Origin of the sequence: Collinsella sp. HCP28S3_E12 (assembly GCF_052065595.1) — a bacterium.
GTDB lineage: Bacteria > Actinomycetota > Coriobacteriia > Coriobacteriales > Coriobacteriaceae > Collinsella.
The window spans coordinates 1-46,977 of sequence record NZ_JBQHTS010000016.1; the positions used below are offsets into that span (position 1 = coordinate 1).

Genomic DNA, 46,977 nt, shown 5'->3' on the forward strand with positions numbered 1-46,977 from the left:
CTCTCTCTTTGTCGTCCTTGTGGGACTCTAGGATCATGAACTCTACCGCGTCGAGCATCGACCCGAGTTGCCGGATCTGCACCATCGGCTCCGGGATGCCCGACGTGATTAGCCGGCCCCGAACCTGCGCCCAGCTCTCCACCAACGCCGACGACAACGCAGCCACCGCCGAGAACGGCTTACCCGTCGCCGCTTCCAGCCATTCGATCAGCAGCTCCGCCGGGGCATCCTCCGGCAGTTCGTATTTACCCCGCGCGTCGAACCAAACCGCATCGTCGTCTGATAGGTGCTCCACGACGATGTCCACTATTTCTAGGTACTGGTCATTCGGGCTCATGCCCGCCAGCTCGTGGATACGTAGAGCGACAGCCGGGCCGGGAGACGAAAACTCCCAGTCCCGGCTGTACGCGCGAACGATCAGCGCCACGGCCTAACGCTTACGCAACTTCGCTTCGCGGGCCTTCTGACGAGCCGCCTTCTCCCGCTCCGCCTTCCGGCGTTCCTGCCGGTTCGCGAACGACTCCCACTCCTGCTCCGAGTCGTTATCCACGACGAGCTCTTCGAGCATGTCCACCATCGCCGCGATGGACTCATAAAAAAACAGGGACGAACCGCGGCGTAGCACCTCGTCACGCCACGCTAGGAAATCCTCCGGGTCGATATGAGTCTGGCAGAAGTCCGACATGATCGCGGTGCGCTGCACATCATTGATCAGGCGCGAAGACACATCCGATGCGAACAGCGTCATCTCGGCCGAGGTGGGGCGGGTCACCAGCAGCGTCCGGCCCAGCATCTTCGACTCCACCTCGACCGTCTCCGGGTCGATGCCGTCAAACGAATCGACGCTCAAATCTCCATGTTCCGCAACCGGGGCATCCGCATCACCGTCGAGCTCCGCGAGCTCGCGTCGAAGCTGCTCCCGACGATCCTCCGCGGACTCCACATCGGCCTTGAACGCCGCTGCCTTATCGTTTGCCATGATTCCTCCATTAGGGGATATGTGTGGTGTGTTTCCACACCAACTTATCACGATTTCCGGAAGGTGAACCCGTTCCGGCTCGCTGCGAGCTCCGCCGATTTCGCGAGCCACGGCTGCGCCTTCGTCCCCGGGTGATGCACCCGCTTCGCGAACCGCACCGTCCCGCCACGCGGCACCCACGCGAGGACGCGTTTATTCCTCGGCTCAATCACATGCGCCCGCGTGCCCTCATGAACGAACATTGCGTACGACGTCTTGTTCTCCACCCCGGCGACGACCTTCGTTCCCTGCACCACAATCGGCGTGGTCTCATTCGCGCCGCGGAGACGACCAGTATCCGTGGGGGTAATCCGGTTCGCGACGAGTTGTGTTTCCGCCTGGGCTTTACGCACCAGCTTGAACACCGGCCCAGCCGCGCCCGCCGTGACCTCCGCTATGCCGGCCCGGTTCGGGGTGAAAACGATACCGCTACTCGGCATCGGACGGGTTCCCATCGTCCACCGCAGCCGGGGCGGTGCGGTCATCCCACATGCGGATTAAATCACGGCGCGGGGTCTGCTCGTGGAAGTCAATCCCCATCTTCGTCAGGAACTCCGCCCACGCCGCCCGGGTCGCGTTCTCCGCCGGGGGCTGCGGAGCGAAATCCTCCACCACAACCACCATGCCATTAGCGATTAGGTTGTCAATATAGGCCGTGCGGGTAACGGTCGTCTCGTCTCCACGCTGCCAGCCCATGACGTTGCGGACCCAGCGGATACGAATGTTGAAACTGTTGCTCATGATTGATCTCCTACATCAACTCGAAAATTATGGACCGGTACACGGCCACGGTGCCACCCTCCGGGCCGTACACCTCAACCGGGTACAACGCCGACGAGCGGACGTGATGCTCCATTTCCAGCTCCTTCGCCGCCCGGCACGTCGCCGCCCACAACCGGTCCTTGTCGTCCTCTTGGATCGCGAACTCCCGCTCCATCGTCTCAATCGACGGGAGGACACCACCATCACCCAACGCTTCGGAACATCGGGCGATGCCGACGGTGAACTCGACGGCGAGCCGCCCACCGCACTGCGGAATCTCCGCGGGCGACGGGAACGTCTCCGTCCGGAACCTAATGCCGGACATGACCCACGCGAGAACGCACGTGTCGAAATTGTCCAACGCGGGGAGACTCACGCCGGGGCGGAGCTCCGTCCCCCCGGACACGCCACCGACCGGTGGGGCCTCGGAATCGTTGAACGCTTTATCCATCCACCGCACCAGCGCGGCGGACACCTGATCGGTCCTCGCCATTATCCGAGCACCTCCGAGTCCTCCGCTAGTGCGTTAGGGTTCACCGACCGTATCCACGAATCAACCTCCGGCAGGCCGGTGAGCCCCTCCCCAATAACCTCCGCCGGGTCGGCCATGTGCACCGACACTCCCTGCCGGGTCACCTGCGTGGCGTATTTGGGGAGTCGGCACCGCCCGGAATCGACACATTGTAGATACCGCTCCGCCGCGAGCCTGCCAACCATGAACCCCGCCGAGGGGGGCGCGGGAATACCCCGCTGGTAGTGAATCGCCGTCGGGCGAGCCCCACGCACCACCACCGCATCCCCCGACACCGCGAACTCACCATCGGACCCGTCCGAAAGCTCCACCCGAGTCACCTCGAACACCGGGCCGGGCAGCACGATCCGCATACACTCCGCTGTGGACACATCCACGTTGAACCACTCGCCCCGCCACAGCGTCGGCTCGCACCGCAAACACTGCTCAACCCCCGGGTGATACACCGCCGGGCACACCCCGAACTGCCGACCCGTCAGCGCCCACAGAATCTCCGTAGCCGTATCCACAGCCAGGCGGGCCACATCCTCTTTACCCTCCGGGATAGGGGGGAAGCACGACATGTCTACCGGCCACTCGCAAAGGTCACTCATACCGGTAATGCTACCAACCACGACACCCCTCCCCGGGTCGGGAAACGAATAAACCCCGCCCCCGGGTAATGATGGTCCTCCGCACCCATACGCCGGATCAATCGCTGCTCACCACAAGACAACGAGATCACAAGGCCACAAGGGGCGACGGTCTCCACACCATCATCAACCAGGAACGGGGCTCATTCGGACAATCCCTCATTCTCGGCGCGATACTGCCCACCAGCCGGGCGGCAAACTCCCCGCCGAGCACCACAGCGGTTGAAAACACCCGACGGTGAAGCAGCATCGCACCACCAGCATACAACCACGAATCCCCCGCCGTGAGTGGACAGCGGGGGAATCATGGGTACGCGCAAGAAAAAATGGTTTCTTGTCACCACCGCAACATCTGGAAGCGGAGGCAGCGACCCTAATCGGTAGGGCCACCACCCACCACTATACCGGATGATTAGGCAGCGGAGAAATACGGGGACGGCACGGTAAGCTCCACCGCGCCCTTCGTCACCTCCGGGGGTGCGATGGTGGTGCGCTGCATCAACAGGTGGGTGCGAGCAGGCACCGGGGCGAGCAGGCGACCCGCGCTACCATCCGCACCCGGCACGACGTTATAGGGACCCTGGCCCCAATGAGCACCGCTGCCGGTGTACGCCGACACGGTAACCTCCGCCGCGTCGGTGCCGTTGATGGTCAGGTCGCCCAGGGTAGCACCACGCACCCAGGGGAGCAGGATGTACCACCACTGACCGCCAGTCTTACCACCCTCAACAGACTTGAAAATGTCGTCGTTTTCCGGCACCTCGCAGTCATCACCGCCGCCAGTACCGGCCCACAGCTCCAGCGCCACGGAACCGGAAGTGTTGCCACCGGTCTGCTGTAGGAAACCCGCGGTGTCGCCGTCAGCGTCGAGAACCGCCGCCTGGTCGGTGAACATCGTCAGCAAGTCCGGCTGAATGCCGCACAACTGGAGGGTGAGGTTGTAGCGCTTGAACTGGTCTTCGGTGCGGTCGGTCGCGCACACGACACCGGACGCGTTCTTCTGCTCGATGTCGTCACCATCGGAGGTTTCGCGCTCCATGCCGAACTCGATGAAGCCGTCGGTGACGATCTGGTTCTTCGGGCCCTTTAGGGGGAGTCCGCAGCGGCCCACGCGGGTCGCGCGCATCCGGAAGCCCTTAATAACCGGGAGTGCTTGGTTGATTGCAGCCATTGTTTAGCCGTCCTTCTTAGTAGTCGTTTTCTTGGCGGACCGAGCCGCCGGTTTATCCTCTTCGAGGACACCAGCCGCCACAGCGGTATCGCGGGTGACGCGGAGCGCCACGCCACGCGATGCGGTGACCGTCTGAACCTCGCCAGCGGCGACGAGCTTCGCCGCTACATCTTGGAAATCCTGCTGCCGACCCATGATGGGCGACACCGTCACCACATCACCGTCAGTCTCGAAAATTACGCCAGCCACCGCTAGCTCCCTTCGTTGATTTTGATAGAAGTACCCAGCCACACCACGGCGAAGGCACGCTCCGCCACGGTGAACCGGAGGTTCGTCGCCGGGGTGAAACTGTTATGAGTTTCGATCTGGTTCCGGTACACCGTCACAGATCCGGTGACGTAGGTGCCGTCCAGGTCAGTCTCATACCCCGCGCCCGCCGCCACGGGGCTCCCCATGATCGTGCGGAGCACACCAGCAGTCGAGATGACCTGCCGGGACTCAATCAGACGGGGAAGGTCCGACGGGCGGACATGCACCGTCGGGGTCAATCCCTCGGCCAGCATCGTCGCTTCGGCCTGCGGGATACTCGACGCGGTGTTCGGCTCCTTTTTCAGCAGCGCGGCGAAATGCCGCTCCACATCAATCGGTTCAACCGCCTTAAGTTTCTCCACCGCCCGGGCGGACAACTCCGCTTCGGAAAGACCCACGGCGGCGCACTCTTCCGCAGCCCACACAGCGTTACCGGGGAACTGCATCAACGTTGCGGAATTACCGCCGTGCTTCGGCCCCTGGCCGGGGTTGCACGGCTCCGGCCATAGACCATGACCGCCGATGGATGGGACGCTGACCTCCACCCCGTGAATGACGGGGCGCTCCACGTCCACGAATTGAGCTACCGCGTACAGGCCAGATCGCGACGGGGTCGGCAGCGGGGCGCGTCCGACGAACTGCATCGGCTTCACAACTGTTGCCATGCCGACACCTCCTTTCTACGATCCGGTTAGGTTACTCTGCGGGGACGGCGGGGTTTGTCGCGTGACGCAGGCCAACCTGGCCGTTGATCGCGACGGGGATGGTCAGCTCGCGGGACTCGTAGCCACGCTGGCCCACGGCGAAACCATCCTCCAGGAACATTTCGGTGCGCTGGTTCTTGGACAGGCCAGTGCTGTCGTAGATAGCGCCGAGGTTCACGACGTTCTGGACGGCGGAGAAGAACGTGCCAGCGGGGTACAGCAGCACCTTCACCTCGGCGGGGTAGCCAGCGGATGCCGGGTCGCCGTTGAGCGGCTGGTAATCATCGACCCACTGGAAGCGCACGCCACGGTCCGCGAAGTGCTGGTCGAGGATCTGGTCAGTCACACGCTCCGGGAGGACATCATCGCGGTACGCCAAATCGGCGCGGAGGATGGATCGCAGCCATGCGGGGGCGACACCCTCCAGGGTGGAGGTGCCCAGGCGGAACTTCTGGCGCAGCGTCTCCGCGTGGAGCTCGATGCTGTTCAGCACCGTGCCCGCGGTGCCCAGGGCAGGCACACCCACGGCGACCTTCTTTGACAGGGCGATGACCTTCGCCAGACGGGCGGCGGATAGGCGGTGGAGGTGACCCTTCGTGGCGTTCTCCAGGAACTTCGCGGTCAGCTCCGGCCAGCCGGTGTTAGCCAGCAGATTCGACGTGACACACGTCCACAGGACATCCATGCGGACTTCCTGCATCTCGGCGCAGGGAATCTCGATGCAGTCCTTGGTCTGGCCGCTGATCGCCTGCGCTTCGGTCATGGTGCCGCGGTTGGTGGCGTACAGCGTCGAGAAGTCCGGCTCCACCGGGTAGCGCAAACCACCGCGGGACAGGCTGATCTCCGGGAGGGAGAACAGGTTCGCCGCAGCCGGGGTGGGCAGGAAATCATAAATGGTCTCGGATGGGGCGCACCATCCAGCAGCCGCGACGAGGGAACCGCCGTCAAGGCGGGACTCGTCGGTGGCGTGGTCAATCGCGGCGACCAGGCTCGCCTCGTCGGATGCGACGAGTTCGGTCGGGAGGTCGCGGCGGATGTGTCCGAAGTGAGATTGGGTCTGCTGGCCGACGGTCGTGGCGCGCAGGGCGCGACCGGACGAAATGCCGTTGAACGCTTCCGCGAAGTCGAGGAAGGTTGCTTCGCCGGACTTGAAGTTCGGCGCGGCGGGGTCGAGGGTGAACGGGGTGGTGGACTTTGCTTCGCCCCGGTAACCGGCGGTGGCTCCGCCGTAGCGTCGCTTCACAGCGAACTCCTTCTCGTCAGTATCGGTGTCGTCGGAATCATCCTCGTTGGTGGACTCGCCCGCGTCGTCATCCTCGGACTCGTCGGAGTCGTCGGAATCATCGGTGCTGTCCTGCTCACCGTCGGCCCCTTCGGACTCTTCGGAATCGTCGGAACCACCCTCGTCGCTATCATCCGCGAACGCGGCAGCAGCGGCGGCGGCGCGGTCCCGGCGACCTCGGATAGCGGCCTGGGCATCCGCCTTAGCGGCCTCGGCCTTAGCAGCACGCGCCTGCGTCACGGCTTCCGCGAGCTTCTCCAACGCGGCGACCTGCTCCTCGGTAGGGTTATCGCCCGCGTCGGCGGTCAGCTTATCGTAGACCGCCTTAGCGGCGGTGATGATCTTGTCAATCTCCGCCGGGTCGGTAGGCATGTTCGCCACGGCCTTGAGAATGTCATCCAGCGTGTTCATCTGGTCTCCTTGTCGGTCTCTCGTCCCTCTACGTCGGGAGTGTACAGGGCGACATGCCCCTCACCTCCCACAGTCTAGCTACGGGCTTCGCCCCTATTCGTGATGATCTCCCCACCGCCGTTCCGCGACGCGAACATCACCGCCTGCGTCTTAGACAGGAATGTTTGCTCCTGCACCTGACCATCCGCGTCGGTTGAGCGGACGGTGTACGTCGCCGGGGTGAAGCTTCCTCCGCTGCCACATGCTCCACAAGCCATTGTTAGTCCTCCTTGCTTTCCATGATGTCCCGCACCGCCTGATAGCGGGCGGGCACGTCCGGCTCCACGTCGAAGCCGATGACGCCCTGCGCGGCCTTGAACCGTTCGCGGAGCCCCGGCGCGTGCGCAAGCTCACCGGGGGAGTTCCCTTCGGCGCGGAGGGCGGCGAACACCTCACGCACCGCATCCATAGCAGCCACGCGGGCGGCATCCACCGGGGACAATTCCTCGACAGCGGGAGCAGCCCACCCGGACGCGCACAACGCCAGGGCTTGACCATCCGCGACGTACTCCCGCCGCACGGGGAAGCCCGGGGTGGACACGGACAAGGCAGCGACGAGCTCCAAGCTGTTGCCGACGCGCCGCCAGTCACCAGATAGGGGTGCGGTCGCGGCTTCGCGGAGCTTCGCGGCGGGCGCGTCCTGATTCACCTCACCAGCGACCCAGATGCCGTGCTCGTCCTCACCGGCGCGGACGAACGCCCAACACGACCCGGTCGTGTCGTAATGCTCCGCAGCGGCACGCACACCAGCGCGCACACCAGCATGACCACCACCCACAGTCAGACGGCCCACCGCCACCGGACCATCATCGGTGAGCACCGTGGACTGGTGGAAATGCGCGTACCCAGCCGCCGAACGGGGCGGGGTCACGCACTTACCGGGCTGACCGACGTGACACGTATCCCACAGCGCGAGGTGCCCGAACACACGCCCTTCCGGGGTGACGGTAATCGGAGTCGGCCCGTCCAGGCCAGGGTCAGCGAACGCCGCCGAATCATATTTCGGCAGGTCCAACACCGCACCAGCCGACGCGACCAGGCCGTCGGTATCCACCTCCGACTCGTCGCCGGTGAGTTGAATACCCACGTTTTCGAACGCGGGCTTCGCCACCAACGTCGCCGCCATGATCGTCGCCGAATGCACCTCCAGCCGAGGACCATCCTCCACCTCAAACGTGTCGGCAAGCATGTCGCACAAATCAACCGACGGGCGGATCACGCCCTTCTCCAGCAGGGCGATGACCTTATCCTCATCCGAGAAGATTGTGCCTTCCGCCGTGAACCCGTCCGGGGTGACCTCGCCCCGGTCGATGGTTCCGACGATACGGGACGAGTCGTGGCCCTCGCTCGTCGTTTCCTGCCACAGCAGTGGAAGGGGAAACTTCCGGAACCGGAACTCACCATCGGTCGTGAAAATACGACCATCACCGGTCGGCTCACCCACCGGGGCGAGACGGCCCTTCCACTCCAGGCCCTTCGCGCCACTAGCTGCCAACGCATCCATATCTAACTCCCTGATCTGTCGCTCTACGTCTCTCATACTATTGATCCGCGTCGCCCACGGTATGTCCGCGCCGATTTCATCCTCGACGTAGGTCGCGGTGCAGCGGCACTGGATCGTGTTCTTCGCCGAGCCGTTAGCCCGGTCGCCGGGGTAGCGCAGCAGCTCCCCACCCACCTCGAACGGCTCGTCCACCGGGCGGGTCTGCCCGTCCGCTTCGGCGTGCGCGACCCGCGTCCGCTCGTCATGAGCCGCCGACCACACTTTCACCATCGGGACACCAGCATCGGCGGTCATCGTCGCGGAAGCGTGAACCGCCGCCGTGCGGGCCTGATGAAGCTCCGTCCGGGCGATCCGCTCCGCCCGGCGCATCCACCCCTCATAGCCCCCTTCGGCATCCCACGATAGGAACTGCCTAACCAGCTCCCGCTGCTCGAAACTCCCGCCCGTCCCAGCCTTCGACAAGATACCCTGCATCGTCTGGAACACCGTGTCCTGCATTCCCACCACGAGGTTCTCGGTCGTGCGCATGTAGTCCGCGAACAGGTGCCGCCACGACGGGGATGCGATGATGAAACTGATCTGCGACGGGTCCACACCCGCGAACGTCGCGGGGAACTCCGCGAGAAGGTCAGCGACCGTCGCCGGGCCGGACACACCCGACGGCCAGGGGATAGCCACGTCCGGGGACACGAACCCCGTGTTCGGCGCGTCCGCCGCCGCCGTGGCGATGAACTCCGCACCCAGCGCGGGCATAACGTTCACCGTCACCTCCCCAGCCCATTCCTCACCGGCTGCGGTGATCATATCCACATCCTCCCGGACCGTGGCGATCCACTCCTTCACAGCAGCGGTGACGATACCGACGAGCTCGTCAGTCCCCCGGTTCGGCTCCGCGCTGAAACGACTACGCGCCACCATGATCACCCCCCGCCGTAACGGCCCGCAGCGGGGCACCAACATTCGAGCTAATCGGACGGTCCAACACGTTCTGCGGGAGGGTGAAACCCAGCACCTCCGCGAGGTAGGGGAACAACGACGGTGCCTTCGTCACCAACCGTTCCGCCAGGGCGCGGCGAGCCACATCCGAGTCCTTGTCGTCCGCGTCGTCCTCGCTGAACCCGAGTTCCCGGCGGAGCGCGGCAGCGGACAACACGCCACGGTCGAACGCATCCAATGCGGCCTGCGATTTATCCTGCTTCTGCGCCAACGCGGACATATCCGCCGCGACCGCGACACTCCCCGCTTCGCCCTCCGGCATGAACGGGCGCAGCACCGACTCGGTGAGACTGTCGCAAATGACCTCCACAAGCGGGCTAATGTGCTGCCGCAGCGCCGACTCGTCCACCAGGCCAGCGTTCCAGTGCGTCGAGTCGCCCATGCCGAGCAGCACCTCCGGGGGCACATCCAACGACAACGCTAGGCGGCGGATCGCCCGCTCCCGCGTGTCCACCGCCTTCGCTTCGATACCGGTGTCCAACGTCAAGTGACGGAACTGCGCCGCGTGCTCCGACGGAACCTTCACCACGATAGGGGTCACAGCGGCGGGCGAGTCCGGGTCGTCCTGCGCCGACTTCATTGTTGTGTAAAGACTCTTCGAGAACGAGGTCGCGTCGTCCTCTTGGGTCGGCATGGCCGGGCGTGGGGGAAGCCCCGGCGCGTCGGCGGCGCGGGGCGGTCGGCGGCGGGGGAGCTCCGCTTCGGCGGGGACAATCAGAATGCCGTTACCCGACACGCGCGACCGAGCAGCAGCCGCGATGATCCGATCCATCGCCCTGATCTCACGAAGCACCGGAAGAGCCGCCCGCACCGACGACCGCGATTCCGTCGGCTCGTTCGGGGACTTGATCCACACTTTGAACAACGACTCGGTGTCGTCGTTGATGATGTGCTTCTTCTCGCCCAGCTTGATCTCCCACTCGCCACGGATCGTTTTCGACACGTGATTCGTGGGGATCACCAACCACTGTTCCTCGCCCGTGTTGTCGTCGGTGATGATCGCGATGTAGAACTCGCCAACGACGGTGAGCAACGTCGCTGCGTGGCGCAGCAGCTCCGCTGTTCCCTCCGCACCGCCGCCGATATCGCGGACGATCTGCCGAGCCAGGCGGTTATCCGACGGGGAGTTGGTACGCCCAGTGTCGGGGTCCACATCCGCGGCGTACAAGCCCACCCGGGCGGCGGATGATCCGATCCACTGACACACCGCCGATAGCTCGCCGACGGTGTTATACATCTCCCAGGCTTCGGCCTGCCACGCGGTCTTTTTCTTATCGTCCTGAAACCCGCTGCTGTTGCTTTGCGGCACTCCGACTTCCATTTTCTTCACCGATGCGGTGAGACTGTTCAGGATGCCCACGGCTTACTCCCCCTTAGCGGTGTAGGCGGTGAACCCGTTGAGCCACGACATACCTGCGGCCATGCCGGGGATGCCCCACCACGCGGTGACGGGCCAGTCGCCGGGGACGGTGAGCCACGCGACGACGGCGAGGATGATCGCGACCCACACGCCGACGCACCAGGGGCAGTGGACGAAGTACGTCACTTGGGACTCGACTCCCCACCGGCGGAGGACGAAGTCTCGGAATGGCTGGAATATCTGGTCAGCCGTGATTAGCCGGGTGATGCGAGCGCCGAGCAGTGCGGCGCACACGATGATGATGACGTGGGCCATAGGGGGTCACTTCCTCTGATGATGGGTGAATGTAGCTCACGCTTAGACTATCAGCACCGGTCAGCCCACCAGTCCGCGTTGAACGTCGGCTAGGCGGCGGCGGAGTCGCCTATTCTCCGCACGGAGCTCGTCGGTGGTGGCGAGGATGTCCTGCAGCACCTCGAAGCCTTCCTCGTCCATGATCTTGCCGATCCGCCCCCGGTCGGCGGAGGTGAGCCGAGCATCCTCGGTCAGTGGTTTGCCACGGTTCATCCACGCGGCGGCGACGATACGCTTCGCCGTGGGGGACAGATCCGTGAACCGCATCTGCTCCCACAAGCCGATCGTGTAATGCGCCATGATCTCTCCCTACCTACCACTCGCCGGGGAAGGCAATGCTCGTGGTGACACCGATTGTTTTCTGGATGTGTTCGTACCCATTGACCATCGCATCTACCCGGTCGGGTGATGCCTGGCCTTGTTGCCATGTCCGCATCTGGTTCTCCAACACGCGGTGCTCGCCGAGCATCCGCAGCCTGCCGGTTTGCGATGCCTGCCGGGCACCAGCCGCGCGGGCGGTCTTATCGCCCCTGGCTCGCCACGGAACCAGCCGGAACGGCATCCTATCCTCCACAGGCACCAAATCGAGAATGCCCAATGTTTCCTGCATCGCGCCGAGCCCATCGCCGCCACGCCCCTCGTCATGCCATAGTTGAGCAGCCGCGACGGTATCCCCGCCGGTCTGGCGGAGCAGTTCCGCCTGCCGGTGAATATCATGCCACGCGTTCTCCAGCACCGCCCGGTAAGTCGCCTCCGCCGTGAACGCCTCGTACACGATGTCGCCCGCCCCGGTGCTGATCGCGAGCGACACCGCTTCCTTCGACCACGTCGCCGAGGTCATCGGGGCCGAGTGGTCTTCCTCCACGATTACGTTGCCGTAGTCGTCCCAGCCCATGATTAGGATGCCCGCTTCGTCGCCCGTGCCGGAGTCCGAGGGGTCTACCGACACCACACGCCCGATGATGTCCGACGACTGGCAGCGGTGCTTGTTCAGATCCTCGGCCGCGAACAAACCTCCGGTGGTGGGGGTCGGCACGCCCTGATATAGGGCTGTCCACACGCGCTCGCCGACGCTCCGCCGGATCGTCTCGAAGTCCCTGCGGGAACGACCACGCGCCGACACCAACGCTTCGCCCGGTTGTCTACCGAGCGCATCGGGCACACCTTCCTCCGCCACCGCGGGAATGTTCACCACCCGCCATAGACGGTTCTCCGGAGTCTGTCTTAAATCATGTTGGATCAACCGCCCGGCGAGGTCGTCCTCATGCCAGCGGGTGTTATGGCTCACGAGCCCGTTGGCGATGAAGTTCTCCGTCCGGTCGATCTGCACATCGAACACGTCCTCCACCCCGCAGGGGGTGATGGACTCCACCTCGTCAGGAGTGACGTTGTAGGTAGTCAGCGGACCGTCGGAGGACGTCTGGTGACTTCCCGTACCCGACGGCGAGGTTGCAGTCGTTGCAGAGCAGGCCACGGACTCGACCGGTCTCGTGGTCGTGGTCGATGCACAGCTTCCCGTCCCAGTGGGCGCGAGTGTTCCCGGGCGTAGGGTACTCGCCGCAGACCGCGCACCGTCCCCCTTGCTGTTGCAGGAGTGCGTTGTACTCGTCGGCAGTGATTCCGTATCGGTGCTTGACTCGGGCGGCTCTACGGGATTCCGGGTTGGCAGACGGGGGCCGGTGTCCGTCTGCCCACCGTTTCCGGTTGTAGTGGGACATGCACATGCCCTTGCATTTCGCGGGCTTGTCACACCCTTCTGCGGAGCAGGTGACTCCTCGCCACTTTCCCCAGTAGCCCTCCGGATGATGTCGCCCGGCTTCAGGTCTCTTAGTCTCGTCCATGTTTCGTTGCCGTCCTTCACGGTCAGGAAGGGGTGCCGTGCGTTTGCGCGGACTTCTACACCCGATTTCATTCTAATCCGGTAGATGGAATCAGGGCCATTGTTTCGCCAGTTTTTCACCGTGGAGGTAGTCAACCGTCCCCCCTCATACGTCGCCACCTCATCACCCGGTCGAATATCCCGCAGTGGTCGCTCGCTCCCGTCCGCCATGAGGACGGGAGTGTCCCCCGTCATGCACATGATCAGGATCACAGCAGCGCCGGGGGCGAGACGAGTCTGCGCCACCGAAGTCCACCACTCCCAGACTTTCTCCCGCTCGCGGGCGGAGTCGGCCTGTTGCTGGTTCTTGAACGGGTCGTCAATCAGCAACACATCAGCCGCCCTACCCGTCAGGGAACCGGACACGCCGGATGCGTACACGCCGCCCTGCGCCCCGAGGACCGACCACGATGTCGCCTGCCGGTGGTTCGGGTTCAGCGCCAGGCCAAGGCGGTCAGGCATCGCCGCGCCCGACAGTGGATCAATAGCCCCCGAACCGTACTGGGCGATGATCTCACGCGAAGCCATGGCGTTACGACGAGCCAGCGAAGCCGCATACGATGCCACGACGATACGGGAATCGGGGTTCCGCATCAGCGCCCAGATGGGTGTCCAGATTGCCACGCGGGTTGATTTGCCTTCCTGCGGCGGCATGGTGATGATCAGCCGACCACCATCGCGGAGGGCTTTAGCGATTTCCTTGTCGATCAGCTCCAGGGCCGGGGTCTGTCGCATCTTCCGGTCCACGCTCATAGCCAACTCGCCGGGCGTGCGGAACCTCATGCGGTTGTTCTTGTTCCGCAGGGCGGTGACGGCGCGGCGCATCGCCATGATCCGCGCTTCTCCACTTAGCCGGTCGAATGCTCCGAGAATCTCCGACCGGGTTGGCTCTCGAACCACCGTTACACCTCCGACTCCGACTCCGTGTCGTGTTCCTCATCCTCCCGCGCGGCCCGGCGGAAGTCCTCCAGGAACTCCTCGACCAACTGATCAGCCAACGCCTCTTCCTCCTTGCTGACCGTGATTTCATGCTGCTGCGGCATGTCCAGCCCCATCATGCGACACCGACGCTCCGAGATGCGGATAGCGGTATTAATCGCGGGCACATCGCCCTTGTTGATGTCGGCCTGGAGTTTCAACTCGTAGTGGTCTAGCTTCCGGCCCTCGATGACACGCAGCTGCGCCGCCTCGTGCTTCGGTGTCTCTTTAAGGTAGGTGTCAATCTTGCCCCACACAGTCCGAGCGGTCAGGCCGAACTCACGACCGATCGCCTCATAGGACGCGCCCATTCGGCGTAGGCGGAGCATCTCTTCGATTTCCTGCAGCCGTTCTTCCTCGGTCATGCCGACGCGCGGGCCGGGGCGTTTCTTAGCCACGGCGACCACCGCCCACGTGCGCCGCCCAGAACGCATCCACATCCGCGCTGTCCCGCACTCCCCACTCGTTGAACGTCATGGTGTCGGAGCACTCGTCGCGGACTCCGCGGAGGGTCATACACCCATAATCGGCGGTGATTGCGCACGCGACCCACAGCGGGTTCAGCCGATCGGCGATAGCGTCCACGACTTGCGCGGTGATGTTCTCTTGGACTTGGAGCCGACGCGCGTACCCGTCCACCAGTCGGTTGATCTTCGACAGGCCGACGACCCGCTCGCCGGGGCGGGGCCGGTACGCGACCGTCGCCGTGCCGGTGATGGGCAACAGGTGGTGGGCACAGGTTGATTGCATGCGGATGTTCCGAACCACCACCAGCCCCGGGTTCTGGGGGGCGGTGAATGTCGTGGCGAGGTGATCCGCCGGGTTCTCCGTGTACCCGCCGAGCACATCCGCCCATGCTTTCGCCACGCGGTGCGGTGTGTTGTCGGTGTGGTCGCCCTCGTCAATGTTGAAGGCTGCGAGCAGCCCACTGATCGCGGACTCTGCCGCCATGATCTGATCCTCGGTGTAACTGTGCATAATCTAGTGTCCTTTGCTGTCGCCCCACGCGAGGGCGTGGAGTCGGTGCGAAACGTTGATTCCCTGCTCGGCTGCTGCGTCGCATATCGCGGTGAACCGGCGGGCCAGCAGCTCCGGGGTCGCGCCCTCCGGCATGACCCACACATCCCCACGGTCGCAGCCGTGCTCTAACGACAGATCAACCGCCCGCGTAACAGCTTCGGGAACGTCCTCGTCCCGGCCCACGTCGATAACCCACTTGAAGCAGAACGGGGTCTCCCACGTATCCCACTGCCCGAGGGTGGGGTTATGGTGCTGGTTCCGCATCGGAGCGCCGAGCTTCGGGGACACGGTGATGTGGTCAAACAATGGGGCGAGCTCATGGGGAACAATCGTGCCGTTCGTCTCCACATGCACCTCGCACCCGTGATTCTTCAACCGGACGAGCAGCGCCCTAAACCCGGCGCGGCGTGCGTGCATCAGCGGCTCCCCACCGGTGAGCACCACCATCGCTCCGTGGGGGATCTGCGCAACCACATCGTCCACCATCACCCGGGGAACGGTTGAAAGCGGGATGCCGTGCTGCCCCGTCGAATACGGGGTGTCGCACCACGAGCAGGATAGGTTGCAGCCGCCCAGGCGGATGAAGTGGCACGTCCGCCCGGCGTGCGGTCCCTCGCCTTGAATTGTCGGGCCGAACACTTCCGACACGGGTAGGCGCTCCACATTCGCTTCGGGATGCTGGTCGAGCCAGTCGAGCATTGCGGTCATGTAGTCGTAGTCCATCACAGCGTTCCCTTCGGTCGGTACGTCGCTCACGTCTTCGGAGTCTCCGACCACGACACCGCTATGGCGGGGAGCCCCATGTTCCGCGCGGTCTCGTACAGCAACCGGGTCATGTTCTCCGCTGTTGGGTTGAAGCCCACCCGGTCGTTCAGGTGCTGGTGGTCGAACTTCTCGTCCAACCACGCGCCGAAGCCCGCGAGAGCACGGTAGTCCAGGACGAAGCCAACGTCGTCCAACTCGTCGCCCAGGGTTTCCAACAAGGCCAGCAGCTCCTCGTTATCGTACGAGCCAATGTCTGCCGTGCGGTTATCCGCCAGGACGATCCGCGTTGCCTGATCCTCGTCCACGTCCACGACGTAGCAGTCCAACTCCGCGAAGTCCGACACCCCCTCTTCCGCCAAATCACGCGCCGCCATTAACGTGTGATTCCCAGCCAACACCTCCATCGGACGGCCCGTATGCGTCCCCCGGTTCACAACGATGGGTCGGAACTGCCCATTGACGCGCAGGGAGTCGGCGGTCGCTTGGACGTCGCCGCGGCGTGGGTTCTTGTGGTGGGTGTGGAGTTGGTTGGTGGGGATGGTTTGTGTGTGTCCGAGTTTTGTCATGGTTTGATGTTATCTTAATTTTTTGTTGTTTTGGTTTGTTGTTTTTTTGGGTGGGTATGGGTGAACCCCCGCGAGGTTTTGCCGAACCTTGTCGCGGGGGTTCTTGGTGATGGACTTGGTATCTCTCTGATGTGCCCCTTTATGGTGGGTCCTTGCGTTGCAGCGCGTTGGTGGACTCACCTGTGTGTGATTGTAGCAGGTGTGGTTGTGGTGTCTCTTCTGGTTGTCCGACGAGGCGGCGGACGATGCGGGCGGTAGGGTCTGATTGCTGCGCGATCTCGACTCCGTCACGAGCGCTGTCGAGACTCTGGCACCACATCGTCAATCGGCATCCGTTTGGATGGTCGATGTGGTTGCACTGTAAGTTTTCTCGATCGATGCCGTACTCCCACTGCATTCCGGCGATTTGCTCGGCCATGACCGGGGCGGCTGCGACTAGGGGTGCGATGTCTTCGTCGTAGACGATGGCGGGGCCTGCGTACCAGGCATCCTCGTAGTCATCCCATGGGTCGAAGACGGGCACTTGGCCGATTTCCCACGGGCGGGGGTAGTCGTCGCAGCTGAGGGTCTTTGCTTGGTCTGGCGTGATGGTCATTCTGTTTCCTGTTCTTCCATGCGGTTGAGGGCGAGGGCGAGGAAGGCGCGCCCCAAGTCTGCGAGGCGTTCCGGGGTGCTGTCTGTGTACAACTCGGCGACGATGTTTTGGTCTGCTTGTGGGGTTTCGGCGATCCAGCCGGATACGGCTGCGGCCTTGTGGAGGTCGGCTGTGGACACGGGGTGGCCCTCGACGATGTCGTGGAGGATGCGGGAGGTGTGGGCGATGATGTTGAGCCAGTCGGTGTTGGCGGTCATTTGAGGTCTTTCAGTAGGTCGTTGGGGACGCAGCCGCTTAGGCCGTGTGGGTTCTCTTCGGCGTACACCTCGGTTTGCCCTGGCGGGCATTGCAGTGTATCTGTCGTGTATGCCAGGCATCCGCCGAAGCTTCCTAGTATTAGAGCCCCGGCTATGGCGGCGGTGATGGTGATGCGTAGGATGCGGGATCGGCGCTCGTCCCAGGTCGCTGCGGTTCCGATTGCGATTCCCGCTCCGATGCCGATGAGCGTGCCGTAAATTGCGAAGCTCATTCGACTACCTCCGGTTTGGATACGAGTCTGCGGACGATGCGGTATTCTGCCCAATCTGGCGGTGGCGCTATCCGTCGCGCTTCTTCTTCGCTGTTGAACCAGCCGACCTCGAATGTGTGCGCTGGCGTGTTGAATGGCGGCTCCGGTCGCCTACGGTTGCCCCATCCGGTGTAGTGTTTCCAGGCTCCGTTGAGGTGGGCTTGCGGGGCGTACTCCCACTGCATCCCGGCGATAGTGCGGTAGGCGCGGCGCTCGATTCGGTTAGCGTCCGGTTTCTGTTCCAGGCGTGCGCGTGCCTGTTTGGGTGTGATGGTCATGATTGATCCTTTGCGAGGTTGTAGATGTGCCCGGCTGGGCGGGGTACGAGCTGCGCAGCGCCGCGCTGCTCGAGGATCGTGATGGGCGACTGTAGTCGGGCGTAGACGCGCCACCCACGGTCGCCGTGGTGGTGGGCAAGGTCCTTGAATGCTTCGGCGGCTTCGTATGTGGATTTGGGGATGGTTACCCGGCTGCGTTCTGGTTGACCACCCCGGGTGCGGGGCAACCACAGCTCGGCGCGGTACGCGGGCATGAGGTCGCCGTCCGGGGCGATGGGGCCATCTACTGGCTCCCATGGGGTCACTTGGCGGGACATGAGCGCCGTGAGCCGATCGGACGGTCCGCCTACGATGTCGGCGTAGATTTCGCGGGCTTCCTGCTCGTCTGTGTACCAATGCCAGTACTCCGGCGACTGCCACTGGAGGTTCCCGTCCTGGTCGACACCAAGCGCCGTCGTGGCTCGATACTCGGTGTAGATAGTCACTCGATTTCCTCCCAGTCGCTCACCCAGCGGCGGACTCGGGTGCCGGGCGGGAAGGCGACTTTCTCAATGCCCTCGAAATAGACTCGACTACGCCCGTCGGCGGTGTATTCCTCCGGGTCGGCCACCACGGGCGTGCCGTCCGGGGTCCAAGCACGGGGCAGATCGAAACGGGGGGTTACTGCTGTTGCGGGCACGCCTTCTAGCAATTCGCCGTCTACGGGGTCAAGCAGCACCACCAGTGTCTGCTTGTATTGCTCGGAGTAATAGGCACTAACCACGATCCAGGCTTCTATGGATAAGTCGCACCACATACCCCGGCATTGTTCGAGCTCTTCGGATGTCATGTCCGCAAGCGTGCGGGGTTGTTTGTCGGTCATTGGTTGTTCTCCTTGTCTGTCCACTTTTCGGCGAGTGTGGGGATAATGTCTTCGTGGTCTTGCATGTGGAGGTCGCATAGGGTAAGCGCGGCTTCGATGTAGGGTCGGCGGCGGGTGATTTCGTCGCCTTCGGCTTCTGGCCAGCCTTGGTCCTTTGCGATGAGGTCGCGTAGTTGGTCGGGGGTGCCGTTCCAGCAGCCGAGGGTTATTCGCCAGCCTTCGGGGGTGGGGGTGAGGTGGAGGGTGCCGCTGGGTAGGTGGTTGATTTCTAGTCCGCCCCATCTAGCGTAGTGCAGGTTAGCGCCGTACAGGTCAGCGCCGTACAGGTTAGCGCCGCTCAGGTCAGCGCCGTACAGGTCAGCGCCGCGCAGGTCAGCGCCGTACAGGTCAGCGTAGTACAGGCTAGCGCCGCGCAGGTTAGCGCCGCGCAGGCTAGCGTAGTGCAGGTCAGCGCCGTACAGGTCAGCGCCGCGCAGGTCAGCGCCGCGCAGGTCAGCGTAGTGCAGGTCAGCGCCGCGCAGGTCCGGGAGCTTATTGTCCTCTCGTGCGCTTTTCACAATGTCAAGCACTTCTTCACGATTCATTTCTGGTTCCTCTCCTGGTGGTGAGCAGTAGCAAGTAGGGCGAGGGCGATGGTCTTTACCGAGCTGGGAGTGATGTCTATTTGTTCTATTTCCCGTGGGCCGTAGAAGGTCCCGCCGTATTCGGTGCTCGTGACGATGACCTCTTCGACCTTGCGCTGTGGTCGGTACGGCGGGAGTGTGATGGTGATGGTGCGGGCGATTTCGTCGGCGTGGTGAATGGCTTGGGCGTGGGTGCGGAAGTTGGTGGCGGTGCCGTCTGGTTCGTGGACGGTCCAGCGGCCGAAGCCTCCTCGGCGGATTGTGGGTCTCATGAGAAATCTTTCAGGGTTATCCAGGATGTGAGAGCCATCCCAGCGGAAAACATGGTTAGTAAGTTGAGGTCATCGTGGAGGTCGGCACCGCTGCATACTGTCTCGGCGATGATCGCCAAGGCAATGGTGAACACGAGGTGCACCGCGAACCTGGAGCGGTACCGCACGCGGAGTTTGCGAGGGTCGAGGTACGTCACTTTCCACACCTGGCCTTCACGGCGCGGGCGATGACGTTCGCGAGCATCGCGGTGGCGAGCTCGGCGGATGCTGTGTGAGTCTTGGTCCCGGGCTGTGCCTTCACGGCGATAATCGCCGCCGTAGTAGCGATGGTGATGTAGGTGGCCATTCGGTGTCGGTTGATGCTCATTGCTTGTCTTCCTGTTCTGGTTGGTGATTCATGATTCGGATGTACGTGCGCTCCTGGATGGACTTCACCCGCCCGGTAAGGTATGTACGGACCCGGCTCCCGTCCCACCCGAGATGCCGCGCCGCTTCGGCCATGCTGCCGTAGTGTGCGACGAGTTCTCGGAGCTTCGCGAGCAGCTGGTCATCCACCGGGATGCGGGTCTTGTCGATGTTTCCCGGGTTGTCGTCGCCCAGGGGCGGGCGGTCGCGGTGCTCGTTGGGGTCGTCGATGTTGTCCCACTCCATCGGGAGCGCCCAGCCCTGTCTCGCGACGCGGTAGTGCGGTTTCTTCACCGGGAGGGACGATAGACGGCTGTAGGTGTCGCGCAGGCTGATCGCCGTGCGTCGCTGGACCGTGGGCCACCTCTCATGCTGGATGTGGAGGATCGTGGGGAGCGATAGGCCGCTGTCGGTGGCGATGTCGCTGACCGTCCACCCGGCGGCGCGGAGGGCGCGGATACGCCGGGCGAGCTGCCACGTGCTGATCTTCTGAATGGACCGGCTCGGCGGGGTTCCCAGGACCGCGTTGTGTGTGCGCTGCTGGATCGCCGTGGTGTTCTCGTTGAGGATGCGGTCCACGGTCTCGGTGGATAGACCGGATGCGGTCGCGACTCCCGTCCGGGTCGAGCCGGTCTGTAGTAGCCAGTTGATATGGTTGCAGGCCATGACGGGCGAGACTTTGTGGTGAACCGCGCCGTGGAGGTAGGCGTGCTTCTTGCAGTACCCGACTTCGCGTAGGGCGTGGTTCGGGCACTTGGGTGATGCGCAAATGTCGGCATGGGGCGGCTGTTCGGGAGTGGCCTTCTTGGCTTCCATAATCACTGCTCCTTCCATTTGGACACTGTTGTTTCGAGATCATCCGCGTACGACAGGTGGTGTGCTGCGGCGAGCTGGTGAATACCCTCAACCGCGGCAGTTTTCGCCGGTTCCTCCTTGAACGTCAGTTCCGCGAACTCGTCCAGTGTGAGGTGCTTCCCGAGCGCGTCTACCACCAGACCGCGGCCCGTCGGCATCAGGTACACCGTGCCCAGGGGCGTGTTGGAAAGCACCGAGCCGCACCACGACAGTCCGGACAGGTTCGAGTCCGTGAGGTTCGTCATCGTGAAGTTCGCATACGTCGCGCTGGAGTTGCGGAAGTTGCACTTGATAAATCCTGCTTTTTTGAGGTTCGCGAGGGTCATGGTCGCGCCGTACAGCTCGCAGTCGAAGAACATGGTGTTCTCCAGATTCGTGTTGATGAACACGGTGGTTTGGAGGGTGCAGCCCTCAAACTGACTTCCGGTGAAGTCCGCGCGGAGCGCGTCGAGCCCCCGGAAGTAGCAGTCCTTGAAATCGTTCTCGCGCATCTCCGCGTCGGTGGCTCCGAGGAACTCGAATCGGCATTCGGTGAAGGCGGTGCGGGTGAACCCGCCGTCGGCTAGGTCGTTTCCGTAGAAGGTGCAGTCGACAAACTCGCCGCCGGTGATGGTGATGTCTCCGAGGTTCACGTCGGTGATGGTGTAGCCCTGGAGGGTGAAGGTCCCATCGGTGAGCCGTGCTTTCTTGATTGCTTGGTTGAATTGAACAAGCCCGTCGATGACTTGTTTCATGGTGGTGCCTTTCTGTGGGTGGCCCGCCCCGGATGGGGCTTTGGGTTAGTGGATGATGATTTCTTCGCCGGTTGCGGTGTCGAAGAACGCATCGTCGATTTCTGGGTCGAGCTTCAACTCGGCCATGCGGTCGTTGATGGTCCAATCGGTGCCGTCGGCGTTGGTGATGTCGAGGATGGTTCCGAGTACGGTGTAGGTATTCACCCCGTTCTTCTCAACGATGGTTCCGCGTTCTGGGTTGTTTGGGTCGGTGCTCCACTTGATTTGTGCTTTGGTGCCGTGGAGTCGGCGGGCGATGGTCCAGGGGGTGTGTCCTCGGTAGGTTCCGGTCTTGGTAACCATGGTGATCATTGTGGGCTGTCCTTTCTGTGGTGGTGGTTAAGGTGTTTCCTTAACCTGTAACTATAGTATATACCATCTAGTCATGTCGTACAAGTTATTTTGCAACTTTTTTTAAAAAACTTTGACATTTTTTCGCGACCATCAAACACGCAGGTCACGCACACAATTATGCAAACACCTCCCGACCGAACAGCAGCATTTGCAGCACATCATCCGCCTGCGCCGAGTCCGAACACATCCCATACAGACCCTCGTAGTCCCGGTCAGTCAACCGCTGGTTAAACTCGTCCACGAACCGCCCCTCACCCGGCAGACTAATCTCGTTGAGCCGCTCAAATAGCCGCTCGAAAGTCACCACGACAGTCCGGTCCACAAGCTCGAACCGCACCGTGTTCTCGTCCTCCATTGTCACCAGCTCCCACCACGACCAGTAGACCCCGGTGGAAATCAGCGACTCCAGCAGTAGGCGGGCATACACGTCACCCAGCATGTCGATGGTCCCGACCGCCATTCCATCGGCGATATGCTCGGCGTGCCACCGAACCAGCTCGTCCTCGTCGCGCTTATCGCTCGTCATCGTCGCGAGGGTCGTTATATAGGGCAGTTTCGGCAGTTTCATTGTGATCAGTCCTTCCTAGAACTTGTTGGTCTTCCTGTATTGCATCTTCTCGATCGTGGACAAGCGGCTCCACATCCATTCGCGGGCGGGGCGCTGCGTCTTGTCCGTCTCCGGGTGCGCGAGCATGATGTGTCGGAGCTCGACGGCGCACTGCGGCCACCGCTCGAATGGCGCGTGGCACAACTCGCTCAACACATCCACCATGCGGCTCCGCAGCACGCCAGGGTCATCTGGCGGGTTCATCAGGACGGTGCGGAGCTCGTCGCGGGCGCGGGACTCCGCGGGGTGCGGGCTAGTCATCCTCGCCCCCATTCCGCTCGTCCTCTGCCCGGTGGTGCGCGATAGCCGCGACCAGGATCGCCAGCAGCTCCGGGCCAGCGACGTGGAACTCGTCCTCCGCTTCCTTGATCGCCCAGCTAACCGTCTCCGCGAGCATCGCCAGCAACTCGCTCGGGCTCGTGGTGGTCCAGTGGATAGACCCAGTAGACTCGTCTGCGGACATATCCAGGTGATAGGTCATGACCAGCGACGGGCCAACGTTCGCGGCCATAGCGCGCTCGCGGTCGTTGCGTACCCACTGGCCGTTCAGCATCTCGCCCACGATGATCGTCGCGAGGTCCTTCGCCGGGGCGTTCTTGTTCTCGTCGCGTCCGATGATCTCCGCGATGATGTCGCGAAGCTCGTTCGCGCGGGGAGCGGGTTTGGTGGTGATTTTCTTGCTCATGGTGGTATGTCCTCCCTCTCTTAGTTCATCCACAGTGGGCTGAACCAGTGGAACAGCAACCAGCCGAACGTGCCGCCGATGATGATTAGGGCGATGAACACGACCCAGTCCATGATGGTGACGGGTTCGTCGTAGTAGTCGTCTATCAGTTCGTAGTCGTAGCTGCTGGTGTGTCGATCTTCTGCGCGGTGCTTACCGGCCATGATGTTTTCCTTTCTGGAGTCCCGCCCCGGGGGGGCGGGGATGAATGGGGGGTTAGTCGTCTTGCATGATGGACTCGAACATGCGGGCGATGGTTTTGACCATTTGCACGTTATTGAGGTGTGTGTCGATGTCCTGGAGTGGGGTGTCGAGGATGTGGAACTCGATGGTCTTGGTGAAGTTCTTGACGGTCATCTCGATTCGTGTGTTGTCGATGTTCCGGCACGCGATGCGCCACATGACCGGCGGTTCGCCTGGTTCCATGTAGTCGGGGTCTAGCTCTTCGCGAATGAGGACGTAGCCGTAGGTTTCGAATGTTGCGACGTTGTCGAACTTGTCGATCTCGATGGTCATGGTGTGCTTCTTACTGTGTTCCCGCCCCGGGGGGCGGGGTGAGTGGAGGGGTTAGTTGGTGGCGATGATCTGCTGGAAGGCTTCGGCGATCTGCTTCACGTTTTGCAGTTCTTCGATCAGCTTGTCCATGTCCTCGACCTTTGCGGTGGTGCTGGCTGCTGCGTAGCGCAGTTCGTTGGTTGCGAGGTCGATGTGGAGGGTGCAGTTGGTGTTGAAGTTGCTGGTTACCCGCCATTCGACGCTGCCGTTGTCGTAGGTGTTCTTGGTGAGGGTGTGGTCTCCGGCGGTCCAGTTGGTCTGGTTCTCGGTGGTGGTCTTTTCGATGATGATGGTGCTCATTGTTTCTGCCTTTCTGGTGGTTGGTTACGGGCCTTTCCCTTAACCTGTAACTATAGTATAGGTGATATGGTGGTGTAAGTCAAGTAAAAAACGAAAAACACTTAAACTTTTTTCCGAACCGCCCTACTGATACCCGCCCGGCGACCACTTCTGATCCATGAACCGGCAGTAATGCAGCACCGGCGTAAGCTCCACGCTTCCCAGCTGACCACTGCGGTTCTTCGCCAGATCAACCGTCAAATCACCACCATCACTCCGCGACAGCAACAGGACCTTATCCGCGTCCTGCTCCAGCGCGCCCGACTCACGGAGGTGGTGCAGCCGCGGCGCGCCATTCATCTCCGCCTGCCGGGACAACTGCACGACCACCACAACCGGACAGTCCAGTTCCTTCGCGAGCATTTTCAGCGCCCGGCTGTACTGCGCAATCTCAATCTGCCGCGACTCAACCTTTCCCACAGCGCTAATCAATCCGATGTAGTCCACGACCATCAACCCCAGGGGGCGCTCGCGAGCTAACCGCCGAGCCTTCGCCCGAATCTCCGCCATTGTGATCCCCGGCGCATCATCCACCCACAAGTGAAGGTTGCTCATATCGTCGGCGTGATCCGCGAGCCGCTGCGCTTCATCATCCATCAGCGTCGAGTGCGTGAACCGCCCGAGGTCGATGGAGCACTCGGCGCTGATCGCCCGTGCTGTCACTTCCTGCTTGCTCATTTCTAGGGAGAACATCAACGCCGCCCGGTCGGTGCGGGCGACGTTGCGGGCGAAGTCCAGGGCGAGGGTCGATTTACCGATACCGGGCCGGGCCGCGACGATGATCATTTGCCCCGCCCTGAGCCCGCCCGTGATGGAGTCCAGGGACTCGAAGCCCGACCATGTGATCCGCCCGGTGTCCTGTCGGTAGTAGTCCCGCGTCGCTTCGAGCATGTCGCCCACCATTGACGGGGCATCGGACACGCTGACCGTCCCTAGGTTGTCGAGCTCGGCGCGGGCCTGCTCCACAACCTCGATCGGTTCGACTTCGGGCGATTCCGATAGCTGCTTGATCTTCGCCGCGGCGGCGTACGATTCCCGGCGTAGGTAACCCGCCCGCACGCGCTCGGCGTGGTACATCGCGGAAATCGGAGTTGGGGCCTTTGAGATCAGGTCGAAGATCAGTTGGGCGACATCTCCGATCGTTCGCCCGGAAGCGGCGTTGATCCGGTCGGCGAGGAACACAGGGTCAATCTGCGCCCCCTCCGCTTCCATCTGCTCGATTGTCTCGAAAACGAGTTGGTGATCCGGGCGGTAGAACATCTGCCGGTTCATACCCGAGGACAGAATCTCGGCGGTAGCATCGCGCGACTGGATCATCGCGCCGAGGACGAACATTTCCGACTCAACCGGTGTGAAAACGTTGTCCGATTTACTTGTCCGCTGCATTCGTGTCCTCGCTTCCGGTGGTGGTGATTTCGAGCCACATTCGCGGCTTCTGGCCTTTCTCGTGGTGATGGATCCTGGGCATGATCTTGGTCATGTACTCGCTCGTATCGTCCGGGACGATGCCCGCATCGACAAGCCCGTCCCAGCACGCTTTCGCCGTGGCGACGAGGTTGTCCTCGTCTCTGCGGCGGTTATCCGGCGGTAGGTAGTGGAGCCGGGTGGTGATGTGGCCGAGGTTCCGGGGGACGGTCGCGCGGGCGCGGTAGGCTGCTTCCTTCCGCACCGCCGCCACCGCCGCCGCCTTCTTCGCCCAGTGTCCCCGGTCGTTGAGCGACAGTGGGGGGCGGGTGAACGACATGGGGAGGTTCCAGGACCGCATCAGAACGGCGGCTCGTCGCTGTCGAACCCAGCCGCGCCGGTTCCCCCGCCGGTGTTGCCGGACGGGGTGGAGCCCCACGGGTCGCCCATGTCCGCGCCGGGGGCCGCGCCCGCGCCGTCGCGGGTCTTACGGCACTTGACTCCGATGGATGATGCGCGGCACTCCAGGCGGCTCCGGCGCTCGCCCTGCTCGGTCGTCCACGACCGCTGAACGAGGTTGCCGAACACCATGACGACTGTTCCCTTCCGCACCTGCTGGCCAACTGCTTCCGCGCCGTTGCCGAACAGCGCGACGGGAATCCACGTCGTGGTTCCGTCCACCCACTCGTTCGCTTCCTTGTCGAACCGGCGGGACGTGCTGGCTACGTCGAGGGTGACCCACGGCTTGTTGTCCTGTGTGTACCGGACTTGCGGGTCTTCCTTGACTCCGCCCTCGAAAAATAGGGGGTTCTCTCCCTGCTTCATGTCTACTGCTCCTTGTCGGTTGTGACGGTCTCGCCGTCGATGATGGTGGTGTCCTCGGCGGGCTGCTCGGCCTGCTCCGGGGCCTTGTCGGCTGGTTGCTGCCCGTTCTTGTCATTATCGCCGCTGAACCGGCGCGTGGCGATTTGCGAAATGCGGTTCATCTCACCCACCTGCCGGGCCGCGTTCGCCCGCTTCCACGCCGCCTGCAGTTCCTCGCGAGTGCACGTCTCCGGGTCGAACCCCTCCGGGTGGAGGGAATCGGTACGCGGCGCGGCGGGACGCTCCGGCTCCACAATGTCGGCCTGAACCTCGTCGTTGGTGTAGACACCGGATAGGTCGAGGGGGAACGCGGACCGGAGGGCGAGGGCTGCGGCGCACTTCTGCAGCATCAGGGCGGGCTTCTCCTGCCACATCGTGTTCGGCACCTTCTTGCCAAGCTTCTTATCCCACCGGGTTCCGACGTACTCGCGGAACAGGGCGACGGCGGGGAACCGCTCGCCGTTACGGACCACGACGGACTTCGATGCCACCGGCGGCTCGTCCGCGACCCACACGTCATGCCACACTCCGTCCGGTCCGCACCACAATGGGTCCTCGTATCCGAGCGTTCCGTGCGTCCGCTCGGTGGTGCGCTGCGCGACGAGTCGGAAGCCGTCGATGCCGGTCTGGATCGTCCAGTTGCCCTGGCGGTTGATCATGTAGATCTGCCGGGCGAAGGGGTCCAGGCCGGTCCGCTTGCACGTGTGGAAGAACACCTGAATCTCGGCGGGGGCTGCGCCTTGTAGGCCGATGGATCGGAGTGCTTCGATCTGCACCGGTGTGAAAGTGTCCTGCTCGGCGGCGATGGTGAGGGATCGGCTGCTGTACTGGTCAGTCATGGTTAGCTGTCCTCCGTGTTTTCGACTTCGTCGGCTAGGCGGTGGAGTGAGTCACCGGTGACGCGGGCGAAGCGGGCGAAGTCTTCGGGGCTGTCGAACATGGCTGCGGTGTAGACCATTGCTCGCATGATTTCGTTGCGGCACTGTAGGTCTTCGGTGTTGGTGCCGAGTCCGTTGTCGGCCATAATGTCGGGGAGGTTGTTCCTGACGGTCCCCTCGGGGTCGAGGATGTAGGGGTGGTTGTCTGGGTAGCGCTCGTATGGCGCTTCGGGGTTGAGCATGTTTGCCTTTCTATGCTGGTCACGGTGTTCACCATAAACACCTACTTAAAGTTTACCGGATAGTTGTGGGGAAATCAACCTCAACGCTGCCACTGCTTCGGAACCGGCTTAAACCGCCACCGATCGCCCGACCGCGTCGCCACGACACGACCATCCGCCGTGATGCACTCGCCATCCACACCGGCGACGATGACCCGCGACCGAGCTGCATCCAACTCCGCCGCCGCTTCCTTCTCGCGCAGCTTCGCAGCCGCGTACTCGAAATACACATCGCCCACCTCAACCGCCTGCACCGTCGCCGGGGTCATAGCAGCCAACACCGGCCACTCCGAGGACGGATTCGTCCGCTCCGGCTCCCGCTCGCACACACCCCCCGGAAGCGTCGCGACGAACTCCCCGATCGTGTCCACCGTCATTTCGATATCGAAATCAGTGTAGGTGACCCAATACTCGGTGAGCTCCAGGAACGGGCCGAGGACCACGAACACGACATCGCGCAGCCCAGTGACAGCGCACTGCCACAAGCCCTGGAGCCAGTAGTGCAGCGGGACACCGTTGGTTTCCGGCGTTCCCCATCCGCTCGTGTCGGCCTGGGTCTTGATCTCCATGAGCGCGACGCGGCTCGTGGTTGCCAGCAGCCGGTCGGGGGTTGCGTAGGCCCATGTCCACCGGCGCGACTGGAACGTTCCGCACGTTGTGACGGTCCATTCCGGGTTGTCCTCGGCCCACCAATCAGCGACACCGGCTTCGAGGTGCCGACCGCGCCGGGTCGCCTCGGTATCCGCTTCGGGCGCGTCGAAATGACCGGCGAGCTGGTGCCACATGATCCACGGGGTTCCGCCCCACGGGTCGCAGTCCATGATGCCCGCAATCTTCGACGCGGTGACCCTGCGCCGCCATTCCGCCGTTCCGGGCTCCACGCCCTCCGCGACGGTCGCATGCTCACTGATGATCGCTTGCACATCTACCACATCTGCCATGCCACGTTTCCTTCATCGTCCAGAAGCACAGCCCCGCCGTAGCGGGGAAGCCGTGCCGGTGTTTCCTCGGGTCGCTGGTTCGCTTTCAGCAGCAGCCCATTGTCGTGCGCCCATCCGCGCCGGGACTCCACCCGGTCGTGACAGGCCGCGCATAGAACCAGCCCGTTCGACGGGCGGTTCACGTCCGCATCAGCGTCGCCATGAACCCCGCCCATCCTGCGGGGCTTCCGGTGGTGGTAGTGCCCGCCCGGCTTTTTGTTGCATAGCTCGCACACGCCGTATGACCGGCGGCTCATGATGCGCTTGTCCTCGACGCTGAACCCCTCCTTCACCACACGCCCCCAATGAGGTTGTCGGGGACGAACACCAGCGTGATCGCGTTCGGGGCCGCGTCGCGGGCCATGATCTGCGGGATGGTGTCCGGGGCCGCGTCGCCGGTGATGGTCTGCCCAGAGTCGGGGTTAATGATCACGTACTCGACGCGGTCGTACACGTCGTTGGGGTAGATCATGACGCTGTCGTGCTGCACTAGTTCCCGAGCTCGTTCGAGTTTATCTGGGAACACTGTCGGCATGATTTTGGTGAGATCGGTCAGGGCGATGTCCAGCTCTAATCCGTCATACACGCTGTACTCCGCGCACACCTCATTCACCGCGTCCATCGTGAACGGGCGGGGTGTGACCTCGAACGTCGCCGTCGTGAACGGCCCTCCCTCTATCTCGACTTCCGCCGTCCAGCGGATAATGGTCTGCCCGTCGGTGATCCGAACCTGGTCGGTTCCGAGTAGGCCACGGCACCGGGCCGCGAGCGCTTCGGTGAAATTACGCATAAGCGGGTTCCTCAATCTCGGTAAATGACAATTCGGTTGGGGTGGTGACACCGCTCGTCCGAGACGGGATGATCGTGTCAATCACCCGCCCGCCGCTGCCGCCCCTGCGGATCGCCCGGATGCGCCACAACCACGACATTCGACGCGCCGACAGGCCGACCGCGACGTGCCGGACAGCTCCGATGGCGTACAAGCCACCACCGCCGGATGCCGCGGCTTCCTCGATCAGGTGCAGCGGAACCTCCCCCGTGGCGACGAGGGGGGCGATGCCGTCGAGGAACATGTTCATGATCCTGCCCTCAACCGGGCCGCACTTGCCGACGACGATGGTGCGAGCCACCGACCGCCAATCACCCTCCGGGTCCAGCGTCCACTCACCGGAGCGGATCGTCCGAGGGAGCGGGGACAGGTCCGTGACGATCTGATACTGGTTCGCCCGCTGCGCCGTCTGCTCCACGATGGTGCGCAGTGGCACCCCTTCGTCCTCCATCGCCGTGATGCCAGCTTCGGCGGCGGCGTGAGCCGTCCGCTCGTCAATCCACCCTGCCGACGTGTCCTTCGGTTCTTCGTGGAAGACATCCTCCGACGGGCGCGGAGCGCCGCCCGTGTTGTTAGATGATTTTTTATTAGTTAATTCTTTATTTGGGGTTAAATCCTTACCCCCCGTTTCGAGCAGGGATTTACCCGCCCCCCCGGCTACAGGTTTAACCCCCTTCATGGTCGCCAGGGGGACTGTGAAAACACTCGTTGTCGCTTCCCGGTGCTCGACGCTGATCACTCCGAGCTCGTCAAGACGGCGGAGCGCGTTCTTCACCGACGCGCGGCTCAATCCGGTTTCCTTCGCGATGTACGCCGCGGACGGCCAGCACCGCCCGGATGATCCGTTAGCCATTGATGCGAGGATGTCGAAGACAGTCCACACGCTCCCAGGTTCGCCCCATAGTTTCCGGCGATCTCGGTCGTAAGTTGCGGTCCATGCGGACGTTGGTGTATAGTCGTTCATAGCAGAACGCCTTTCTGTGAGTTGGGACCCCTCGTTAGCGCGGGGGGTCTTTTTAATGCTTCAGGGTGGGGATGACGACGGGGGTCAGTCGGATAACCGATGGGTAGGGGCCACGTCGTTCGCGGGTGATCAGGCCGAGCTGTTCGAGTAGCTGGAGTGGCTGCTGGATCATCGCAATAGTCACGTTGAATACCTTAGTCAGTTGTGACATCGAGACTTCCACGACTCCGTTGTCGTCGGCGTGGTTGATGATCCAATCGAGAATGCTGTAGACGCGCTTGTTCGCGTCGGCTTCGGATAGTCGGTGAAGGGCGGCGGAGCCGATCACGGGGGCTTGCATGGTGCTTGTACTGCCTTTCCTGTGGATATGAATCTTACACGTATAGTTTACCAGAAGTTTCTGGTCTGGTACAACACTCACGACACCTGCCGACGAACATCATCCAACAACCGCTCCGGAAGCGGCGGAAGCAGATCCGCGACCGTCTTGTCCTGATGCGCACGCCGGATGAACCCGATCGCCAGATCATACTTGCTGCTAATCACGCGGAGCTGCTCGCCCTGCTCCGCCACGACACGCTGCACGTCCTCCAGCTTCGCGGTTAGCACCTTGATTTTCTTATCCTGCTCCGCAGCTTTATTGCTCGCGAAGTCCTGAATATCGTCCACCAGGGCTTGATACTGGTCCGCGACCGATTTCCGGTTATCGAATAGGCCGGTGATAAATGCGGTCAGCACGGCACCGGCGAGGCCCACCAGACCGACGACGACCGCGGCTAGGCTTTCGCTCATTCGGAATCTCCCTCACCCTCGCAGTGCGTTGATTTGACGATGATCTGCTCCACCGGGGGCGCGAGAACGCCCAGAAGATCGTCGCAGCTACCAGTAGGTACACCACAGACGCCATCGACCCGAGTGGGTAGTTACCGTAGACCTCGGCGATTAGGTACATACCTCCCCATATCAGGTAGATAAAGAACAGGCCCCCGGCGGCGATAGCTCCGCATCGGCGGGTCAGCACCGCGCAGATTGCGAACGCACCGACGATGATCCACACAAATGCCCACAGGTTCGGACCGCCCCACTGCTCGACGGCGGGGAGCCGACTCGGGTTCCCCAGCATCGGCAGGTAGAACAGGCCTTTAATGAGCGTGCCGACTCCGTAGATTCCCAGCCCCGTCCAGGGCGACCCGAGCCCACGGCGGAGCCGGACCAGTGGTGGCTCCTTCTCCTTCTCCAGCAGGGTCATGCCGCCCCCTCCGCCCCGGGGGTGTTCCCGGTGAGGTTTACCCGGTAGCCGCGAGCACAGTAGTCAATCGTCCGTCCATCCCACTGCCGCCAGGACGATAGATGAAGGTAGGCATCCTCCAGCGACGGGGACCACGGATGGATGCTCGGCGCGTACATCGACGGTTCCTGTAGGCGGGTGACGATCTCCCGCGACTTCGTCCACAGCGCATCCGGGCGATCCGCCAGGCGAACAATCACGCCACGCTTCTCGTCGCAGTACGTGAGCACCACCTTCCCGTGGATGTACTGCGCATTGATTTCACCGATCGCGCCTTCGGGCGTGTCGGGGAGAAGGATGGGGGTCGGGTTGATGTGCCGTCCCCACTCCCACCGTGTACCGGTCCAGCCCCAGAACTCCCACGACGCGTCGTTGCATAGGTGCCGCCAGTTCGCCCGGCGGAGGTAGATACCGCTATCCGGGCCGCGCTTCCGCCCCTCCGGCGTGCCGAACACATAGACGTTCTCGTCGCCCGGCAGCATCACCATAGTGTTGTTCTGGAAGTAATGATCGCGTCCGCGATTCACCCACTCGTATAGGGTGCCCAGGTTGTTCTCGTGACGGCATACGTCCCACACCTCGGCGTGCGGTTCATTCGACCAGAACCAGGCTGCGGATAGGGTCCAGCACATCCGCTGCACACCGCCCTGGCCCCACCGCTTCACACGGAAGCCGTTGCCGAGGTAGTTCCCATCGGGGAGCTGAATCACATCATTCGGGATGATGGTAAATGCGTCGAAGTTCCTGCCGTTCACCGTCCCGGACTCGCCCACGTGCCGGTAGGGCCACATCTGGTTCGCGTAGTTGATTCCGTGGATTGCGTTGTCCCACACGATGCCACGCGTGGTGACATCCCGGTTTGACGAGCGGAGCCCCACGGGCGAGCGCCAATCACCCTGGCCCGGTGTCCCGCCGGTGAAGGTATCGCCGAAGACACCGCCGACCCATAGTGCCTTCCCGCCATTGACGGACTTGCCGCCCTCGAACAAAAAGCCGAGGTCTGTCCCGCCGATGCCGAACCGCTGCGTGGGCTGGTCAGTCCCGCCGTTGCCCGCCGAGGTGTGGATGAACGTGCCAACCGGCACGTCGGGGACGATGGATGCTGGGATGATCTTCCGCGCCCAGCTGAATACCTGATTAATGAATGACATCATTTCTGCTCCTATCCGGGGTAGATGGAACCGTGCTGCGAACCAGCACGATCAACACTCACCGGGGCTGCGTGCTGACCGTACTCCGCCGACTCGTCCATCGGAGGGTTACTGTCCGCAGCGCCGACCGACTGGTATGGCTGCTTCTTCTCGTTGATGGTGTCGAGCAGTTCCCGGCTCATTTGGTACATCCGCTCCATCGCGGCCACGGTGGCTGCGGTCTGCGCGGCCTGAACATCGTCCTCGGTCGCCGTCGAGTTCGACCCGCGGTTCAGCTTCACCAGCGCTAGACCACCGGCGACCATGCCAGCGAGCTCCGGGGCATAATCCAGCCACGCCTGCGCCTGATCACTCGTCGCTTTACCCGACAGCAGCATCGCGGCCGAGAACACGAACGCCGCGGCGTAGATCACCCCGCGAACGATGATGGACACGTCAATTCCCTTGATTTTCACTTACTTCTCACCCTTCTTGATTCGGTTGATCAGATCTTCGTTAGCGAGGAACAGCAGCTCGACGGGCGTGCACGCGCCCGTGTCCGCTAGCTTCTTCTTCGCGGACGCGATGACCGACTCGGCATCCCACCCGGCGAAGTCGGGGAGCCCGTCCTGCCGGTACTTGTACCCGGCGAGCTGCTCGAACGACAGTCGGGCGTAGTCCTCGGCGGTCAGCTTCGACGCGAAGACTGGAGGGCCGACTTCCGCCCCGGGCGGGGTGGTGTTCCCCTCGCCCTGAAACAGGGCGCGGAGCTTATCCATCCCGCCGCGGAAGGCGTTCGCGTCCACCTTCATCCCGGCGACGACGGCCCGGTCGGTGAACTGCCACATCGCCACCTCCAGACCGCCGTAACCAGCCCAGCCAGCGTCCCCTGCGGTCGAGTACAGCGCCGAAGCGTAACCCGGGGTCGTGGACGGGTAGTTCGAGGACCACAGCGGCGGGAGCCCGGACAGGTCAGGCTTCCCGGCCTTCGTCCAGTACCACCGGGGGAGGTAGGTCAGGATCACCCGGTAGCCCCGCCCGCGAAGCGCGGACACGATGCCGTGCCACAGGCCCGGGTCGTAGCCGCTCTTGTCCTCGATGTCGAGTGCGACGGGAACGTCCTTCTCGGGTAGCTGCGCTTCCAGCGCGGCGGCGTGATCCTCCGGCGATGTTTCCTCGCGCACGTAGATGTAAGCAGCGGCCAGCACGCCGTTAGCCTTCGCGTCGTCCAGGTGCGACCGGAACACCGGGTCGCGCCACGTCCCCTCGGTCGCCTTGATGATGGTGAACGCGAAGCCTTCCTCCTTCACCCGGCGCAACGAGAAGCCGTTCTGATGGTTCGAGATGTCCACGCCGAAGAGCACATCGCCCCCGGCTGGTGATTCGCCGGTGACGGGGGCGCGACCACCACCGGGCGGTGGGTAGGCCGCGTCCTGGAGCCAGGTTTCCGGGTCCACGCGCTTCCCGCCGTAGCCACGTTCCCACACCGTGACGTGGAGGTGCGGGCCCGTGGACTGGCCATTCGACCCGACGTAGCCGAGCAGCTGCCCGACCTCCACCCGGTCGCCCAGTTTCAGCCCCGTGGCGAAGGCGTTCCACATGTGCCCGTACTCGACGCAGCCCCCGCCGTCCGCGTCGGACGAGTCCACGACGATCCACTGCCCATAGCCCGAAGCGGGTCCGATGTACTGCACAGTTCCAGACTGGACGGCGTAGAACGGGGTGCCGTCCGGGGCGGCTAAATCTGTTCCGGAGTGTGATTCTGGTCGGCCCGTCACGGGGTTGATCCTGCCCGCGAACCGGGATGTGATGGTGAATGTGTTCTTCGGCATCGGCCACTGTCTGCTCATAGGTTGAGTCTAACCGGCGCGACCGCCCCGTCCCCTATACATGAGGAAGCCCCCTCGCCATAGCTGCCCACTAGGCGAGGGGGAGGTCGTAGCAACACGGGCCTTAATCCCTTCGGAACCGGCCCCCAATCTGCTGTCTGGAGGTCAGCGGGGACTGGTCCTGCTTGCGGTCTAGAATACCACGCCCCACCCGCTCCGCTTCGTCCCCCGCGTCAGCGACTCCGCAGACTGATATAGCCCCATAACCTCGGAATCTCCGAGCAGCGCTTCCTGGATGATCAGCTCGTCCACCACAACCGCCCCGGCGGACACGCCGACGGTCATGGTACGGGGACGGTCGAAGTTCACGAGGTTGAACAGCCCGCCGCTATACGACTGCACGGCAACCAGCGTGCCGTTGATATACATGCGGGCGCGGCACCCGCCCCATATCGTCGTCCCCTCGACGGTGAGGGTCACGAGGTGCCACCGATCCGGTGATAACTGCTCCGACCGGGCGCGGAGCGCGAACCCGCCCGAGGACAACCGCACCCACCCCTCGACCGTGCCTGGAGGATAAACCGAATTGGCGCCGTACACCCGCGCACCCATGCCGGGAATGTTGCCCCACTGAAACAGTTCCGCGACCGCGGAGCTCGCAGAGTACCGGAACCACAGTGATACCGACACCGGGTAGCCTGCAGCAGCAGCGGACGACACCGGGATAGTCGCACCAGCGTTCGCGGGAATCGACAGCGCCTGACCATCCACGCCCTGCACGTACACCGGGGAGCCAATCATCGCCCCGCCCGTGTTGAGCCGCCCGTCGAATGACTCATGTGTCTGAACCGCCCGCGCCGTCCTGACCCAGTCCTTGATACTCATGCTAGGACTCCTGCACCCGAAGCGTAACCGTCACACCCGCCGAGGACGCGGACGAGATCGCAACCCGCACCGGGCCCGTGATGGGGACGGACATCGCCGACTGCTTCGACACCACCCCATCCCCCACGGTAATAGACCCGGTCGCCCCACCGCGCAGCGTCACAGTCACCGCCGAGCCGGGGGTGCCGACCGCGACACCGATATGCGTGATCTTCAACCCCGCCGCGCCCGTGCCGATCAGTAGGGGCGGGGACACTTCCTCGCCGTTGATCGTGCCCGGCACGCTGAACGGGATAACGTAGGCGGGCTTCGCTTCCGCCTTCGTCGCGTAGGTCGCCCCGGCTTCGGCCTTCGTCAGCAGCGGGGCGATCGCTTCCGCGAGCTGCTTCGGGGTCGTCGCAGCCGCCGCGAGCCGGATGTACTCGTTCGTTTCATCCGACAGGCGGAGTGTCACATCCTGCTCCAGCGTCCCACCCCCGGCGAGCCCGTCCCCGGCGATGATTTTCCGACCGAGGACTTCCGCCGACGCGGTGGCCTGCAACTCGCGGAGCCGCTGCACCAGCCGCTCCACCGTCGCGGAGTCCGCCGAATCGTCATTCTTGATCTGCTCGATGATCTCATTGAGTAGATCGTCGTAGTTAATTTCAGCCATCGTTACGCTCCTGCTAGGAAGATCATGCGGAATTGTGATTCCATTCCTCGGATGTTGCCAGTCGCCCCGGCGTTACCCTCGGTCGTCCAAATCCACGGGTACAACCTTGTCCCTGCGGTGAGGAACTCCACGCCGGTCGCCATACTGATCTGACCGAAGCCAATATCGTTCCACAACACGAGCCCCCGATCACCCGCGTTAATGTCCGTTGTCAGGCCGCAGCCCTTAGCGCCGGGGATGGTGGCGAAACCTTGCCGGGCGTACAGGTTGTACCACCCATCAACCGGGGCGACGAGGTACGGATCATTCGTGGATGCGTTCGCCACGCCACCGTAGTTCTTGCCGACAACGAGCCTCCCGTCCGAGTAGGCGCGCATACGGGTAAACCGTGCTGCTGGCGGGTCGTACTGCGGCCCGGTCCAGCGGAGCACACCGTAGGGCTTCGTGCGGAACGACGGCGCGCCAAACAGCGCGGTCGCCTGGTCAGCCGATAGGGTGCCAGCCGGGCCAGCCGGGCCCTGCGGACCCTGCGGGCCAGTATCGCCGCGGAGTCCCCTATCACCCTGCGGTCCCTGCGGACCGACGAACGCAAACGGGTCCGACCACGACGTACCATTCCACATCACAGCTTTACCGCTATCGGTCATGACGTAGGTGTCACCCACCGCCGCCGATGGGGGCAGTGATGCCGAGGATGCGACCTCCCCGCGAACGATCAACGACCGACCGTCCTTACCGGGTAGGCCGGTATCGCCCTTCGGACCCTGCACACCTTGAAGCCCGGTATCACCCTTCGGACCGGTCGGCCCAACATCGCCCTTCGGACCCTGCGGACCCATCGGACCCTGCGGGCCAGTATCGCCCTTCGGGCCCTGCGTGCCTTGGATGCCCTGCGGGCCGCGCGGACCAGTCTCGCCCTGCGGGCCACGGAACAATGGTGCAGCGCCCTCGGGCGGGAACTTCGCCCCATCCCACACGTAAATCCGACCATCAGCGGTGACAACCCAGCCCTTGCCCTTATCAGACGAGGACAAACCCTTCGGGAGATCAGCGTAAGTCGCGACCATCGACTCGTACGACACCGAAGCGCCGTCCTTACCGTCCTTACCCGCAGCACCAGTGTCGCCCTTCGGGCCCTGCGGACCCTGCGGACCCTGCGGACCCTGCGGACCCTGCGGACCCATCGGCCCCTCCGGCCCGCGTGGACCCTCCGGCCCGGCGACCGTGCCGATGGACTCGACCTGTCGCGTCGCTTCCTCCGCCGCCGTGACGGAACGCTCCGCAGCAGCAGCAGCGAGCGCAGCGTACTGCTCCGCTTCCACCGACACCTGATCCGCCGCGACCTGCGCCGCGTCCTTCACCAGGTTCATCACCTGCTCCACAGCCATTTCCGACCGAAGCGCAGCCGTCTCCGCCTGCTCAACCTGCGCCGACAAATCACCGAACTGTGGAATCACCGCCCGGACTTCGCGGGACGTTTCCAAGTCCCGGCCTACCCGCATCACCAGCGCATCCCCATCCACGCGGATGCCCAGCACCGACTCGCCGGGCAGCGTCTTAGCCCGGTCCTCGATCATCTGGAACACCTCCGCCATAGTGGGGAAGTACTGCGCCGCCGCGGGGAACTCAATGTAGTCGATCAGATCGACCCACCCTTCCTCCAGCAACTGCTTGATGTGCGGGGTGAACCGCACCATCATCTGCTCGTTGTGTCGGAGGAACGGGGTCGGCTTCCCATCCCGGTCGGCGGTGAGGACGGCGTGAGTGCCCTGGATGCGCACCACCACACCGAACTCGGGAACGTTATCCGCCGGGACGGGGATGCGTCCGTAATCCTGTTCAAGTGCCATTGTTGTGTGTCCTATCTAGTCGAGCTATACGGGGTCGGGGAAGGCGAAGAATCGCATGGTGTTCGAGAATGCCCAGACGAACGCGGTCGGCCTACCATCGCGCGGGTGAGCATCGCCCCACGGCACCCGGACGTAAGCGTTCGTCACCAGTGAGACGCGGAACCGAACGTCCAGCGATTGTCCCGCTGGAACGCGAATCTGGTCCAGCGTCGAGGTGGCTTCCGGGGTGGACTGCCACGTCGTAATCGGGGGCCACTCGTCCCCACCCATCCCATTGAACGGTGCGAACAGGCCCGCGCCCCACTCCGTGTTCCACGTCGGCTCCGTCGTCGGCTCCGGGGCCATGATTTGCGTAAGCCCATCGGTCCCGACCCGCGTCGTGTACGACTCTCGGAGAAACACAGTGTGCGGACACGTCGTGCTCATGGTTCGGCGAGCGCGTTGGATCTGAACCTGAACCGTCACAGGAACTCCGAAGTCGTTCTTCCAGTGCCCGCGCTGCTCAATCAGAATCTTCTGGTTATCAATCGGCGAGTGCTCTTTAATCTCCCCGTCATTAACCGAGGGCGTGCGAGTCTCCAGCACCACGCGGGGCATCGCGGCCCGTGATAGATGCAGCACCCCGTTCTCGGTCGAGAACTGACGGGATGTGCAAATGGTGTTAGCCATAACCTCTATGTCTCCTTCTTACCCTGCGGCTCCGACTCACGCCGGGCTACAACGGTTCTCACTCCGGTGTCCAGATTATCGGCGACGAGGTCCCCATACCGGCCCACACTCAACTGCCACGGCCCCAGAGCGCGCTCCAGCCGCCTGACACGCCGCTCCAACTCCGCGATGTACTCCGCATCCGTCCGCGCTGTCCTACCCATGATCCTGCTCTCCTATAACGGCGTTCCGGGCTTGACCCAGTCCGCATCGTCGGCCTTATCCTTCTGCGAAGCGTTGGCCTTACCGGCCTGCTCCTTCTCCCACGGCGACTTGAAGTCGTTCGTCAACGGCGGCGGGAACTCCTCGCGAGCCTCCCACGACACCGACGGAGGAACGAGGGACAGTTTGATCCCATCCGGTGAGAACGCAACCTTTTCGATCATCAGGTCGCAGCCGACCCGCACGCCGGTCTGAACCGACGAGACAGGCACACGCACGCCGGGAACGAGCTCATGCAACGAAACCGGCGCGTCGGCGCGTAACCCAGCCCCACCGACACTCACCGCCACCGGGGCGACCGCGAACTGGTCCAACGTCGCCTGCGCCTTCGTCTCGCACTCCTGAACCGTAGCGAGCTTGTTTCCCTTCACGATGGACTGGAGGACGATCCGGTCATCCTCAATCGCCCGCTGCGCCCACACACCCTCACCCTTGACGAGCACGTCAGTAACCACATCCTTGCCAACCTTCGTCACAACGACATCATCGCCGAGGTGCCGATCCGACAGTGGTGCGGTACGATGCCGAGCCCCGACCGGTCCGACCATCAACGACCCGCCGACAAACGTCCACTCCAACCCAACCTCGGTCAGATCATCGACCACATCATCCACGAGGACACTGTTAGCCGTCTCGTTCACCACGACCCAGATTCGGGAGTCCAGGGCGTGAATGTGATCAGCGATGTGCAGCGGGTCGGACGGGCCCATCCCATCCACCACGAGCTGCTGCATCACCTGCGATGCGTCGCGTTGATCCCAGAACCGCCCGGACGGGAGCCGACGGCGCTTAAACAGACAGGCACCATCCGACGCGGTGACGGTCAGCGACCCCTTCGCCGCCTTCGTCTCCGTCACCAGACCGTGCCACGCGACCTCGCTACCCGCCCAGAATGTGAGGGTGTGCAGCCACGGCTCCACGCGGGAGCACAACACCGGCGATGCCGCGATTTTGATACTCGCCTTCGAGATGTCGCACAGCACCCGGTCGAAGTCCCAGTCGCTAATGTCCTCACCGGACTGCCAGATGATCCGCCCGGAAGGCTCCGCGATGGTCGCGCCCCACCTCGGTTGTCCCAACGTCGGCATGGCTACACCTCCCCCGTCACGCCGGTGACTTCCACCGTCGCGGTCGTGTCCTGCCCAGCATCAACCACGAGGGTGTAGGGAGCGCCGCACGTCATCACCGGGGGTCGCCACGGCCCACCGGCACGCCCGACCATCACCGGCGTGGCATCAACACGCCGACCATCCGGAAGGTCAGCCCACGCCGCCCCGGAACGCCCGTCGAGGGTGAGGACACTATCCGCGGGGAGGTACGTTGCCATAGCTTCGCCGACGGTCTGGCAGTCCAGCGCCGCCCCATCATCGACCACAAGCCCACGCGCCCAGCGGATGCGGATGTTCCTTTCTTCCCGCCCCGTGGAGCGGACCACGACGGTCGGCAGCATCTCACCGGTCAGGGGGATAGCGCCCTCCCTGATTGTGAACACGGATCGTCGCGAATCAATCGGCATGCAACCGATCTCAACGCCCGGCGCGGTCGGGCGGGGCAGCGTCCACAGGTCGCCCATCTTCGGATCTAGTAGCACGCCCTCGTCGTCATCACAGTTCGCCGGGCACGTCCCATCCGCGTCGAGTTCTTGGAACCTAGCGGTCATCACCTCGCCCGCCGACAGGCTCCGCGGCCCGAGCAACACAACGGGGCTGCGCCATACCCTCGGCACCAGCGCCGTCAGCTCGAACTCCACCACCGCCATACACGGCGCGTAGTCCCCACGGTCATTCGACACGCCGTAGCGGTTCGTCACCTCCGGGGTCTTCGTCACCACCACGCTCGTCAGCATCCGGGTCAGCTGCCCGGCACGCTCCCGGACATCAGCCGGGCGCTCCCACTGCCGATAATCCGGGCACGATTCGAGGAACACCAAATCACGCGGGCCGCTATCCCCCCCGCACCCATCCGCGAGCAGAGAACGGGTCAGCCACCGCAGTCCCCACTCCAGGCCACGGGAAGTCGCCGCCATAAGCAAGCATTCCACCTTGACCTCGCGAGTGGGGAGCCTACGCCTGCCGACCGAACCGCCGTCGCCCGTGGCTTCGGTGACATCCTGATCAATCTTCGTCGTGTCGAGCCCGTCAATATTCAGGCCGTACACCCCGCCGAACTCCAACGACTCCGGCCTGCCCGCCTGAACCCACGGGGCCCCGGTTTGCTCCGGGGTGATGTAGTCCTCGTCGCCGAGCCACACGTGCTGCTGGCCCCACGAATCATCCCAAATCAGCTCAAACGAGCGGGAACAGATACCGTGGAGGGCGTGCCCAGCCGCCCGGCGGGAGTTAATCAACTCCGCGCTTCCGAGACTCAAATAGCCGTTGTAACTCACCACGCGCTCCTAATAAGTCGCTGCTCGACGGCATCGGCCACGTCCTCACCGTCGCCGCTCCCGTAGTAGTTCAGGGTCACCTCAACCGTCCTCACGCTCCGCCCGCCGCTGTCGCCGGTAATGGTTGCACCAGCGTCGCGGAGGGACTGCCAATCAGCCGACCCGAGGAACCCGACGAGCTCCTCAAACGCGCCGGTCTGCCTAGGCGACAGCACCCGCTCCGCCTGCGTCGTCTGCTTCGAGAACAAGCCCCGATCCGTGATCAACCCGCCACGGTCGTAACCATGCCCGTGACCCCACATAGTCGTAAGGTCCATGCCATAGCGGGACTTGTAGTACCGCAGCGCCGCGACCATGTTCGCGAACGGGTTCGTGCGGTCGTTCGGCAGCTCCGGGTCACGGTGCGCCGCGAACGTCGTCGGAATGATCTGCAGCAGGCCAAGGCCCGCCGACGCGCCGGTGCCGTTCACATCCACGATTTCCTGCGCCCGGTTCGGAATACCACCGGACTCGGACTGAATCTGCGCGATCATGGCATCGACTTGGCGTTTATCCTGCCAGTTGAAGCCGACGCGGGCCATGGCACGCTTCGCCATAGGTCGCCACCGCTCCGCGCCGACACCGCCGGGGTCGCCCATCATTTCCTCGGACAGCTTCGTAATCTTGTCGCGGGTGATCTTCCCCAGCGTCTCCGACAGCTTCTGCGGATACGTGTTGATGATGCCAGCGTGCGACTGCGCCCACCCGGCGGCTGCGGAACTCATGCGTTCCTGGAATGGCTTCGTCAGCCCGCCGATGATGTCCACCATCGACGCGCCGCCGCCCATGCCGGGCACGAACGCGCCGGAATCAGTCACAATGAGCGAGAATCTACGGTTGAACTGCGAATCATTCGCACCAGCAGCATCCGAGGTACCGAACTTTACACGTGAGTTGATGCCACCGGACTCGACGTTCACCGCGGGGATGCCCGGCGCTCCGCCGATCGTTCCGGCGGTGTGGACATCCGAGATGCCGACGGCGAAGCCCGCCGCCAGGCCGGGCTTCCACGCGCCCTGCTGCGAACCGGGGAAATTGCCTGTAGCCCATTGACGTGCGCCGGACCCGCCGAGGATCACATCCGCGATGCCCGACATGAAGCCAGAACAGTCCGTACCACCATCGCCATGCGCCGAGCCGCCCCACACGTAGGGACGACCGTTGCGCGACCGGGCCCAGTTGTATCCGCGGAGCAGCGCCTTCCACGCCGGGGTTCCCTCCGCCAGACCGCCGCCCTGATACCGCGCCGCAACGTTCGTGAACGTCTTGTCGCGCAGCATCGCCCGGCGCTTCTCCGGGTCGCGGAGGACCTGCGGGGCGACGCGATACCCACCCGAGTTCAGGGCGTTGAGGTTATCCACGCCGATGTTCCGAACGGCCTTAGCGTTGAGGACGTACTCGTGGTTCGACAGCAGCGCGGGGATCTTGTCGTCCTTCGGCCCACCCGGGCCTCGCACCAGACCGCCCGTGGCGAACCGTACGGGGTACGGGGCCATCTTCTGTGTCCCGAGCAACTCGGACGCGGAGTTCCACATCCCGACGATGCCGTCGTTAAACACCGACTGGATCGCGAAGCGGACGGGGCGGGCGGTGGCTTCACGCACCTGATTCCACTGCTGCGCGATGTTGCCAGCAGCCCACCCGAACGTGTTCGCCGTGTACGTCAGCGCCCCGCGGATACCAGCCATAGCGGGGTTCACGCCCGTGTTGAGAACATTCCACGCGGTGTTCGCGATGCTGAACAACGCGGGGTTCACGACGCCGTAAGCATTCCACGACGTGTTAGCGCCAGTAGCGTTCGACGCGGCCTGCATCCCCAGCATCGCCGGGGTCCACGCCGTGCTCGTCATAGCCAACACCGCCGAGCCGGTCGCGGACATTGCGGTCTGCATACCCAGCATCACCGGCTGGAATTGCGTGTCGTTCATGGTCTGCGCGGTCGTGCCGACGCTCGCGAGGGCGGGGTTCACCACCTCGCCGGTCTGCTGCTGCGCGGTGGCTCCCCACGCCAGCATCGACTCCTGCTGCTGCTGCATCATCGCGCCCAGGGCGGCACCATCACCGGGCATCTGGGCGACACTGTCTACCGCGATTCCGGGCACCGGGGCGGGAACCACCGGGGCGGCGACCGTGGGGGCCGCGACCTCCGGCAGCGACACATCAGCCGCCGAGTTTGCCAAGCTCTGCGCCGCGCCCTTCACGCTCCCAGCCATAGACTGCACGCCATTGATTAGGCCCTGCCCGATGTTCTCGCCGTAGCCCGCGAACACGCGCGACGGGGAGTGAATACCCAGCGCCGACTCGAACGGCTTGCGGATCCACCCCGGAATCTTGTCGAGGAAGTAGCTGCCGATCTTCCCGGCGAGGGAAGTCATGCCGTTGATCAGACCTTGGACGATGTTCTTGCCGGTGTCGATTAGCCACGACCCAGCATCCGACAGGGCTCCGCGGATACGCCCCGGCAGGCCCTTGAACCAATCAATTACCCCGCCGATAGCCTGACCCACCCGCCCCGGCAACGGCGCGACGTGATCACGCCACCACCCGGACACGGCATCGCCCATCGCCGCGAACTTGTCCTTCGTCCACTGCCACGCCTGGCCGAACCAGTCCTTGATCGCGGTGACGGCCTGGCTAATCCACCCGGGGAGCTGCACCAGCACGTAGATGAGCCCGGTGATGGCACCAATGACCACACCAACGATCGTCACGACCGCGACGATCGCGCCGACGACCAGACCAAGACCAATGATGATAGGCGTGAGCAACACACCACCAATGATCATCAGCACCTTCTGCAGAACAGGCCAATGATCCGAGATGAACCCGCCGACCGCTTCACCAATCCGCTTGAAGAAGTCCACGACCTGCGACACGATAGGCCACAGCGTCGTGTTCCAGAAGTCCATGAACCACGACCCGAACGCCGCGACCTTCTCGGTGATGGTGTCCCACACCGGGGCGATGATCTCCGCGATGCGTCCCCACGTGTCAGCAATCCAAGTGTAGATGGGCGATAGGACGGACTCCCACACCCACATAAACGCAGTACCGATGACGTCCCACACGGCGCTGAACGCGGTTGCGAGTCCAGAGAAGATCCCGCCGAAGAAATCAACCAAGCCGCCCCACACCGCCGTGATGATGTTCCACGCGGCCTGCGCCCCATCCACGAGGGTCTGCCACACTGCCTGCACCCCGCCGGACTGGAACCAGCCGACGATCGCGTCCCACGTCCCGACGACGATGTTCTTGATCCACGTCCACGCGGTAGCCACCACATTGACAAGGCCGTCCCACACGCCCTGCCAGAACTCGCGGAACCCGGCGACGTTATCCCACAGAAGTTTGAACACACCGATGATGCCGACGATAGCGGCGATGACGAGGGCCACCGGCCACATAGCAACGAGCCACGACCCGGCGATAACAGCGGCGTTCGCGACGGCGGCGATGCCCGCGCGGACCCACCCACCGGCTATCATGCCCAACGCCTTGACACCGGCTCCAAGATTCTTCGGGGCGGCGATGATCCACGCCCCGGCGATGCGCCCAGCGTTCACGATAGCGGCACCGGCGGCTTGTCCCCACCCGGCGATCATCGCGCCGAACGCGCGGGCATACGTGCCCAGGTTCTTCGGGGCGGCTATGATCCACGCAGCCCCAGCCTTAATAGCCTGAACCGTCGCCACCGCAGCCATGCGCACCCACCCGGCGATGATCTGAACGAACGCTATCGTGTACTGCACCAGGTTCTTCGGCGCGGCCATGATCCATGCGGCGGCGACACGCCCGGCCTGCACAAGTGCCTGACCGCCCAGCATGACCCACTGACCGATCATCTTCGCCACCTGAATCGCCATAGCACCAGCGGCCCTAGCCCACCCAGCAACGGTCGTCCACGCCGCCGCGACCATCTTCGCCCCGGTGATGGTGGCCTGCAGTCCGCCCAGGACAAACCCGCCGATCATGCTCCCTAGCGAAGCCAACGCGCCGACCGCCATAAGCGACACGGCACCCGCGACGACACCACCAACTACGATCATTACACCCTTGAAGGCATCCGCCGCCAGCGACCCCTCGCCGAGCCACGTCACGAAGTCCTTAATCGGCTGGTTCAGCCCCTTGAACACGCCGGTGAGGAACTCCACAGCCTTCGTCATCGGGCCGATCATGGGTTCCAGCAGCGTCGCGCCGAACGCGGACAGTGAGGTCTTGAAGTTCGCAATCTTCGCCGGGAGGGTCTGACCCATATCCTTCGCCAGCGACCCCGTGCCCTTATTGATAGCCGTGACGAAGTCCTCGAACGACACCTTGCCGTCCGAGATCGCCTTCTTCACATCAGCCTGGGACATGCCCATGCTGTCCGCGAGGTACTTCGTCGCATTGACACCAGCGTCGGCCATTTGCGCCATGTCCTCGCCCGTGACCTTGCCCTGGGCGCTGATCTGCTGCATCACACGCCCCACGTCCACGCCCGAGCCCTCCGCGATGGACGATAGGGCCGTGAACGCTTGGATCGCGGAGTCCATCGGCTTGCCGAGCTCCACACCAGACTGCGCGAACATAGCGGAGTACTTCGCCGCATCCGCCAAGGACACCGACGTTCCCGTCACCTGCTCGGTCAGCTTCGCCATTTGATTCTTCGTCTGCTCCGCCGACAGGCCCACGGATTTGAACATCACCTCGGCACGCTGGATGTTCATCAGGCGGTCGAACCCGCCCTTTAGGATCGCCATAGGCCCGGCGATAGCGCCCACGGCCACGCCGATCCTGCCGATAGCGCTCGGAACGCGATCAGCGGTCTGCTCCGACTCCTTCAGTGCGTTGGTGATGGACGTTTTAATCGACTCCGCCGCGCCGCGTGCCGAGGAAGCCACGCTACCCATCGTCGCGGACACGCGACTCACCATCCCGGACGCAGCCGACGCGACACCGCCGAAGCCGTTCGCGAAGGACACGCGGATACCAGAAGCGGCACCCGACGCGGCCCGTCCCACACCATCCAACGAGGACGACGCAGCCGACGCAGCCGAGGATGTCGAGGACGCAACACCACTAATGTTCGATGCCCAGGACGACGACACCCGGCTCGCCGCCGACGCGCCCTTACCCGACAGATCAGTCAGCGCCGAGGAAGCCACCGCCGCGGACTTCTGCGTCGACGTGCCAACCTTCCCCATCTCCGCCGCCCACGACGACGACGCATCACGCCCCGCCGAGGACGCGGACGATGCAACATTCTGGAACTCCGTGCCCACGTCCTTCACGGACTTCTGCGCCGCATCGGCACCCGATTTCACGCCCCGGTTGAGGGCATCCCCCGCCGCTTTGCCGCTGCGGTTGAAGAACGTCTGAACGTCCTGCTCGAACCTGCTGAAATCAGCCTCAATCGTCACCCGCGCCGTGCCGACAGTCGCCATACCATGAACCTCCCGATCCTACGCCCCATACTCTACCGTGCTAAGCGTCCAGCGCTTCCAGCATCGCCGCCTGCGCCGCCATGTCCGACGGGTCGAACCCCGCGGGCTTCTCAATTGCCCCGGTCTTGACACGCGGCTTGTAAACCTTCTGCCGATACCGCGCTCTCTCTTTGTCGTCCTTGTGGGACTCTAGGATCATGAACTCTACCGCGTCGAGCATCGACCCGAGTTGCCGGATCTGCACCATCGGCTCCGGGATGCCCGACGTGATTA

General features: G+C 63.5%; 60 protein-coding genes. All 60 read right to left on the reverse strand.

All coding sequences use genetic code 11. The features are described from left to right. A partial coding sequence (locus tag ACTNBY_RS07030) for a DUF7240 domain-containing protein (protein ID WP_441063939.1) occupies positions 1–427 on the reverse strand: 427 nt, incomplete at its 3' end. Positions 428–430: 3 nt separating this feature from the next. Continuing rightward, positions 431–979, reverse strand: a complete 549-nt coding sequence (locus tag ACTNBY_RS07035) for a hypothetical protein (RefSeq protein ID WP_441031778.1) — start codon at positions 977–979, stop codon at positions 431–433. 47 nt (positions 980–1,026) lie between these two features. Further along, positions 1,027–1,458, reverse strand: a complete 432-nt coding sequence (locus tag ACTNBY_RS07040; protein ID WP_441032707.1) for a hypothetical protein — start codon at positions 1,456–1,458, stop codon at positions 1,027–1,029. Next, positions 1,448–1,759, reverse strand: coding sequence for a hypothetical protein (locus ACTNBY_RS07045; RefSeq protein ID WP_441031775.1), 312 nt, complete (start codon positions 1,757–1,759; stop codon positions 1,448–1,450). Before ACTNBY_RS07045 ends, ACTNBY_RS07040 begins: the two co-directional genes overlap by 11 nt. Before the next feature lie 10 nt (positions 1,760–1,769). Next, the gene (locus tag ACTNBY_RS07050; protein ID WP_441031773.1) at positions 1,770–2,273 is read right to left on the reverse strand and encodes a hypothetical protein; all 504 of its coding nucleotides are present in this window, start codon (positions 2,271–2,273) and stop codon (positions 1,770–1,772) included. Beyond that, positions 2,273–2,926 carry a hypothetical protein gene (locus ACTNBY_RS07055; protein ID WP_441052903.1) on the reverse strand — a complete coding sequence of 218 codons (654 nt, stop codon included), beginning with the start codon at positions 2,924–2,926 and terminating at the stop codon, positions 2,273–2,275. The genes ACTNBY_RS07050 and ACTNBY_RS07055 overlap by 1 nt, the downstream gene beginning before the upstream one ends. A gap of 430 nt (positions 2,927–3,356) precedes the next feature. Further along, positions 3,357–4,115, reverse strand: a complete 759-nt coding sequence (locus ACTNBY_RS07060) for a hypothetical protein (RefSeq protein ID WP_441031769.1) — start codon at positions 4,113–4,115, stop codon at positions 3,357–3,359. Positions 4,116–4,118: 3 nt separating this feature from the next. Then, complete coding sequence (locus ACTNBY_RS07065) at positions 4,119–4,364, reverse strand: hypothetical protein (RefSeq protein WP_343095443.1); 246 nt, start codon at positions 4,362–4,364, stop codon at positions 4,119–4,121. Positions 4,365–4,366: 2 nt separating this feature from the next. After that, positions 4,367–5,089: a hypothetical protein gene (locus ACTNBY_RS07070; protein WP_441031767.1), complete on the reverse strand. Its 723-nt coding sequence runs from the start codon at positions 5,087–5,089 to the stop codon at positions 4,367–4,369. Between the two features lie 31 nt (positions 5,090–5,120). Beyond that, a complete protein-coding gene (locus ACTNBY_RS07075; protein ID WP_441031765.1) occupies positions 5,121–6,821 on the reverse strand; it encodes a major capsid protein in 1,701 nt (566 codons plus the stop codon). A gap of 74 nt (positions 6,822–6,895) precedes the next feature. Then, on the reverse strand, positions 6,896–7,078 hold the full coding sequence (locus ACTNBY_RS07080) for a hypothetical protein (protein ID WP_441032713.1): 183 nt from the start codon (positions 7,076–7,078) through the stop codon (positions 6,896–6,898). Between the two features lie 2 nt (positions 7,079–7,080). Further along, positions 7,081–9,282: a phage head morphogenesis protein gene (locus ACTNBY_RS07085; RefSeq protein WP_441063942.1), complete on the reverse strand. Its 2,202-nt coding sequence runs from the start codon at positions 9,280–9,282 to the stop codon at positions 7,081–7,083. Then, a complete protein-coding gene (locus ACTNBY_RS07090; RefSeq protein WP_441031761.1) occupies positions 9,269–10,720 on the reverse strand; it encodes a hypothetical protein in 1,452 nt (483 codons plus the stop codon). Before ACTNBY_RS07090 ends, ACTNBY_RS07085 begins: the two co-directional genes overlap by 14 nt. A gap of 3 nt (positions 10,721–10,723) precedes the next feature. Then, positions 10,724–11,035, reverse strand: a complete 312-nt coding sequence (locus ACTNBY_RS07095) for a hypothetical protein (protein ID WP_343095454.1) — start codon at positions 11,033–11,035, stop codon at positions 10,724–10,726. A 60-nt stretch (positions 11,036–11,095) separates the two neighbouring features. Beyond that, positions 11,096–11,374, reverse strand: a complete 279-nt coding sequence (locus ACTNBY_RS07100; RefSeq protein ID WP_417935921.1) for a hypothetical protein — start codon at positions 11,372–11,374, stop codon at positions 11,096–11,098. Between the two features lie 13 nt (positions 11,375–11,387). Next, positions 11,388–13,784 (reverse strand): terminase large subunit domain-containing protein, encoded by a 2,397-nt coding sequence (locus tag ACTNBY_RS07105; protein WP_441031759.1) that lies wholly within the window; start codon positions 13,782–13,784, stop codon positions 11,388–11,390. A gap of 71 nt (positions 13,785–13,855) precedes the next feature. Next, positions 13,856–14,329, reverse strand: coding sequence for a hypothetical protein (locus ACTNBY_RS07110; RefSeq protein ID WP_441031757.1), 474 nt, complete (start codon positions 14,327–14,329; stop codon positions 13,856–13,858). Next, entirely contained in the window at positions 14,322–14,909 is a 588-nt protein-coding gene (gene folE, locus ACTNBY_RS07115) for a GTP cyclohydrolase I (protein ID WP_441031755.1), read from the reverse strand. Before folE ends, ACTNBY_RS07110 begins: the two co-directional genes overlap by 8 nt. 3 nt (positions 14,910–14,912) lie before the next feature. Then, on the reverse strand, positions 14,913–15,674 hold the full coding sequence (locus ACTNBY_RS07120; protein ID WP_441031753.1) for a 7-carboxy-7-deazaguanine synthase QueE: 762 nt from the start codon (positions 15,672–15,674) through the stop codon (positions 14,913–14,915). Positions 15,675–15,703: 29 nt separating this feature from the next. Continuing rightward, positions 15,704–16,282, reverse strand: coding sequence for a 6-carboxytetrahydropterin synthase (locus ACTNBY_RS07125; protein WP_441031751.1), 579 nt, complete (start codon positions 16,280–16,282; stop codon positions 15,704–15,706). 139 nt (positions 16,283–16,421) lie between these two features. Continuing rightward, positions 16,422–16,877 carry a hypothetical protein gene (locus ACTNBY_RS07130; protein WP_441031750.1) on the reverse strand — a complete coding sequence of 152 codons (456 nt, stop codon included), beginning with the start codon at positions 16,875–16,877 and terminating at the stop codon, positions 16,422–16,424. Further along, positions 16,874–17,134: a hypothetical protein gene (locus ACTNBY_RS07135; RefSeq protein WP_441031748.1), complete on the reverse strand. Its 261-nt coding sequence runs from the start codon at positions 17,132–17,134 to the stop codon at positions 16,874–16,876. The genes ACTNBY_RS07130 and ACTNBY_RS07135 overlap by 4 nt, the downstream gene beginning before the upstream one ends. Next, the gene (locus ACTNBY_RS07140; RefSeq protein ID WP_343095450.1) at positions 17,131–17,406 is read right to left on the reverse strand and encodes a hypothetical protein; all 276 of its coding nucleotides are present in this window, start codon (positions 17,404–17,406) and stop codon (positions 17,131–17,133) included. Before ACTNBY_RS07140 ends, ACTNBY_RS07135 begins: the two co-directional genes overlap by 4 nt. Continuing rightward, positions 17,403–17,723 carry a hypothetical protein gene (locus tag ACTNBY_RS07145; RefSeq protein ID WP_435546304.1) on the reverse strand — a complete coding sequence of 107 codons (321 nt, stop codon included), beginning with the start codon at positions 17,721–17,723 and terminating at the stop codon, positions 17,403–17,405. Before ACTNBY_RS07145 ends, ACTNBY_RS07140 begins: the two co-directional genes overlap by 4 nt. Beyond that, complete coding sequence (locus ACTNBY_RS07150; protein ID WP_441031747.1) at positions 17,720–18,208, reverse strand: hypothetical protein; 489 nt, start codon at positions 18,206–18,208, stop codon at positions 17,720–17,722. Before ACTNBY_RS07150 ends, ACTNBY_RS07145 begins: the two co-directional genes overlap by 4 nt. Further along, a complete protein-coding gene (locus ACTNBY_RS07155) occupies positions 18,205–18,585 on the reverse strand; it encodes a hypothetical protein (protein WP_441031745.1) in 381 nt (126 codons plus the stop codon). The genes ACTNBY_RS07150 and ACTNBY_RS07155 overlap by 4 nt, the downstream gene beginning before the upstream one ends. Beyond that, positions 18,582–19,169 carry a pentapeptide repeat-containing protein gene (locus tag ACTNBY_RS07160; RefSeq protein WP_441031743.1) on the reverse strand — a complete coding sequence of 196 codons (588 nt, stop codon included), beginning with the start codon at positions 19,167–19,169 and terminating at the stop codon, positions 18,582–18,584. The genes ACTNBY_RS07155 and ACTNBY_RS07160 overlap by 4 nt, the downstream gene beginning before the upstream one ends. Beyond that, on the reverse strand, positions 19,166–19,480 hold the full coding sequence (locus ACTNBY_RS07165; protein ID WP_441031741.1) for a hypothetical protein: 315 nt from the start codon (positions 19,478–19,480) through the stop codon (positions 19,166–19,168). Before ACTNBY_RS07165 ends, ACTNBY_RS07160 begins: the two co-directional genes overlap by 4 nt. A gap of 193 nt (positions 19,481–19,673) precedes the next feature. Further along, positions 19,674–19,847 (reverse strand): hypothetical protein, encoded by a 174-nt coding sequence (locus tag ACTNBY_RS07170; protein ID WP_441032671.1) that lies wholly within the window; start codon positions 19,845–19,847, stop codon positions 19,674–19,676. After that, entirely contained in the window at positions 19,844–20,701 is an 858-nt protein-coding gene (locus ACTNBY_RS07175) for a helix-turn-helix domain-containing protein (protein WP_441031738.1), read from the reverse strand. Before ACTNBY_RS07175 ends, ACTNBY_RS07170 begins: the two co-directional genes overlap by 4 nt. A 2-nt stretch (positions 20,702–20,703) precedes the next feature. Then, a complete protein-coding gene (locus ACTNBY_RS07180; protein ID WP_441031736.1) occupies positions 20,704–21,474 on the reverse strand; it encodes a pentapeptide repeat-containing protein in 771 nt (256 codons plus the stop codon). 45 nt (positions 21,475–21,519) lie between these two features. Then, complete coding sequence (locus tag ACTNBY_RS07185; RefSeq protein WP_343100140.1) at positions 21,520–21,825, reverse strand: hypothetical protein; 306 nt, start codon at positions 21,823–21,825, stop codon at positions 21,520–21,522. 157 nt (positions 21,826–21,982) lie between these two features. Continuing rightward, the gene (locus tag ACTNBY_RS07190) at positions 21,983–22,435 is read right to left on the reverse strand and encodes a hypothetical protein (RefSeq protein WP_441032675.1); all 453 of its coding nucleotides are present in this window, start codon (positions 22,433–22,435) and stop codon (positions 21,983–21,985) included. Between the two features lie 15 nt (positions 22,436–22,450). Further along, entirely contained in the window at positions 22,451–22,735 is a 285-nt protein-coding gene (locus ACTNBY_RS07195) for a hypothetical protein (RefSeq protein ID WP_435546638.1), read from the reverse strand. Then, the gene (locus ACTNBY_RS07200; protein ID WP_441031733.1) at positions 22,728–23,159 is read right to left on the reverse strand and encodes a hypothetical protein; all 432 of its coding nucleotides are present in this window, start codon (positions 23,157–23,159) and stop codon (positions 22,728–22,730) included. The genes ACTNBY_RS07195 and ACTNBY_RS07200 overlap by 8 nt, the downstream gene beginning before the upstream one ends. Before the next feature lie 20 nt (positions 23,160–23,179). Next, the gene (locus ACTNBY_RS07205) at positions 23,180–23,362 is read right to left on the reverse strand and encodes a hypothetical protein (protein WP_428280620.1); all 183 of its coding nucleotides are present in this window, start codon (positions 23,360–23,362) and stop codon (positions 23,180–23,182) included. Between the two features lie 52 nt (positions 23,363–23,414). Further along, a complete protein-coding gene (locus tag ACTNBY_RS07210; protein ID WP_441031730.1) occupies positions 23,415–23,714 on the reverse strand; it encodes a hypothetical protein in 300 nt (99 codons plus the stop codon). A gap of 51 nt (positions 23,715–23,765) precedes the next feature. After that, positions 23,766–24,053 carry a hypothetical protein gene (locus ACTNBY_RS07215; RefSeq protein WP_343095466.1) on the reverse strand — a complete coding sequence of 96 codons (288 nt, stop codon included), beginning with the start codon at positions 24,051–24,053 and terminating at the stop codon, positions 23,766–23,768. 123 nt (positions 24,054–24,176) lie between these two features. Beyond that, on the reverse strand, positions 24,177–25,478 hold the full coding sequence (locus tag ACTNBY_RS07220; protein WP_441031727.1) for a replicative DNA helicase: 1,302 nt from the start codon (positions 25,476–25,478) through the stop codon (positions 24,177–24,179). Beyond that, positions 25,462–25,836 carry a hypothetical protein gene (locus ACTNBY_RS07225; RefSeq protein ID WP_441032680.1) on the reverse strand — a complete coding sequence of 125 codons (375 nt, stop codon included), beginning with the start codon at positions 25,834–25,836 and terminating at the stop codon, positions 25,462–25,464. The genes ACTNBY_RS07220 and ACTNBY_RS07225 overlap by 17 nt, the downstream gene beginning before the upstream one ends. A 20-nt stretch (positions 25,837–25,856) precedes the next feature. Beyond that, positions 25,857–26,321 carry a single-stranded DNA-binding protein gene (locus ACTNBY_RS07230; protein WP_441031723.1) on the reverse strand — a complete coding sequence of 155 codons (465 nt, stop codon included), beginning with the start codon at positions 26,319–26,321 and terminating at the stop codon, positions 25,857–25,859. 2 nt (positions 26,322–26,323) lie between these two features. Further along, positions 26,324–27,199 carry a phage recombination protein Bet gene (gene bet, locus ACTNBY_RS07235; protein WP_441031721.1) on the reverse strand — a complete coding sequence of 292 codons (876 nt, stop codon included), beginning with the start codon at positions 27,197–27,199 and terminating at the stop codon, positions 26,324–26,326. A gap of 2 nt (positions 27,200–27,201) precedes the next feature. Next, complete coding sequence (locus ACTNBY_RS07240) at positions 27,202–27,480, reverse strand: hypothetical protein (protein WP_441031719.1); 279 nt, start codon at positions 27,478–27,480, stop codon at positions 27,202–27,204. Positions 27,481–27,560: 80 nt separating this feature from the next. After that, entirely contained in the window at positions 27,561–28,460 is a 900-nt protein-coding gene (locus tag ACTNBY_RS07245) for a YqaJ viral recombinase family protein (RefSeq protein ID WP_441031717.1), read from the reverse strand. Further along, the gene (locus tag ACTNBY_RS07250; protein WP_441032685.1) at positions 28,445–28,792 is read right to left on the reverse strand and encodes an HNH endonuclease signature motif containing protein; all 348 of its coding nucleotides are present in this window, start codon (positions 28,790–28,792) and stop codon (positions 28,445–28,447) included. Before ACTNBY_RS07250 ends, ACTNBY_RS07245 begins: the two co-directional genes overlap by 16 nt. Further along, the gene (locus tag ACTNBY_RS07255) at positions 28,789–29,289 is read right to left on the reverse strand and encodes a hypothetical protein (RefSeq protein ID WP_441031715.1); all 501 of its coding nucleotides are present in this window, start codon (positions 29,287–29,289) and stop codon (positions 28,789–28,791) included. Before ACTNBY_RS07255 ends, ACTNBY_RS07250 begins: the two co-directional genes overlap by 4 nt. Then, positions 29,282–30,292 carry a helix-turn-helix domain-containing protein gene (locus ACTNBY_RS07260; RefSeq protein WP_441031713.1) on the reverse strand — a complete coding sequence of 337 codons (1,011 nt, stop codon included), beginning with the start codon at positions 30,290–30,292 and terminating at the stop codon, positions 29,282–29,284. Before ACTNBY_RS07260 ends, ACTNBY_RS07255 begins: the two co-directional genes overlap by 8 nt. Positions 30,293–30,344: 52 nt before the next feature. Next, positions 30,345–30,632, reverse strand: a complete 288-nt coding sequence (locus ACTNBY_RS07265; protein WP_441031712.1) for a hypothetical protein — start codon at positions 30,630–30,632, stop codon at positions 30,345–30,347. Between the two features lie 77 nt (positions 30,633–30,709). Next, the gene (locus ACTNBY_RS07270; RefSeq protein ID WP_441031710.1) at positions 30,710–31,084 is read right to left on the reverse strand and encodes a hypothetical protein; all 375 of its coding nucleotides are present in this window, start codon (positions 31,082–31,084) and stop codon (positions 30,710–30,712) included. A 453-nt stretch (positions 31,085–31,537) separates the two neighbouring features. Then, the gene (locus tag ACTNBY_RS07275; RefSeq protein ID WP_441032689.1) at positions 31,538–32,734 is read right to left on the reverse strand and encodes a DUF4185 domain-containing protein; all 1,197 of its coding nucleotides are present in this window, start codon (positions 32,732–32,734) and stop codon (positions 31,538–31,540) included. 8 nt (positions 32,735–32,742) lie between these two features. After that, the gene (locus ACTNBY_RS07280; protein WP_441062897.1) at positions 32,743–33,165 is read right to left on the reverse strand and encodes a hypothetical protein; all 423 of its coding nucleotides are present in this window, start codon (positions 33,163–33,165) and stop codon (positions 32,743–32,745) included. A gap of 21 nt (positions 33,166–33,186) precedes the next feature. Beyond that, positions 33,187–34,542: a peptidoglycan DD-metalloendopeptidase family protein gene (locus ACTNBY_RS07285; RefSeq protein WP_441031704.1), complete on the reverse strand. Its 1,356-nt coding sequence runs from the start codon at positions 34,540–34,542 to the stop codon at positions 33,187–33,189. Positions 34,543–34,731: 189 nt separating this feature from the next. Then, positions 34,732–35,424 carry a LamG-like jellyroll fold domain-containing protein gene (locus ACTNBY_RS07290; protein WP_441052916.1) on the reverse strand — a complete coding sequence of 231 codons (693 nt, stop codon included), beginning with the start codon at positions 35,422–35,424 and terminating at the stop codon, positions 34,732–34,734. Position 35,425: 1 nt separating this feature from the next. After that, positions 35,426–36,076 (reverse strand): hypothetical protein, encoded by a 651-nt coding sequence (locus ACTNBY_RS07295; RefSeq protein ID WP_441031701.1) that lies wholly within the window; start codon positions 36,074–36,076, stop codon positions 35,426–35,428. A 2-nt stretch (positions 36,077–36,078) separates the two neighbouring features. Continuing rightward, positions 36,079–37,926 carry a hypothetical protein gene (locus tag ACTNBY_RS07300; RefSeq protein WP_441063944.1) on the reverse strand — a complete coding sequence of 616 codons (1,848 nt, stop codon included), beginning with the start codon at positions 37,924–37,926 and terminating at the stop codon, positions 36,079–36,081. Between the two features lie 24 nt (positions 37,927–37,950). Then, positions 37,951–38,595 carry a DUF7172 family protein gene (locus ACTNBY_RS07305; protein WP_441031697.1) on the reverse strand — a complete coding sequence of 215 codons (645 nt, stop codon included), beginning with the start codon at positions 38,593–38,595 and terminating at the stop codon, positions 37,951–37,953. A 215-nt stretch (positions 38,596–38,810) separates the two neighbouring features. Then, on the reverse strand, positions 38,811–39,944 hold the full coding sequence (locus ACTNBY_RS07310) for a hypothetical protein (RefSeq protein ID WP_441063945.1): 1,134 nt from the start codon (positions 39,942–39,944) through the stop codon (positions 38,811–38,813). 2 nt (positions 39,945–39,946) lie between these two features. Then, entirely contained in the window at positions 39,947–41,242 is a 1,296-nt protein-coding gene (locus tag ACTNBY_RS07315; protein ID WP_441031782.1) for a hypothetical protein, read from the reverse strand. Next, on the reverse strand, positions 41,239–46,704 hold the full coding sequence (locus tag ACTNBY_RS07320) for a tape measure protein (protein ID WP_441063947.1): 5,466 nt from the start codon (positions 46,702–46,704) through the stop codon (positions 41,239–41,241). The genes ACTNBY_RS07315 and ACTNBY_RS07320 overlap by 4 nt, the downstream gene beginning before the upstream one ends. Before the next feature lie 40 nt (positions 46,705–46,744). Further along, positions 46,745–46,977: DUF7240 domain-containing protein (locus ACTNBY_RS07325; RefSeq protein ID WP_441063948.1), on the reverse strand; the 233-nt coding region annotated here is incomplete at its 5' end.

Excerpts from the sequence above, each read along its gene's own strand:
- ACTNBY_RS07035 (WP_441031778.1), bottom strand. The coding sequence starts at position 979 with ATGGCAAACGATAAGGCAGCGGCGTTCAAGGCCGATGTGGAGTCCGCG.
- ACTNBY_RS07040 (WP_441032707.1), bottom strand. The coding sequence starts at position 1,458 with ATGCCGAGTAGCGGTATCGTTTTCACCCCGAACCGGGCCGGCATAGCG.
- ACTNBY_RS07045 (WP_441031775.1), bottom strand. The coding sequence starts at position 1,759 with ATGAGCAACAGTTTCAACATTCGTATCCGCTGGGTCCGCAACGTCATG.
- ACTNBY_RS07050 (WP_441031773.1), bottom strand. The coding sequence starts at position 2,273 with ATGGCGAGGACCGATCAGGTGTCCGCCGCGCTGGTGCGGTGGATGGAT.
- ACTNBY_RS07060 (WP_441031769.1), bottom strand. The coding sequence starts at position 4,115 with ATGGCTGCAATCAACCAAGCACTCCCGGTTATTAAGGGCTTCCGGATG.
- ACTNBY_RS07070 (WP_441031767.1), bottom strand. The coding sequence starts at position 5,089 with ATGGCAACAGTTGTGAAGCCGATGCAGTTCGTCGGACGCGCCCCGCTG.
- ACTNBY_RS07075 (WP_441031765.1), bottom strand. The coding sequence starts at position 6,821 with ATGAACACGCTGGATGACATTCTCAAGGCCGTGGCGAACATGCCTACC.
- ACTNBY_RS07080 (WP_441032713.1), bottom strand. The coding sequence starts at position 7,078 with ATGGCTTGTGGAGCATGTGGCAGCGGAGGAAGCTTCACCCCGGCGACG.
- ACTNBY_RS07085 (WP_441063942.1), bottom strand. The coding sequence starts at position 9,282 with ATGGTGGCGCGTAGTCGTTTCAGCGCGGAGCCGAACCGGGGGACTGAC.
- ACTNBY_RS07095 (WP_343095454.1), bottom strand. The coding sequence starts at position 11,035 with ATGGCCCACGTCATCATCATCGTGTGCGCCGCACTGCTCGGCGCTCGC.
- ACTNBY_RS07100 (WP_417935921.1), bottom strand. The coding sequence starts at position 11,374 with ATGGCGCATTACACGATCGGCTTGTGGGAGCAGATGCGGTTCACGGAT.
- ACTNBY_RS07105 (WP_441031759.1), bottom strand. The coding sequence starts at position 13,784 with ATGGCGATGCGCCGCGCCGTCACCGCCCTGCGGAACAAGAACAACCGC.
- folE (WP_441031755.1), bottom strand. The coding sequence starts at position 14,909 with ATGCACAGTTACACCGAGGATCAGATCATGGCGGCAGAGTCCGCGATC.
- ACTNBY_RS07120 (WP_441031753.1), bottom strand. The coding sequence starts at position 15,674 with ATGGACTACGACTACATGACCGCAATGCTCGACTGGCTCGACCAGCAT.
- ACTNBY_RS07125 (WP_441031751.1), bottom strand. The coding sequence starts at position 16,282 with ATGACAAAACTCGGACACACACAAACCATCCCCACCAACCAACTCCAC.
- ACTNBY_RS07130 (WP_441031750.1), bottom strand. The coding sequence starts at position 16,877 with ATGACCATCACGCCAGACCAAGCAAAGACCCTCAGCTGCGACGACTAC.
- ACTNBY_RS07135 (WP_441031748.1), bottom strand. The coding sequence starts at position 17,134 with ATGACCGCCAACACCGACTGGCTCAACATCATCGCCCACACCTCCCGC.
- ACTNBY_RS07140 (WP_343095450.1), bottom strand. The coding sequence starts at position 17,406 with ATGAGCTTCGCAATTTACGGCACGCTCATCGGCATCGGAGCGGGAATC.
- ACTNBY_RS07145 (WP_435546304.1), bottom strand. The coding sequence starts at position 17,723 with ATGACCATCACACCCAAACAGGCACGCGCACGCCTGGAACAGAAACCG.
- ACTNBY_RS07155 (WP_441031745.1), bottom strand. The coding sequence starts at position 18,585 with ATGACCGACAAACAACCCCGCACGCTTGCGGACATGACATCCGAAGAG.
- ACTNBY_RS07160 (WP_441031743.1), bottom strand. The coding sequence starts at position 19,169 with ATGAATCGTGAAGAAGTGCTTGACATTGTGAAAAGCGCACGAGAGGAC.
- ACTNBY_RS07165 (WP_441031741.1), bottom strand. The coding sequence starts at position 19,480 with ATGAGACCCACAATCCGCCGAGGAGGCTTCGGCCGCTGGACCGTCCAC.
- ACTNBY_RS07170 (WP_441032671.1), bottom strand. The coding sequence starts at position 19,847 with ATGAGCATCAACCGACACCGAATGGCCACCTACATCACCATCGCTACT.
- ACTNBY_RS07175 (WP_441031738.1), bottom strand. The coding sequence starts at position 20,701 with ATGGAAGCCAAGAAGGCCACTCCCGAACAGCCGCCCCATGCCGACATT.
- ACTNBY_RS07180 (WP_441031736.1), bottom strand. The coding sequence starts at position 21,474 with ATGAAACAAGTCATCGACGGGCTTGTTCAATTCAACCAAGCAATCAAG.
- ACTNBY_RS07185 (WP_343100140.1), bottom strand. The coding sequence starts at position 21,825 with ATGATCACCATGGTTACCAAGACCGGAACCTACCGAGGACACACCCCC.
- ACTNBY_RS07190 (WP_441032675.1), bottom strand. The coding sequence starts at position 22,435 with ATGAAACTGCCGAAACTGCCCTATATAACGACCCTCGCGACGATGACG.
- ACTNBY_RS07195 (WP_435546638.1), bottom strand. The coding sequence starts at position 22,735 with ATGACTAGCCCGCACCCCGCGGAGTCCCGCGCCCGCGACGAGCTCCGC.
- ACTNBY_RS07200 (WP_441031733.1), bottom strand. The coding sequence starts at position 23,159 with ATGAGCAAGAAAATCACCACCAAACCCGCTCCCCGCGCGAACGAGCTT.
- ACTNBY_RS07205 (WP_428280620.1), bottom strand. The coding sequence starts at position 23,362 with ATGGCCGGTAAGCACCGCGCAGAAGATCGACACACCAGCAGCTACGAC.
- ACTNBY_RS07210 (WP_441031730.1), bottom strand. The coding sequence starts at position 23,714 with ATGACCATCGAGATCGACAAGTTCGACAACGTCGCAACATTCGAAACC.
- ACTNBY_RS07215 (WP_343095466.1), bottom strand. The coding sequence starts at position 24,053 with ATGAGCACCATCATCATCGAAAAGACCACCACCGAGAACCAGACCAAC.
- ACTNBY_RS07220 (WP_441031727.1), bottom strand. The coding sequence starts at position 25,478 with ATGCAGCGGACAAGTAAATCGGACAACGTTTTCACACCGGTTGAGTCG.
- ACTNBY_RS07225 (WP_441032680.1), bottom strand. The coding sequence starts at position 25,836 with ATGTCGTTCACCCGCCCCCCACTGTCGCTCAACGACCGGGGACACTGG.
- ACTNBY_RS07230 (WP_441031723.1), bottom strand. The coding sequence starts at position 26,321 with ATGAAGCAGGGAGAGAACCCCCTATTTTTCGAGGGCGGAGTCAAGGAA.
- bet (WP_441031721.1), bottom strand. The coding sequence starts at position 27,199 with ATGACTGACCAGTACAGCAGCCGATCCCTCACCATCGCCGCCGAGCAG.
- ACTNBY_RS07240 (WP_441031719.1), bottom strand. The coding sequence starts at position 27,480 with ATGCTCAACCCCGAAGCGCCATACGAGCGCTACCCAGACAACCACCCC.
- ACTNBY_RS07245 (WP_441031717.1), bottom strand. The coding sequence starts at position 28,460 with ATGGCAGATGTGGTAGATGTGCAAGCGATCATCAGTGAGCATGCGACC.
- ACTNBY_RS07255 (WP_441031715.1), bottom strand. The coding sequence starts at position 29,289 with ATGCGTAATTTCACCGAAGCGCTCGCGGCCCGGTGCCGTGGCCTACTC.
- ACTNBY_RS07260 (WP_441031713.1), bottom strand. The coding sequence starts at position 30,292 with ATGAACGACTATACACCAACGTCCGCATGGACCGCAACTTACGACCGA.
- ACTNBY_RS07265 (WP_441031712.1), bottom strand. The coding sequence starts at position 30,632 with ATGCAAGCCCCCGTGATCGGCTCCGCCGCCCTTCACCGACTATCCGAA.
- ACTNBY_RS07270 (WP_441031710.1), bottom strand. The coding sequence starts at position 31,084 with ATGAGCGAAAGCCTAGCCGCGGTCGTCGTCGGTCTGGTGGGCCTCGCC.
- ACTNBY_RS07275 (WP_441032689.1), bottom strand. The coding sequence starts at position 32,734 with ATGATGTCATTCATTAATCAGGTATTCAGCTGGGCGCGGAAGATCATC.
- ACTNBY_RS07285 (WP_441031704.1), bottom strand. The coding sequence starts at position 34,542 with ATGCCGAAGAACACATTCACCATCACATCCCGGTTCGCGGGCAGGATC.
- ACTNBY_RS07290 (WP_441052916.1), bottom strand. The coding sequence starts at position 35,424 with ATGAGTATCAAGGACTGGGTCAGGACGGCGCGGGCGGTTCAGACACAT.
- ACTNBY_RS07295 (WP_441031701.1), bottom strand. The coding sequence starts at position 36,076 with ATGGCTGAAATTAACTACGACGATCTACTCAATGAGATCATCGAGCAG.
- ACTNBY_RS07300 (WP_441063944.1), bottom strand. The coding sequence starts at position 37,926 with ATGGCACTTGAACAGGATTACGGACGCATCCCCGTCCCGGCGGATAAC.
- ACTNBY_RS07305 (WP_441031697.1), bottom strand. The coding sequence starts at position 38,595 with ATGGCTAACACCATTTGCACATCCCGTCAGTTCTCGACCGAGAACGGG.
- ACTNBY_RS07310 (WP_441063945.1), bottom strand. The coding sequence starts at position 39,944 with ATGCCGACGTTGGGACAACCGAGGTGGGGCGCGACCATCGCGGAGCCT.
- ACTNBY_RS07320 (WP_441063947.1), bottom strand. The coding sequence starts at position 46,704 with ATGGCGACTGTCGGCACGGCGCGGGTGACGATTGAGGCTGATTTCAGC.